The 55,466-nt window shown below is 62.4% G+C and carries 57 protein-coding genes and 1 tRNA gene (2 of these 58 running past the window's edge); 32 read left to right on the forward strand and 26 right to left on the reverse strand.

The window, feature by feature from the left end:
* Together VOI21_RS12515 and VOI21_RS12520 are read right to left on the reverse strand one after the other, a co-directional pair.
* Window positions 1–436, reverse strand: the start of a protein-coding gene (locus VOI21_RS12515; protein ID WP_323770233.1) for a site-2 protease family protein. Its footprint begins 626 nt before the window's first position; only the first 436 of its 1,062 coding nucleotides appear in the window; the start codon lies at window positions 434–436; the stop codon falls past the left edge of the window.
* A 197-nt stretch (window positions 437–633) separates the two neighbouring features.
* Window positions 634–1,155: a single-stranded DNA-binding protein gene (locus tag VOI21_RS12520; protein WP_323770234.1), complete on the reverse strand. Its 522-nt coding sequence runs from the start codon at window positions 1,153–1,155 to the stop codon at window positions 634–636.
* Window positions 1,156–1,304: 149 nt separating this feature from the next.
* On the opposite strand from VOI21_RS12520, the gene VOI21_RS12525 reads away from it, so the two are divergent.
* Together VOI21_RS12525 and VOI21_RS12530 are read left to right on the forward strand one after the other, a co-directional pair.
* A complete protein-coding gene (locus tag VOI21_RS12525; RefSeq protein WP_323770235.1) occupies window positions 1,305–1,916 on the forward strand; it encodes a lytic transglycosylase domain-containing protein in 612 nt (203 codons plus the stop codon).
* Between the two features lie 160 nt (window positions 1,917–2,076).
* On the forward strand, window positions 2,077–2,973 hold the full coding sequence (locus tag VOI21_RS12530) for a hypothetical protein (protein WP_323770237.1): 897 nt from the start codon (window positions 2,077–2,079) through the stop codon (window positions 2,971–2,973).
* A 197-nt stretch (window positions 2,974–3,170) separates the two neighbouring features.
* On the opposite strand, the gene VOI21_RS12535 is transcribed toward VOI21_RS12530, so the two are convergent.
* The 7 genes from VOI21_RS12535 to miaA all read right to left on the reverse strand — a co-directional run bounded on the left by VOI21_RS12535 (window position 3,171) and on the right by miaA (window position 13,259).
* Window positions 3,171–4,586, reverse strand: a complete 1,416-nt coding sequence (locus VOI21_RS12535) for a hypothetical protein (RefSeq protein ID WP_323770240.1) — start codon at window positions 4,584–4,586, stop codon at window positions 3,171–3,173.
* A 65-nt stretch (window positions 4,587–4,651) separates the two neighbouring features.
* Window positions 4,652–6,739: an ABC transporter ATP-binding protein gene (locus VOI21_RS12540; protein ID WP_323770242.1), complete on the reverse strand. Its 2,088-nt coding sequence runs from the start codon at window positions 6,737–6,739 to the stop codon at window positions 4,652–4,654.
* A 102-nt stretch (window positions 6,740–6,841) separates the two neighbouring features.
* Window positions 6,842–8,293 (reverse strand): ABC transporter permease, encoded by a 1,452-nt coding sequence (locus tag VOI21_RS12545; RefSeq protein WP_323770243.1) that lies wholly within the window; start codon window positions 8,291–8,293, stop codon window positions 6,842–6,844.
* Between the two features lie 10 nt (window positions 8,294–8,303).
* Entirely contained in the window at window positions 8,304–9,440 is a 1,137-nt protein-coding gene (locus VOI21_RS12550; RefSeq protein ID WP_323770244.1) for an ABC transporter permease, read from the reverse strand.
* A 135-nt stretch (window positions 9,441–9,575) separates the two neighbouring features.
* Complete coding sequence (locus VOI21_RS12555; protein ID WP_323770245.1) at window positions 9,576–11,246, reverse strand: ABC transporter substrate-binding protein; 1,671 nt, start codon at window positions 11,244–11,246, stop codon at window positions 9,576–9,578.
* A gap of 253 nt (window positions 11,247–11,499) precedes the next feature.
* The gene (locus tag VOI21_RS12560; protein WP_323770246.1) at window positions 11,500–12,354 is read right to left on the reverse strand and encodes an AraC family transcriptional regulator; all 855 of its coding nucleotides are present in this window, start codon (window positions 12,352–12,354) and stop codon (window positions 11,500–11,502) included.
* Window positions 12,354–13,259, reverse strand: coding sequence for a tRNA (adenosine(37)-N6)-dimethylallyltransferase MiaA (gene miaA, locus VOI21_RS12565; protein WP_323770247.1), 906 nt, complete (start codon window positions 13,257–13,259; stop codon window positions 12,354–12,356). Before miaA ends, VOI21_RS12560 begins: the two co-directional genes overlap by 1 nt.
* A gap of 110 nt (window positions 13,260–13,369) precedes the next feature.
* On the opposite strand from miaA, the gene pyrH reads away from it, so the two are divergent.
* Entirely contained in the window at window positions 13,370–14,149 is a 780-nt protein-coding gene (gene pyrH / locus VOI21_RS12570; protein ID WP_323770248.1) for a UMP kinase, read from the forward strand.
* 427 nt (window positions 14,150–14,576) lie between these two features.
* Here pyrH and VOI21_RS12575 read toward each other — a convergent pair whose 3' ends face one another.
* Complete coding sequence (locus VOI21_RS12575) at window positions 14,577–15,509, reverse strand: GlxA family transcriptional regulator (protein ID WP_323770249.1); 933 nt, start codon at window positions 15,507–15,509, stop codon at window positions 14,577–14,579.
* Window positions 15,510–15,681: 172 nt separating this feature from the next.
* Here VOI21_RS12575 and frr point away from each other — a divergent pair, with 172 nt between their 5' ends.
* The 12 genes from frr to lpxB all read left to right on the forward strand — a co-directional run bounded on the left by frr (window position 15,682) and on the right by lpxB (window position 27,132).
* Window positions 15,682–16,245: a ribosome recycling factor gene (gene frr, locus VOI21_RS12580; protein WP_323770250.1), complete on the forward strand. Its 564-nt coding sequence runs from the start codon at window positions 15,682–15,684 to the stop codon at window positions 16,243–16,245.
* A gap of 247 nt (window positions 16,246–16,492) precedes the next feature.
* Window positions 16,493–17,218: an isoprenyl transferase gene (locus tag VOI21_RS12585; RefSeq protein ID WP_323770251.1), complete on the forward strand. Its 726-nt coding sequence runs from the start codon at window positions 16,493–16,495 to the stop codon at window positions 17,216–17,218.
* The gene (locus VOI21_RS12590; protein ID WP_323770252.1) at window positions 17,215–18,003 is read left to right on the forward strand and encodes a phosphatidate cytidylyltransferase; all 789 of its coding nucleotides are present in this window, start codon (window positions 17,215–17,217) and stop codon (window positions 18,001–18,003) included. Before VOI21_RS12585 ends, VOI21_RS12590 begins: the two co-directional genes overlap by 4 nt.
* Complete coding sequence (gene dxr, locus VOI21_RS12595; protein WP_323770253.1) at window positions 18,000–19,175, forward strand: 1-deoxy-D-xylulose-5-phosphate reductoisomerase; 1,176 nt, start codon at window positions 18,000–18,002, stop codon at window positions 19,173–19,175. The genes VOI21_RS12590 and dxr overlap by 4 nt, the downstream gene beginning before the upstream one ends.
* Window positions 19,176–19,189: 14 nt before the next feature.
* On the forward strand, window positions 19,190–20,533 hold the full coding sequence (gene rseP / locus VOI21_RS12600) for an RIP metalloprotease RseP (protein ID WP_416358974.1): 1,344 nt from the start codon (window positions 19,190–19,192) through the stop codon (window positions 20,531–20,533).
* Between the two features lie 85 nt (window positions 20,534–20,618).
* Window positions 20,619–20,750, forward strand: coding sequence for a hypothetical protein (locus VOI21_RS12605; protein WP_281256095.1), 132 nt, complete (start codon window positions 20,619–20,621; stop codon window positions 20,748–20,750).
* 103 nt (window positions 20,751–20,853) lie between these two features.
* Complete coding sequence (gene bamA / locus VOI21_RS12610; RefSeq protein WP_416358975.1) at window positions 20,854–23,238, forward strand: outer membrane protein assembly factor BamA; 2,385 nt, start codon at window positions 20,854–20,856, stop codon at window positions 23,236–23,238.
* 7 nt (window positions 23,239–23,245) lie between these two features.
* Window positions 23,246–23,860 (forward strand): OmpH family outer membrane protein, encoded by a 615-nt coding sequence (locus VOI21_RS12615; protein WP_323770254.1) that lies wholly within the window; start codon window positions 23,246–23,248, stop codon window positions 23,858–23,860.
* A gap of 66 nt (window positions 23,861–23,926) precedes the next feature.
* Window positions 23,927–24,388: a 3-hydroxyacyl-ACP dehydratase FabZ gene (gene fabZ / locus VOI21_RS12620; protein WP_323770255.1), complete on the forward strand. Its 462-nt coding sequence runs from the start codon at window positions 23,927–23,929 to the stop codon at window positions 24,386–24,388.
* The gene (gene lpxA, locus VOI21_RS12625; protein WP_323770367.1) at window positions 24,388–25,176 is read left to right on the forward strand and encodes an acyl-ACP--UDP-N-acetylglucosamine O-acyltransferase; all 789 of its coding nucleotides are present in this window, start codon (window positions 24,388–24,390) and stop codon (window positions 25,174–25,176) included. Before fabZ ends, lpxA begins: the two co-directional genes overlap by 1 nt.
* A 7-nt stretch (window positions 25,177–25,183) precedes the next feature.
* Entirely contained in the window at window positions 25,184–25,972 is a 789-nt protein-coding gene (locus VOI21_RS12630) for an LpxI family protein (protein WP_323770256.1), read from the forward strand.
* Window positions 25,972–27,132, forward strand: a complete 1,161-nt coding sequence (lpxB, locus tag VOI21_RS12635) for a lipid-A-disaccharide synthase (RefSeq protein ID WP_323770368.1) — start codon at window positions 25,972–25,974, stop codon at window positions 27,130–27,132. The genes VOI21_RS12630 and lpxB overlap by 1 nt, the downstream gene beginning before the upstream one ends.
* A 79-nt stretch (window positions 27,133–27,211) precedes the next feature.
* Here lpxB and tkt read toward each other — a convergent pair whose 3' ends face one another.
* Entirely contained in the window at window positions 27,212–29,227 is a 2,016-nt protein-coding gene (tkt, locus tag VOI21_RS12640) for a transketolase (RefSeq protein ID WP_323770369.1), read from the reverse strand.
* 243 nt (window positions 29,228–29,470) lie between these two features.
* Here tkt and VOI21_RS12645 point away from each other — a divergent pair, with 243 nt between their 5' ends.
* Both VOI21_RS12645 and VOI21_RS12650 read left to right on the forward strand, forming a co-directional pair.
* Window positions 29,471–30,160: a hypothetical protein gene (locus VOI21_RS12645; protein WP_323770257.1), complete on the forward strand. Its 690-nt coding sequence runs from the start codon at window positions 29,471–29,473 to the stop codon at window positions 30,158–30,160.
* The gene (locus VOI21_RS12650; RefSeq protein WP_323770258.1) at window positions 30,157–30,558 is read left to right on the forward strand and encodes a cell division protein ZapA; all 402 of its coding nucleotides are present in this window, start codon (window positions 30,157–30,159) and stop codon (window positions 30,556–30,558) included. The genes VOI21_RS12645 and VOI21_RS12650 overlap by 4 nt, the downstream gene beginning before the upstream one ends.
* 23 nt (window positions 30,559–30,581) lie before the next feature.
* Here the strand turns inward: VOI21_RS12650 and VOI21_RS12655 are convergent, their stop codons facing one another.
* From VOI21_RS12655 to xth, 4 genes are all read right to left on the reverse strand, one after another.
* A complete protein-coding gene (locus VOI21_RS12655) occupies window positions 30,582–31,268 on the reverse strand; it encodes a hypothetical protein (RefSeq protein ID WP_323770259.1) in 687 nt (228 codons plus the stop codon).
* A 92-nt stretch (window positions 31,269–31,360) separates the two neighbouring features.
* Complete coding sequence (gene grxD, locus VOI21_RS12660; RefSeq protein ID WP_323770260.1) at window positions 31,361–31,720, reverse strand: Grx4 family monothiol glutaredoxin; 360 nt, start codon at window positions 31,718–31,720, stop codon at window positions 31,361–31,363.
* 26 nt (window positions 31,721–31,746) lie between these two features.
* Entirely contained in the window at window positions 31,747–31,983 is a 237-nt protein-coding gene (locus VOI21_RS12665) for a BolA/IbaG family iron-sulfur metabolism protein (RefSeq protein WP_089277755.1), read from the reverse strand.
* A 79-nt stretch (window positions 31,984–32,062) separates the two neighbouring features.
* The gene (gene xth / locus VOI21_RS12670; RefSeq protein ID WP_323770261.1) at window positions 32,063–32,845 is read right to left on the reverse strand and encodes an exodeoxyribonuclease III; all 783 of its coding nucleotides are present in this window, start codon (window positions 32,843–32,845) and stop codon (window positions 32,063–32,065) included.
* On the opposite strand from xth, the gene VOI21_RS12675 reads away from it, so the two are divergent.
* The 4 genes from VOI21_RS12675 to VOI21_RS12690 all read left to right on the forward strand — a co-directional run bounded on the left by VOI21_RS12675 (window position 32,844) and on the right by VOI21_RS12690 (window position 35,991).
* Window positions 32,844–33,176, forward strand: coding sequence for a hypothetical protein (locus VOI21_RS12675; RefSeq protein WP_323770262.1), 333 nt, complete (start codon window positions 32,844–32,846; stop codon window positions 33,174–33,176). The two genes, xth and VOI21_RS12675, sit on opposite strands and share 2 nt — an antisense overlap.
* Window positions 33,177–33,257: 81 nt before the next feature.
* The gene (locus tag VOI21_RS12680; RefSeq protein WP_323770263.1) at window positions 33,258–33,977 is read left to right on the forward strand and encodes a hypothetical protein; all 720 of its coding nucleotides are present in this window, start codon (window positions 33,258–33,260) and stop codon (window positions 33,975–33,977) included.
* Window positions 33,978–34,042: 65 nt separating this feature from the next.
* On the forward strand, window positions 34,043–35,101 hold the full coding sequence (locus tag VOI21_RS12685; RefSeq protein ID WP_323770264.1) for a DUF6902 family protein: 1,059 nt from the start codon (window positions 34,043–34,045) through the stop codon (window positions 35,099–35,101).
* Window positions 35,098–35,991, forward strand: a complete 894-nt coding sequence (locus tag VOI21_RS12690; protein ID WP_323770265.1) for a DMT family transporter — start codon at window positions 35,098–35,100, stop codon at window positions 35,989–35,991. Before VOI21_RS12685 ends, VOI21_RS12690 begins: the two co-directional genes overlap by 4 nt.
* A gap of 99 nt (window positions 35,992–36,090) precedes the next feature.
* Here the strand turns inward: VOI21_RS12690 and VOI21_RS12695 are convergent, their stop codons facing one another.
* From VOI21_RS12695 to VOI21_RS12705, 3 genes are all read right to left on the reverse strand, one after another.
* Window positions 36,091–36,414: an iron-sulfur cluster assembly accessory protein gene (locus VOI21_RS12695; RefSeq protein ID WP_323770266.1), complete on the reverse strand. Its 324-nt coding sequence runs from the start codon at window positions 36,412–36,414 to the stop codon at window positions 36,091–36,093.
* Window positions 36,415–36,479: 65 nt separating this feature from the next.
* On the reverse strand, window positions 36,480–37,088 hold the full coding sequence (locus VOI21_RS12700) for a serine protease (protein WP_323770267.1): 609 nt from the start codon (window positions 37,086–37,088) through the stop codon (window positions 36,480–36,482).
* Between the two features lie 219 nt (window positions 37,089–37,307).
* Window positions 37,308–38,438 carry a trypsin-like peptidase domain-containing protein gene (locus VOI21_RS12705; RefSeq protein ID WP_323770268.1) on the reverse strand — a complete coding sequence of 377 codons (1,131 nt, stop codon included), beginning with the start codon at window positions 38,436–38,438 and terminating at the stop codon, window positions 37,308–37,310.
* A 350-nt stretch (window positions 38,439–38,788) separates the two neighbouring features.
* Here VOI21_RS12705 and VOI21_RS12710 point away from each other — a divergent pair, with 350 nt between their 5' ends.
* The 8 genes from VOI21_RS12710 to VOI21_RS12745 all read left to right on the forward strand — a co-directional run bounded on the left by VOI21_RS12710 (window position 38,789) and on the right by VOI21_RS12745 (window position 47,473).
* Window positions 38,789–39,970, forward strand: coding sequence for a deoxyguanosinetriphosphate triphosphohydrolase (locus VOI21_RS12710; RefSeq protein ID WP_323770269.1), 1,182 nt, complete (start codon window positions 38,789–38,791; stop codon window positions 39,968–39,970).
* An 81-nt stretch (window positions 39,971–40,051) separates the two neighbouring features.
* Window positions 40,052–41,908, forward strand: coding sequence for a sodium:proton antiporter (locus VOI21_RS12715; RefSeq protein WP_323770270.1), 1,857 nt, complete (start codon window positions 40,052–40,054; stop codon window positions 41,906–41,908).
* A 51-nt stretch (window positions 41,909–41,959) separates the two neighbouring features.
* Entirely contained in the window at window positions 41,960–43,702 is a 1,743-nt protein-coding gene (argS, locus tag VOI21_RS12720) for an arginine--tRNA ligase (protein WP_323770271.1), read from the forward strand.
* A gap of 139 nt (window positions 43,703–43,841) precedes the next feature.
* Complete coding sequence (locus VOI21_RS12725) at window positions 43,842–44,768, forward strand: SPOR domain-containing protein (protein ID WP_323770272.1); 927 nt, start codon at window positions 43,842–43,844, stop codon at window positions 44,766–44,768.
* Window positions 44,765–45,775 (forward strand): glycoside hydrolase family 3 N-terminal domain-containing protein, encoded by a 1,011-nt coding sequence (locus VOI21_RS12730; protein ID WP_323770273.1) that lies wholly within the window; start codon window positions 44,765–44,767, stop codon window positions 45,773–45,775. Before VOI21_RS12725 ends, VOI21_RS12730 begins: the two co-directional genes overlap by 4 nt.
* Entirely contained in the window at window positions 45,772–46,563 is a 792-nt protein-coding gene (locus VOI21_RS12735) for a ScpA family protein (RefSeq protein WP_323770274.1), read from the forward strand. Before VOI21_RS12730 ends, VOI21_RS12735 begins: the two co-directional genes overlap by 4 nt.
* Window positions 46,556–47,239, forward strand: coding sequence for an SMC-Scp complex subunit ScpB (scpB, locus tag VOI21_RS12740; protein WP_323770275.1), 684 nt, complete (start codon window positions 46,556–46,558; stop codon window positions 47,237–47,239). Before VOI21_RS12735 ends, scpB begins: the two co-directional genes overlap by 8 nt.
* Before the next feature lie 60 nt (window positions 47,240–47,299).
* On the forward strand, window positions 47,300–47,473 hold the full coding sequence (locus VOI21_RS12745; RefSeq protein ID WP_323770276.1) for a hypothetical protein: 174 nt from the start codon (window positions 47,300–47,302) through the stop codon (window positions 47,471–47,473).
* A gap of 9 nt (window positions 47,474–47,482) precedes the next feature.
* On the opposite strand, the gene VOI21_RS12750 is transcribed toward VOI21_RS12745, so the two are convergent.
* The 8 genes from VOI21_RS12750 to VOI21_RS12785 all read right to left on the reverse strand — a co-directional run bounded on the left by VOI21_RS12750 (window position 47,483) and on the right by VOI21_RS12785 (window position 53,702).
* Window positions 47,483–48,565, reverse strand: coding sequence for a 2'-deoxycytidine 5'-triphosphate deaminase (locus VOI21_RS12750; protein WP_323770277.1), 1,083 nt, complete (start codon window positions 48,563–48,565; stop codon window positions 47,483–47,485).
* Window positions 48,566–48,880: 315 nt separating this feature from the next.
* Window positions 48,881–48,957: transfer RNA gene (locus VOI21_RS12755), tRNA-Pro, on the reverse strand.
* A gap of 65 nt (window positions 48,958–49,022) precedes the next feature.
* Window positions 49,023–50,201: a MerR family transcriptional regulator gene (locus VOI21_RS12760; RefSeq protein WP_323770278.1), complete on the reverse strand. Its 1,179-nt coding sequence runs from the start codon at window positions 50,199–50,201 to the stop codon at window positions 49,023–49,025.
* A gap of 10 nt (window positions 50,202–50,211) precedes the next feature.
* Window positions 50,212–50,514 (reverse strand): integration host factor subunit alpha, encoded by a 303-nt coding sequence (ihfA, locus tag VOI21_RS12765; RefSeq protein ID WP_089279707.1) that lies wholly within the window; start codon window positions 50,512–50,514, stop codon window positions 50,212–50,214.
* A 151-nt stretch (window positions 50,515–50,665) separates the two neighbouring features.
* Window positions 50,666–51,637, reverse strand: coding sequence for a beta-ketoacyl-ACP synthase III (locus tag VOI21_RS12770; protein ID WP_323770279.1), 972 nt, complete (start codon window positions 51,635–51,637; stop codon window positions 50,666–50,668).
* Window positions 51,634–52,734, reverse strand: a complete 1,101-nt coding sequence (plsX, locus tag VOI21_RS12775) for a phosphate acyltransferase PlsX (RefSeq protein WP_323770280.1) — start codon at window positions 52,732–52,734, stop codon at window positions 51,634–51,636. The genes VOI21_RS12770 and plsX overlap by 4 nt, the downstream gene beginning before the upstream one ends.
* 28 nt (window positions 52,735–52,762) lie before the next feature.
* Entirely contained in the window at window positions 52,763–52,969 is a 207-nt protein-coding gene (gene rpmF / locus VOI21_RS12780) for a 50S ribosomal protein L32 (RefSeq protein WP_089279710.1), read from the reverse strand.
* A gap of 154 nt (window positions 52,970–53,123) precedes the next feature.
* On the reverse strand, window positions 53,124–53,702 hold the full coding sequence (locus tag VOI21_RS12785; RefSeq protein ID WP_323770281.1) for a DUF177 domain-containing protein: 579 nt from the start codon (window positions 53,700–53,702) through the stop codon (window positions 53,124–53,126).
* Window positions 53,703–53,791: 89 nt separating this feature from the next.
* On the opposite strand from VOI21_RS12785, the gene VOI21_RS12790 reads away from it, so the two are divergent.
* The 3 genes from VOI21_RS12790 to VOI21_RS12800 all read left to right on the forward strand — a co-directional run.
* The gene (locus VOI21_RS12790) at window positions 53,792–54,250 is read left to right on the forward strand and encodes an outer membrane protein assembly factor BamE (protein WP_323770282.1); all 459 of its coding nucleotides are present in this window, start codon (window positions 53,792–53,794) and stop codon (window positions 54,248–54,250) included.
* A 109-nt stretch (window positions 54,251–54,359) separates the two neighbouring features.
* The gene (locus VOI21_RS12795) at window positions 54,360–55,088 is read left to right on the forward strand and encodes a GNAT family N-acetyltransferase (RefSeq protein ID WP_323770283.1); all 729 of its coding nucleotides are present in this window, start codon (window positions 54,360–54,362) and stop codon (window positions 55,086–55,088) included.
* Between the two features lie 60 nt (window positions 55,089–55,148).
* A protein-coding gene (locus VOI21_RS12800) for an ABC-F family ATP-binding cassette domain-containing protein (protein ID WP_323770284.1) crosses the window boundary here: on the forward strand, window positions 55,149–55,466 show its beginning. The gene runs 1,500 nt beyond the window's last position; the window shows 318 of its 1,818 coding nt (coding positions 1–318); it begins with the start codon at window positions 55,149–55,151; its stop codon lies beyond the right edge, outside the window.

Consider the following 55,466-nt stretch of genomic DNA (forward strand, 5'->3'; position numbering starts at 1 on the left):
ACAGGTTCACCGCCGCCAGTCGGCCAAGGAACTCTTGCGGATTGGACGGATCGACCAGCGCCCCCATTTCGGTCGAGGCCCCAAGCGCGATGAGGACAGCCCAGATCACCACGTTCACCGCCGGACCTGCCAGCGCCACGGCGATCTCCTGCCCGGGTTTCTCCGGCATCCGCTCCATCCGGGCCATGCCACCGATAGGCAACAACGTGATGTCGGGCGTTCGGATACCATAGCGCCGCGCCATCAGCGCGTGGCCGTATTCATGCGCAACCACACAGCCAAAGAGCACAATGACAAAAAGCGTGTTGTCCAGCGCCGCAGCAGGACCGCTTTCGGCCCATGCGGCGGCGGCTACCCAAGCCAGCAGCAGGAAAAAGGTGGCGTGGACACGCAGTTCAGACCCCAGAAAATGGCCAAGGCGGAAGGTCCAGGTCATGTCGTCTCCAGTTGGGATGCCGTTTCATTCATGAGATAAGGTCTGATCGGGGCGCGCGCCAGCGGATGCGGGGCAATGCCGCGTTCTGGCAGCGCGGAACCCCGCCGTGCAAAAGAAAACGCCTGACGGGCGGGGCTGCCGCGTCAGGCGTTCGGGTCTTTGCGCGTCATCGGTTTTGACCGATGCGCTGTTTGTTTTTAGAACGGGATTTCGTCGTCGATGTCGCGTGACGGTGCCCGCGATGGGCCAGAGCCGCCACCCGATCCACCCCCAGAGCCGCCGCCATAGCCCGGATCGTCATAGCCGCCGCCACCATAGTCACCGCCGCCGCCGGAATAGCCACCACCACCCCCGCCGCCGCCTTCGCCGCGGCCGTCGAGCATCACCAATGTGCCTCCAAACCCTTGCAGCACAACCTCTGTCGAATAGCGGTCCTGCCCGGACTGGTCCTGCCACTTGCGGGTTTGCAACTGGCCCTCGATGTAGACCTTGGAGCCTTTGCGCAGGTATTGCTCGGCCACGCGCACCAGACCCTCTTGGAAAATCGCGACCGAATGCCATTCGGTCCGCTCTTTCCGCTCGCCTGTGTTTCGGTCCTTCCACGTCTCAGAAGTGGCGATGCGCAGGTTGCAGACCTTGCCGCCGTTCTGGAAGCTGCGCACTTCGGGGTCTCTCCCGAGGTTGCCCACCAGGATCACCTTGTTCACGGAACCGGCCATGTCTTTCCCCTTCGAATCTTTCAGCGCGTGTTTGCCGACCCTATACCAGCCTTGGAACCGGGCGGAAGGGGCGCGCCCTGAGCACTGGCGAAAAACTGAAAAATGGGTATAGTCTCGGCCGTAACAAAGTGACCGAGGGGAATAGTGGCATGGTGCGATGGGGAATCCGCGCGATCGGTTTCGGGCTTTCGCTTGGGGTAATTGCGGGCAGCGCAGGTGCCGACGTGTTGTCGACCAAAAACAGGTCGGTCCTGTTCTCCAGCCAGACCAAGGTTCTGGATAACCGCGCGGCCCAACAGTACAAAAGCTCTGTCCGCCTGCAACCTCCCAAGGTGGTGACACCCACCAAGTGGGGGACCGGAACGGATGGGGATCTGCCGGTTTACCGTGGCCGATACAAAGGCGAATATGTGAACATGGCCCGCGTGGCTGCGCGAAAACATGGCGTCCCCGAAGACCTGTTCTTGCGTCTGGTGATGCAGGAATCACGATTCAATCCCAAGGCAAAGTCGCACAAGGGCGCAATCGGTCTGGCGCAGTTGATGCCCGGAACCGCCGCGCTGCTTGGGGTCAATCCAAATGATCCGCAGCAAAACCTTGAAGGCGGGGCACGCTATCTCAAGCAGCAGTACGCAAAGTTCGGCAATTGGCGTCTGGCGCTGGCGGCCTACAATGCCGGACCCGGCGCGGTGATCAAACATGGCGGCGTGCCGCCCTACCGCGAGACAAAGAATTACGTGAAGAAGATCTGGGGCAGCTGACCCTTTAGTCGCGCCGGATTTGGTGTGGCTTAAACCTTGGTTATGGCTTTGCTGTCAGAATGATCGCCGTGGTCGCCGGTAACGCGGGAACGGTGGTATGGTGTTTTTCATTTTCTGGTCTGTTTGCCGCGTTTTGCGGTCCGCGGCTCTGGCCGTCGTGATGGCTATTGTCGTTGGGGTTCTGCCGATGTCTGCACTGGCGCAGTCGTGCCAGGTGCCACCTGAACTGATGGCCGTTGCGCGGACGCTTGCGGCATTGCCGGTGGATGTCGATGAGCTGCCTACGGCGATGTCGGATCGACTGGGCCAACAGATGCTGTCCATCTCTGAGGCGCGGATACTGAACGTCCTGCGGGATGGCAGGCTGGACAGCATCGCCCCCGTCGCAGTCGATGTTCTGGCCGAGGCAGAGCGTTTGGCCGGTGGCGCGGCCTATCAACCGGCGCGTCTGGCGTCGCTGCTGCGGCGGTTGGATGAGCAACGTACACTGGCCTGCGAAGATAGCGGCAAATCGATCTTTCAACGCGGCCAACAGGGACGCGACGGCGGTTTCTTCTCCGAAAAAGGGCTGAACTGGGCCGAAGTCGGCAAGCGGGCTGAAGAAGAAAAGCTTTTCGCCGCCGGGGCCGTCGTGGTCGCGATGGCTGGGTTCATTTCACTCCTCGTGCTGGTCGACACCGGATACCGCTGGATCATGGCCTTGCTTTACAACCGAAAAGCGTGCCGGGTTCCTGCGGATATCAAGGTTGGCAGTTGGGTCATCGAGGGTTTGGTTATTACGCTGGGCAAGGGCGGGTGTCGCTTTCACCCGTTGAACACCCTTGCCTTCGATGAGGCGCTGATGGACTTGCGCGGTAGCGTCTCAACGCTGGTTGTGGAGGAGTTCGAATTTCCGGTGCATTGCGGCAGCATCCATGAAACCGTTGTGGACTTCCGTTTCGACAAGCCGATCACAATCAAGACCCAGCGCGAAATTCTCAAATTCTCGACAATTTCACCTTTCTACATTCGCAAGGCGCGTGATGGCGGGACCAAGGCCACGCGACGCCTGATCTGAATAATCCAGCCATACGGCAGGAAGACCTCCCTTGCCCCGTCAGGGCAGGGTCTTGTCCGGCTTGTTGCAATGCCACCGGCATGTGCCTTCTTCGGTCCCGATGGTATGTGGCGCAATTACTGGAGCCCGCTTGAGCTGTGTTTCAGCAGGGTCGCCCGCACCTTTGTTTCAGACAGAACGCCAACAGTTTTTCTCGTTCAGTAGTCCAGGTATCTGGCGCTGGCGTAACCGCTGTTCCCCTCAGGCGTCTGGATGCGAAACCACATCCAATCCGTATCGATACAGGATTGCAGCGCGTTGCTGTCAAAGGGACTGCCAAATTCCGCCTTTTCGCACAATGCCATGCAGGCCTGATGGCGCGGGTGCCTGAAATCGCCAACTGGCGCGCTGGACACTTCATAGGTGCTGCCAAGCGGCAGTTCGGCCACACGCTGTGCGTCATGGGACATGACCTGCCGCAGCGAGGTGAAATTCTGCACGTTGATCACCCGCGCACGGCCCGAAGACGACCTGCAGGCATTGTCCGACAGTGCACGGGCTATCTCACCTGTGCCGCGTGTGGCCTTGAGGTCCAAAAGGGTTGTCGCGGCGGGCAGCAGCCCGGCAGGCGGAATTATCGGCCAGCGACCTGGCGCGCCGCTGCCTTGCAAGCAATCGTCTGGACCAACCTGCGCCGACAGGTTTTCACGGTAGCCGCAAAGCACCGCTTGCGGGCTACCCTGGTAACTGCCCCGAAGACCGACTTCGCAGGCATACGTCATCATACCGGAGAAATCGACGCGGAACCGTTGCCCATCGGCAAATCCGTCTTGCCCCTGCGCCGCGTCGACCCTGTGGCTGTAGCCATCCGGCTGATAGGGCAATTGATCCTGTTCCAGCCGTGCGGACCAGCCGGTCATGTTCTGGCAAGCGTAGACCATGCCCTCGTTCGTCAGTTGCGGCGGGGTGAAGCCGAACAAGGCGATGTCCCACCGCCCGGCCTTGTTCACCGTGTCGATTTCAAAGAAATCCTGCCCCTTGTGCTGTAGCATTGCCTCCAGCAGGTCACCGTCCACAAATGGGCGCGGTGTATCGGGACGGGGACGCGCGGCGAGGGCGAGAAAATTCAGCGTTGCCTCGATGGCAAGGTCAAAGGCGGCCTCGACATCGTCCACGCTGTAGTCGCGGGTGCGATCCAGTGTCAGATCCGGCTGGTGAAACCCCAGACGTCCGCCCACATGCAGGCGGCGATTGGTCAGGGCGACGGATTCGTGCTGATGCGCCGTCCCAAACATAAAGATCAGCGCGCAGGCGGACAGACATTCGGCACCATCGTCGATGATCGTTCCGATGCGGTTGTCCAGCACATAGCGCGCCAGTTCCAGCCCGCTGGACAGGCTGCCACCGGGGCTGTCCAGACAGATCGCGGCCCAACTACCATCTTCGAAATTCGACCACCAGATCGGTATGTCCATCGGCGCGGCGCGCAGTTTCTCTACGTCTCCGGGGGCGATTTCCCCCTCAAGGGTGACGCGGCACAGACCGGCTTTGCCAGGGGTGATCCGGGCAGCTTGTGCCGTATTCGCAACGGCAACGGCGACAAGAAAGCCGACAAGCCAAAAGACATAACGCATCATTCCCATCCTTCACAGAAATCACAGGGGGCGTCCCGAGGGGGCAGCCCGCCGGTGTGGTTGGCCTATTCTGCTGCGATCTTGATCACCGGCTCCATACTGCCAAATTCCTCGTCCGAGAGGTGGCATTTGATCTGGTGACCACCGTCCATGACGCGCACTGGCGGCACCTCTTTTTCGCACAGACCTCCGGCAACTTTGTCTTTCCAGCCGCAACGCGTCTGGAACGGGCAGCCGGGCGGCGGGTTCATGGCTGAGGGAATGTCGCCTTCCAGCACGATGTGCTTTTTCTTGACGTGGGTGTCGGCGATGGGCACCGCCGACAGCAGCGCCTCTGTGTAAGGGTGGTAGGGCGGTGAAAAGACCTGATCGGTCGATCCCAGTTCCACCACATGGCCCAGATACATCACCATGACCCGGTCGCTGAGATACCGCACGATCGACAGATCGTGGCTGATGAACAGCAGGGTGGTCTTCTGCTCGCGCTGAATTTCCATCAGCAGATCGGTCACCGCCGCCTGCACGGACACATCCAGTGCCGAGACCGGCTCATCCGCGACAACGATCCGCGCGCCGCCCGCAAAGGCTCGCGCGATGCCGACACGCTGCTTCTGACCGCCCGATAGCTGACGCGGCATCCGCTCGGCAAAGGCGCGTGGCAGCTTTACCAGATCCAACAGACGCAGCATTTCCTCGCGACGGTCATCGTCCGACGTGCCGTAGTCAAAGATTTCCAGCGCCCGCATGATCTGACGTCCGACTGTCATCGACGGGTTCAGCGTGTCGAACGGATTCTGGAAAACCATCTGCACGTCGGCGATGGTCTTGGTATCGCGCTTTTCGATCGGGGTGCTTTCGATATTGTGGTTATCCAGCAGGATTTGCCCGTCGGTCGCGGTTTCTAGTCCCATCAGCACTTTGGCAAAAGTCGACTTGCCGCAGCCGGATTCGCCCACGATGGCCAGCGTTTCGGATTCGCGTGCCTCGAAAGTCAGCGTCTCGTTGGCCTTGACCACTTTCTTTTCGCCGGAACTGCCGAACAGCGCGTTGGCGGACACCTCGTAATATTTCTTGAGGTTCTCCATTTTCAGGATCACCTTGCCCGGTTCGGGCTTGTCGGTGGATTTGACGTTCAGTGGCGGGGCCTTCCAATCGATTTCGTCAATGCGCAAACAGCGCGAGTTGTGACGGTCGTTGCCCGAGATTTTTGACATCGGCACGCGGTCGACCGCATCGCAGCGCCCGGCCTCAAAATAGTCGCAGCGCGGGCCAAAGTTACAGCCGTCCGGGCGCTCATGGGGCAGGGGGAAGTTGCCGGGAATCGCCACCAGCGGGCGCGCGTTCTTGTCGGCACCGGGCAGCGGGATCGACCGGAACAACGCCTGCGTATAGGGGTGCTGCATTTCATCGAAGACATCGACGATGCTGCCCGTCTCGACCGCCTCGCCGGAATACATCACGCAGATCCGGTCACAGGTTTCCAGCACCAGACCAAGGTTGTGGGAAATGAACAGCATCGAGGTGCCGTACTTCTTGCCCAGTTCCTTGACCAGTTCGACCACTGCCGCCTCAACCGTCACGTCCAACGCGGTGGTCGGCTCATCGAGGATCAACAACGCGGGTTCCGCCATCAGGGCCAGCGCGATCACGATCCGCTGTTGCTGACCGCCAGAAAGCTGATGCGGATAACTGTTGAGAATACGCTTGGGGTCGGGCAGTTTGACATCCGTCACCACCTGAAGCGCGCGCTCATAGGCCTCTTCCTTGCCGACGCCCTTGTGGATCATCGGCACTTCCATCAGCTGTTGGGCGATCTTCATGGCCGGGTTCAGAGAGGCCATCGGTTCCTGATAGATCATGGCGATCTGCGAGCCGCGTATTTCGCGCAACTCTTCTTGGCTCATCTCGTTCAGGTTTCGGCCCTTGAACTTGATGCTGCCGCCCACGATGCGCCCGTTTTTGCCAAGGTCCTGCATGACCCCCAGCGCCACCGTGGATTTGCCGCAGCCGGATTCGCCGACAAGGCCCACGGCCTCTCCCGGCATGACCTTGACCGAGAAATCCATCACCGCCGGGATTTCGCGCAAGCGGGTGAAGAAGGAAATCGAGAGGTTATCGATCTCTAGGATCGGCCCGTCATAGTCGTCTGTCATGTCACAGTGCTCCCTGTAGGAGAGGCCCCGACACGTTTTGCGCGTCTTCTTGGCCCAAATACTTTTCGGGGTCTGGGGACAGCGCCCCCAGACCAACCGTCATCAGTCACGCAAGCTTTCTTCGCGCAGCCCGTCAGCCAGCAGGTTCAAACCCAGAACCAGCGACAACAGCGACAGCGCGGGTGGCAGGGCAGGGTGCAGGTAGATCGACAGCAGCTTACGCCCCTCGTTGATCGTCGAGCCCCAATCCGGGCTCTCCGGCGGCAGACCCAGACCGAAGAAGCCCAAGGTCCCCAGCAGGATCGTGGTATAGCCAATGCGCAAGCAGAAATCGACGATCAGCGGCCCGCGCGCGTTTGGCAGGATCTCCCACAGCATGATGTACCACGGACGTTCTCCGCGGGTTTGTGCGGCGGCCACGTAGTCACGCGTCTTGATGTCCATCGTCAGGCCCCGCACGATGCGGAACACCGTGGGGGAGTTGACGAAGACCACCGAGACAAAGACCACCAGAACACCGCCCGGAATGTCGAAGAAATCGAGCGGCCAGAAAGTGATCCTCGATGAGGTCGGATCAGGGTTGTTGATCAGCGACATGTAGATCAGCGCCATCGGGACCAGCACAATCGCAAGGTAGAGATAGTCCTTGCTGGGCTGGGTGCGGTAACGCGAATGGATCAGCACCCCGGCAAAGATCAGCGGGAACAGGAACAGCACCACGGCCATGAACTGCGGCAGCCCCGTCGCCACGATTTCGGGCGTGACCAGCAGGTAGAACAGCAGGATCACCGGAAAGGCGAGGATGAGGTTTGCAACAAAGCTCAGCAACGTGTCGAGGCGCCCGCCATAGTAGCCTGCGGGCAGGCCCAGCGTGATCCCGACCATGAATGCAAAAAGCGTAGCCAAAGGCGCGATAGCGATGACGATGGTCGATCCGGCGACCACACGGCTAAAGATGTCCCGCGCAAGGTTGTCACCGCCAAACAGATACCACTGGAAATCAGCATCTTCGGCACCGCGCAGCGGTGTGCCGGGCACCTTGTTCTTCATTCCCGAGGCCTGACCCAGCGGATCATGTGTGGCGATCAAGTCGAAGAGACCGTAGAAAATCGCGGTGTAGACCCAGAACATGACGATGCCGAAACCGATCATGCCGATCATCGAGTCGAAGAGTTTGCCATACAGCCCCAGCCGCCGTTTGTAGCGGATGGAGGCGACATAGGTGGCGATCAGGGCGATCCAGACCGGCAGGAACTGCCGACTGATGCCGCCGACGATGCCTGCGCCGGTGCCAAGCAGAACGCCAAACACGATATAGGCCAGCACCAGCAGCAGCAGCGCCAGTCCCAGCCAGTTCACCAGCTTTGACGACAAGCCCCAGACGCCGCCGGTGGCCATGATTGTGCCGTCGGGGTTGGTCTGGATGCCAGTATCCGGCTCAAAGAAGGACAGAAGGATCCGCGCCACCACGGCGACCGCGAAGACGGGCACCAGAATGGTGAGGATCGGGTTCAGAATGCTCCCCAGGGAGCCGGTCCAGGTTAAAGGGTCCATGGATGCCTCCTCAGGTGACGCTGATGCGCGGGTTCAGATAAACATAGCCGATGTCGGAAATCAGCTGTGTCACCAGAACGACGAAAACCGAAACAACCGAGATCGCCAGCAGCATCTCGATGTCGTTGTTGCCCGCCGCGCGGACCAGTTCCCAACCGACGCCCTTGTACTGAAACAGCGTCTCGACGATGACGACGCCGTTCAAAAGCCACGGGAACTGCAACATGATCACCGTGAACGGCGCGATCAGGGCGTTTCGCAGCGCGTGTTTGATGACGATATTGCCGAAACTCACGCCTTTCAGACGGGCGGTGCGGATGTATTGCGCGGTCATGACCTCGGCCATCGATGCGCGGGTCATGCGCGCGATATAGCCCATGCCGTAAAGTGCGATGGTCAGCACCGGCAGAAAGAAATTCTCGAACGTCGCGTTGTCCATGGCGCTTGTGGCGGTGCCCTTGAACCATTTCAGGCCAACCGCGGACGAAGTGAAGATCGCGATGAACAAGACACCGGAGACATATTCCGGCGTCGCCGTTGTGGTGATCGAAAAGGTAGACAAGGAGCGGTCCAGCGCCGAGCCTTCGCGCATCCCCGCCAGCACACCGACGATCAGAGCCGAGGGCACCATCAGCAGCATAACGCAGAGCATCAGAAAGCCCGTGTTGCCGATCCGGGTTCCCAGCGCCTCGGCCACCGGGGCCTTGGCGACGGTCGACCAGCCCCATTTGCCTTGCAGGATGCCACAGAATGTCGGGGCCTCCTCCGGGTCAGCGCCGGGCAGGATGCAGCGCCCGCGCAGGACGCCATCGCGATTTACGCCGGTCCAGCCGGGATAGACGCCGATCCACTCTGCGTAATTGCGGAAGATGCGGACATCGAACCCGGAATTGACCTGCGCCGAGGCTTCTTCAAGGGTGATCTTGTCGGCGCGGTAGTCAGCCAGCATCTGTTCGTCCAGCGGCGAACGGTAGCCGTTGTTCGACAGCCATGTGGCGACCTCGATGTCCGTCATCCGAAAGTTGCCTTCGGATTTCGCGAGCTTTTCAAGGTTTGGATAGAGGTTCGTCATAACGAAGACGATGAACGTCAGGCATAGGGCGGTCAGTAGCATGACCCCCACGCGCCTGAGAATGAATAGACCCATAAAAGCCCCCGTTGGTGGCTGTGGACCGGTATTGTTCCGGTCGCTTTTTCGTTTTGCAATTGGCCGCAGGTAGCGCGCGGCCTGAGACGAAAAGGGCCGCGCGGTTGTCCGCGCGGCCCTTGGGTAGGCGCCTTGTCAGGCCTTGATCCCGAACTTGTAGATCTGGGGCAAGTCGGCGATGTGCTTTTCCACCCCGACAAGGTTGTCCCTGTGGTGGCGGATGGCGGTGCGCCAGTAGGGCTGAACCGTCACGCCTTCGTCGATCATGATCGCCTGCAACTTCGCCATCACAACGCGGCGCGCATCCGCGTCCGCGATGGAGTTGGCCTCTGCCAGCAGGGTATCGAACTCTTCGTTGGCAAAACCGGACTCGTTCCACGCTGCGCCCGACTTGTAGGCCAGCGCCAGAACCTGTGTGCCCAGCGGGCGGTGGTTCCAGTTGGTCGACGAGAACGGATACTTGGTCCAGTCGTTCCAGAAGGTCGACCCCGGCAGCACAGTGTGTTTGGCCTTGATGCCGGCATCGTTCAACTGCGCCACCAGAGCGGCGGTGGTGTTGCGGCGCCAGTCGTCGTCGATCGACTGCACCTCATGCTCAAAGTCTTCCATGCCCGCTTCTTTGATCAGTTCAAGCGCCTTGGCCGGATCATAGGGAAGGCGTGTCACCGACGGATCGTGCTCCGGGTGCATGGGACCAACGTGGCAGTTGTCCGCAACGATGCCGTAGCCCGCCATGCCCAGTTCAAGGCAGACGTTGTTATCGACGGCCATGGCCAACGCCTGACGCACGCGTTTGTCGCCGTAGATCTTGTTGCCATCGGCGTCTTCAGCCAGTTGGTTGGGGCGGATCACGATGGTAAAGCCCGAGGGGATCTCGGAACGTTCCAGGCCCAGGCTGTCGAAGATGTCGACAAACTCGCCGACCGACTCCCAGTTCATGTCGATCTCTTCGGCCTCGTAGGCGGCGATGAACGCAGCCGGATCGGTGCCGTAGTCGATGAATTCGATGCGGTCGATGTAGCCACCCTTGCCCGCGGCATAGCCCCACCAATCGTGGCCCTCGTTGCGGACCAGCACACCCTTCACGCCGACTTCGTGGCTTTCAGGCAGCATGAAACCGGTGCCAATCGGGTTGGCCAGCATGTTGTTCGCATCGTGGCTGCTGTGGACGATGGCGGCAGGATAGTCGGCCATGCCCGGGATCAAGGAGATGTCGGGCACATTTGCCGTCAACTTGACCGTGTGGCTGTCGACAACGGTGATCGCGCCGTCCGAGGCTTTCTTGGTGGTCTCGTCGATCAGCGACCCCATGCGGGCGGCCATCGAGTTGCCCTCGACTTCGCTTTCACACCACATGGCGATATTGCGGGCCACGTCTTCGGCGGTAAAGTCGTCGCCATTGTTCCACTTGACGCCTTTGCGGACGTGCAGCGTAAATTCGGTGGCGTCGTCGTTTGCTTCCCAGCTTTCCAGCAGCATCGGCCCAAACGAACCGTCGCTGTTGTACTCCACCAGATATTCCAGCCAACCGGCGGTAAAGGTGGCGATCTGGGTCCAGTCGTAGGTGCGCGGGTCCTTCAGGGCGCGCACTTCCATTTGATAGCGAATGGTGCCGCCCTGCTGGGCATGCGCCGCCGCTTCGGCGGGGCGCTGAAGGCCACCAATCATGTAGGCCGCAGCCGAGGTCACGCCAAGCGCGGTTGTGCGCGAAAGGAACTCACGGCGGTCGAGCAGGCCCTGCTTAAGTTCACGCGCGTACATTTTTGCAGCCGGGTGCACCCGCTGCAGGTTATCCATCGATGTCATTCTTGTCTCCCTGTGACACGTCTTGTTCAGCCGGGGGTCTTTATTTTTTGGCTCCTGAGCGGGTTTTTTTGGTTCACCCTTCGGCCATGCCCCTCACTGCATGTCATTCCGCACGAGAAGCCTTGTCCCGTCAACGCCCGCTTTCGCCCTTTTGGGGTTTGAAAGCGACATCTACCTTATTCAAAAGCGACATGGGCGGATGTGCAAGTCACTTCCAAGGCACCGCTACAGAATTTTCAAGGATCTGCCCCGGTTACCGTCGGCTTGTCAGGTGTTGGGTCGCCGCGCGCAATGCGGACGGCGACTGCCCGGTGTGACTCTGGATGAACCGGGTAAAATAGGCTGGAGAGGTGAAGCCCAGCGACCGCGCTACCTCTTTTACTGCCGGTTTTGGGCTTTCCAGCGCGATCCGGGCGGCATGCAGTTTGCGTTCAGTCAGGATGTCGGCGGCGGTTTTGCCGCAACAGACACGACAGACGCGGCTGAGGTGGGTCGGTGTGACATCCAATGCCTCGGCATAGTGTCCCATGACCTGCGGCTTGCGAAAATCCTGCGACACGGCCCGCGCATAGCGCCGCACCAACCGCTGCGCGGCGCTTTCGGGTGGGGAATCAGCCGCGCCCGCCTGTATCTGGCGATGCAACCAGACCGCGATCAGTCCGACATGGGCGGACAGCGCCTCTTGCAGCATGGCCCGGTTCTGCATCATTTCGCGGTTCATCGCGTCAATGGTGCCGGTCAGTTCAGCCTGTGCAAGGCTTTCACGGACCCGCAACAACACAGGTGCATGAGGCAGGTAGGGGCTCAGCCCGGCGGGGCTTTGCACCATAAGCGCCTGCGTGCCTTGTTGCATGTCGATGGCAAACAATGTGCCTGCGGGTACAAACAGCGCATTGTTCACCGAAATGCCGCGACGAATGCCGTTTACCACGACGCGGCCCTGACCTTTTGTCACCCACAGCACAACGTCGTCTTCGCGGTCGTGCAGCAGGGTGAACTTCCATGGTGCGCTTTGCAGTTCCATCGCGTAAGAGCCGCTGCGCACCGGGCCCTTTGGTTTCGGCGGCGCGGGCGGCATCGGGGTCCTGAGAAAGCCGGGACGCGACATCAGGCCAGCACCTCTGCGGTCAGTTGGGTCCAGTGGCCCATCCGGGCGCGGAACCATGTGCGCTGGCGCTTGGCGAACTGGCGGGTCAGAATCGTGGCGCGCTCAATCGCGCTTTCCAGAGGGATCTCGCCGTCCAGATAGGCCATCAGTTCCGCAGCACCTATGGCCTTGGCAGAGGGGCGGTCAGGGGTCCATCCGGGGCGATTGGCCCGTGCCTCGTCCAAGGCACCGCCCTCGATCATCTTGCGGAAACGGCTCTCGATCCGTGGGGTGAGCCAGTCCTTGGGCGCATCGACGACAAAGGCAGTGGCGCGGTCCAGCGGCAACAGCGGTGGCGGCGTCTCCTCCTGCCACGCGGCAATCCCGCGACCGGTGGCGCGCAGCACCTCCCACGCGCGGGCAACACGGGCCGGGTTGCGCAGGTCGATCCGGGCGGCACTCCCGGCGTCCAGCTCCGCCACCATGGCGGTCAGTCCGCGCGATGCCAACAACGCTTCGCCTTCGGCTCGGACCTGTGGCGGTGTGGCCGGGATCTGGGCCAGTCCTTCGGTCAAGGCCGTCAGGTAAAGACCTGTTCCACCGGTGAAAATCGGTCTTTCCGCACCGGGAAAAAGCGCGGCCACCTCGCGCAGCCAGTCACCCACGCTATAGGGCTGGTCGCCGGGCACATGGCCATACAGCGCATGCGGTGCGCGCGCCTCTTCCTCAGACGAAGGGCGGGCGGTCAACACGCGCCAGTCGGAAAAGACCTGAATCGCATCGGCATTGACGATCACGCCGCCCTGCGCCTCTGCGATGGCCAGCGCCAGCGCGGACTTGCCGCTGGCCGTTGGTCCCGCGATCAGCACGGGCCGATCCGGCGCGCAGGACGCAAGGCATGCCTCGATTGCCGATTTGTCACGCATTCCGCAGCCTGTCCCGGTGTCCCATGTCGCGTCCCGCTGGACCATTGCAGCCCAAGTGGTTTTCCGCCACATATGCGCGCAATCATATCCCCCCCACGACGGAGCGCAACATGACCGAGGCCAGCATCCCGCAAACCACTTACAAGCGTGTCATGTTGAAGATTTCCGGCGAGGCGTTGATGGGGGATCAGGGCTTTGGCCTGCATCCGCCTACCGTGCAGCGCATCGCCCGCGAGGTGAAATCGGTGCAGGAAATGGGCGTCGAGATCTGCATGGTGATCGGCGGCGGCAATATCTTTCGCGGGCTGGCCGGCTCCGCGCAGGGGATGGAACGCACCACTGCCGACTACATGGGGATGCTTGCCACGGTGATGAACGCGTTGGCCATGCAATCGGCGTTGGAGGGGGGCGGCGTCTTCACACGCGTGATCAGCGCGATCCGCATGGACGAGGTGGCAGAGCCCTACATCCGCCGCCGCGCCGTGCGCCACCTTGAGAAAAAGCGGGTCTGCATCTTTGCCGCTGGCACCGGCAACCCGTACTTTACCACCGACACCGCGGCAGCCCTGCGCGCCAATGAGATGGCCTGCGAGGCGATCATCATGGGCAAGAACGGCACCGACGGCGTCTATGACAAAGACCCGCGCACGAACCCCGATGCCAAACGATACGACAACGTGACGTTTGACGAGGTGCTGTCCAAGAACCTCAAGGTCATGGACGCCTCGGCCATCGCGCTGGCGCGGGACAACAACATGCCGATCATCGTATTCTCGCTGGATGAGCCGGGCGGTTTTCGTGGTATTCTTGCGGGGCAGGGCACCTATACCCGCGTCTCAGAAAAGGCGCCGCGTGCCCAGTTGGACAAACCCGGTCCGGCCCCGGCCTGAGGCACGGCTTTCCGAATCTGCCCAGTTTCAAGAACGACATCTCTGGCACATGGTCGAATACGCCCTTTGACGGTGTGCCTGACAGTTTCCGGCAACGCACAGCGCGCGGCCCCGCCTATCCCACATAAACGGCGCCAAGGTGTCGATTCGACCGGCCTGTGCCCCGCGCAGCGCATTTGGTGAGCCCAGCCGATCACCACCTCTTTAAATCCCTCGGACACGTGGCAAGGGCTTTGGTGAGTGACGTACAGATCCTAGGGCGAACTGCCGGGGTGCGGGCAGGAGGGCCGCCGGGATGGCATCGCGTTTCGAACGTGTCCGTATGCACTCGACCTTTGACGCCAACCCACCCTCACATTCCGGGAAGGGGGGGGGTGACGGGCGCACTGTGCCGTCCGGTAGATACGTCAACCTGCCTCATCAGGTTCTATCCCGCCCGACGCGCCCGCCGCTGGCTCCGCGGAGGCGCGCCAAAGCGGGCGCGGTAGCTGCGGGTAAAGGCAGAAGGCGAGGCAAAACCCGCAGCGCGTGCGACCTCCTGCACGGACAGTTCGGTTGTTGAGATCAGTTGCGCTGCCCGGTCCAAGCGCAGTCCGGTGTAGATTTGCGCCGGGGTCTGGCTCAGCCCCTTGCGGCAGCGCAGGCGTAGCTGTTTCGGGCTCAGCTCCAGTTCGGCGGCGACCCGTTCGACCGGAAGCGGGTTTTCGATATGCGCGGCCATGATGGCCTGCATCCGGTCCAGCAGGGGGTCGATCGCTTGCACCAACCTCTGCTGTGCCCCTGCCTGACCGATGCGGCCATGCGCCAGCGATTCTGCCACCCGCGCGGCCAGTGACGGGCTGTGCGCGCGCGCGATCCATGCCAGCACCGCATCTCCGGTGGCGATGCCGCCCGCAGTGGTCAACCGCTGCCTGTCACAGGAAAACGTGCCCTCTGTTATGGCGATGTCGTCACAGTCGGGAACCAGATCCGCCAATGCCGCCTGATCCAGCACCGCCGTGCGCCCGGACAGAAAGCCCAGCTTGGCCAGGATCAGGGCACCGCCGTCCAACCCTCCCAGCGTGGCCCCCGTGGCATCGGCGCGGTTGAGAAAGGCGCGCAGACCCATGGGCAAGGAGGTCAGCGGATCTTTCCCGGCACAGAGCAGCACAAGGTCAAAACCCTGCGCGCCATGCCAGTCGGGTTGATCCCCATGCATGGTGGTCCCGTCAGCGGCCGCCACCGGCGCGCCCGCCACCGTTCGTGTCTGGAACGTGAAAAGCTGCTGGCCCGCGCAATGGTTCGCCAGATGCAGTACCTCACGCGCCAGCACAAAGGTCAGCATCGGGAAACCGGGAAAGAGGATCAGGCAAACATGCATACACGACGAACCCAAGAGGCAGAACGCTGATGGTTTTGTCACGGCGGGGTTAAGGATCGGTTGCATCGGTCGGCGCGCCCGCACCGGCTTCTCTGGTCAAGGATGATTGATCTGCGGTAAAGGTCGGGCTAACCAATGCTACCCGAGCACAATTGATCAACGAGGGGCCAAGATGTCCGAAGATTTCGAACTCGATACCGCTGACCTGTCGCGCCGCATGGATGGTGCAATGGCGAACCTGCGCACCGAATTTGCGTCGCTGCGCACCGGGCGCGCATCGGCCTCGATGCTGGAGCCGGTTCAGGTGGACGCCTACGGCCAGATGACCCCGATCAACCAGGTCGGCACCGTAAACGTGCCCGAACCGCGCATGGTCACCATCAACGTCTGGGACAAGGGTTTGGTGGGCAAGGTGGAAAAGGCAATCCGCGAATCCGGCCTTGGGATCAACCCGCAGCTTAACGGCACCATCATCATGCTGCCGATCCCCGAACTGAACGAGGAACGCCGCCGCGAGTTGGGCAAGGTTGCTGGCCAATACGCCGAACACGCCCGCGTCTCGATCCGCAACGTGCGCCGCGATGGTATGGAACAGATCAAGAAGGCCAAGAACGACGGCATGAGCGAGGACGACCAGAAACTCTGGGAGTCCGAGGTGCAGGACATGACAGACACCTATATCAAAAAGGTCGACGAAGCGCTGGAGACCAAACAAGCGGAAATCATGCAGGTCTGAAACTCGGGCGGCAAATTGGCGTGGTGGGGAAGCGGGGGCGCAGGTTCCCGCTCAACAGCCTATCAAGTTGCTGTAGACCGTTGCCCTGTGGCTGCAAAGGTCTGCGTGCGATGCGCCATCGCCACACTGTCGCCTTTCCCTAAAGGCACACTTGGCTTAGTCACAGGCCGGTGTCGTTGCTTTGGATCGGCGGACATGTTGAATTAAGCGTGTAGATGCCGCGCATTTCGCCTTGGAAGGAAATTTGATGGCCAGACCGATGCTAGACACGATTGGTCCGAAACACGTGGCCATCATCATGGATGGCAATGGCCGTTGGGCGACAATGCGGGGGCGTCCGCGTCTTTTCGGGCACCACGCCGGTGCGCGGCGCGTGCGCGAAGTGGTAGAGGCGTGCCCGGATTTTGGCGTCAAGTACCTGACGATATTTGCCTTTTCCACTGAAAACTGGAAGCGCACGCAGGTTGAGGTCGCGGGCCTCATGAGCCTTTTCCGGCGCTACATCATGAAAGAGATGCAGGCGTTTGTTAAGGAAAACGTGCGCGTGCGTTTCATCGGTGATCGCGTTCGACTGGACGCCAAACTGCGCGCCCTGATGGACGAGGCCGAGGATTTCACCAAACATTGCACCGGCGTCAACCTGACGATTGCGTTGAACTACGGCGGCCGCGATGAGGTGGCGCGCGCGGCGCAACGGCTGGCGTTTGATGTGAAAGAGGGCAAGCTTGATCCCTCGGACATCGATCTGGAAACCCTGCCGCGTTACCTTGACACCCATGTGCTGCCCGACCCCGATCTGGTGGTCCGCACCAGCGGTGAGGCGCGGATTTCCAACTTTTTGCTCTGGCAGTCGGCCTATGCGGAATATGAATTTGTCGATACGCTCTGGCCCGACTTCGGAGCCGAGGAACTGGGGCGTCTTTGCGCCAAGTTCGGACAGCGTGACCGCCGTTTTGGTGCTGTCAAAGCATGAGTGAAAAGTGGCGTGACCTGCGGGTTCGCGGCTTGTCCGCGGTTGTCATGCTGGCCGTCGCGCTGGTCGCTTTTCTTGCGGGGCCGGGGGCTTTTCAGTTTCTGATCGCGGGTGTGACCGGGGTTATGATCTGGGAAATGTGCAACCTGCTGAAAGCTCGCCACCCGGCCTTGTCGGTTGTCGCGGGGGTGGCTGTCACGGCGATGTTCATCTGGATATTCCGGCTGGGCAAAGCGGATGTGCTGGAAAGCGTTCTGGTGCTCTTGGGCCTGTGCATCTTTTTTGCGCTGCTTGCGGGGCGCGGTTGGTGGATCGGCTTTCTTTATGGCGGGGCGGTTTTGTTATCGGGTCTGTGGCTGGCGGCCTTTGCGGCGCTTCAGCCCGGGTTGATCCTGATGCTGCTGGGGGTTGTCATCCTGACCGATATCGCCGGGTACTTTGCCGGACGCGCAATTGGCGGGCCAAAGTTCTGGCCGCGTGTCAGCCCAAAGAAGACGTGGTCCGGGATCGTTGCGGGCTGGGTTGTGGCGGCGATTCTTGCCGGGAGCCTTGCGGTGAACGCCGGTCTGCCGGTCACGATTGTTCTGACCTGGTCGGTAGTGGCGATGTTCCTGTCGCTGGCCTCGCAACTGGGAGACATCGCCGAAAGCGCGATCAAGCGGCGGGCGGGCGTCAAGGACGCCTCGGACCTGATTCCGGGGCATGGCGGTTTTCTGGATCGGTTTGATGGCATTGTCGGCGCGGCCACGCTGTTTATGGTCCTGAGTCTCTTGGGGACGCTGTGAGCCGCCGCATTTCTATCTTCGGCGCAACGGGATCGATCGGCCAAAGCACGATTGACCTGATCTTGCGGGATCGCGATGCCTATCGCACCGTTGCACTGACAGGAGGCGCGAACATAGGTCAACTGGCGCGGGATGCCCGCGCCTTGGGTGCTGAGATCGCCGTCACCGCGCATGAGGAACGGCTGGACGACCTGCGCGCGGCTCTTGCGGACAGTGGCATCGAGGCCGCCGCCGGGCGCGCTGCGCTGGTCGAGGCCGCGTCCCGGCCTGCCGATTGGGTCATGTCGGCAATCGTTGGCGCTGCCGGGCTGGAGCCGGGCCTGCGCGCGTTGCAGCAGGGGGCGACCCTGGCGCTGGCCAACAAGGAAAGCATGGTCTGCGCCGGTCCGCTGATGCTGCGCACCGCACGTGAACACGGCGCGCAAATCCTGCCGGTGGACAGTGAGCATTCGGCGGTTTTTCAGGCCCTGATGGGTGAGGACTTGGCGGCTGTCGAACGGGTCATCATCACAGCAAGCGGGGGTGCCTTTCGCGACTGGCCGCTAAAGGATCTGTCCCGCGCCACGCCTGAACAGGCGGCCACGCATCCCAACTGGTCCATGGGACAGCGGATCACCATCGATTCCGCATCCATGTTTAACAAGGCACTGGAACTTATTGAAACCAAGGAGTTCTTCGGCCTAGATCCTGCAAAAATCGAAACCGTTGTGCATCCGGAATCAATGATCCACGCGCTGGTAGGGTTTGCGGACGGTGCACTGATGGCGCATGTCGGTCCGGCGGACATGCGCCATGCGATCGGCTTTGCCTTGCACCATCCGGAACGCCGTTCCCTGCCGGTCGAACGGCTGGATCTGGTCAAGCTTGGGCAGTTCACCTTTCGCGCACCCTGTGAGACGCGCTGGCCCGCGCTGCGGTTGGCGCGCGAGGTCATGATGGCGGGTGGCTTGATGGGGGCGGTCTTCAACGCGGCCAAGGAACGGGCGCTGGACGCCTTCATCGATCACCGGATTTCCTTCACCGGCATGGCAGGCGTTGTCGAAGAGGTCTTGGCCAGCCTTTCGTCCCATGCGGGTCACAATGACGCCGGGATTACACTTGATATGGTGGCCGAGGCAGACCATTTGGCACGCATAGAGGCCGACGCGGTCATGCAACGAAAAACCTGGTAAGGGGAGCCCGCAGCTTGGACCCGATGACATTCATCCCGCAGTTCGGCGGAGCCCTCTGGACCGTGATCTTTTTCGTGGTTGCGCTATCGGTGATCATCGCGGTGCACGAATACGGGCACTACATCGTCGGCAAAAAATCCGGTATTTTTCCCGAGGTGTTCAGCCTGGGATTTGGTCCGGTCATCTGGTCGCGCGTCGACCGGGACGGCACCAAATGGCAACTCGCCGCGATTCCCTTTGGCGGTTACGTCAAGTTCCGGGGCGACGCGAACGCCTCTGGCGGCATCGACGAAGAGGCGGTTGAGGGGCTGAGCAAGGACGAGATGCGCAGCACCATGTCGGGCGCGCCGCTCTGGGCGCGTACGGCGACGGTGGCGGCGGGACCGCTGTTCAATTTCGCCCTGTCGATCATGATCTTTACCGGCGTCATCATGTTCCGCGGCGAACTGGCCGAGCCGTTGACGGTGGGCGATTTGCGCCCGCTACCAGTGCAGCAGGAACTTCAATCTGGCGACCTCATCCTTGCCATCGAAGGCACCCAACTGCCCGCGTCCGAGAATCGCGATGCGCTGGGGGCCTATTTCGACGCGCTGCCGCACCAGCCGACGCTGGACTACACCGTGAACCGCGACGGGCGTGAAATCACCGTAGCCGGGCCCTATACCTATCCGCCGCTGGCCACCCAGATTGCGCCGCGCTCTGCCGCCGGTGACGCCGGTCTGCGCGCCGGTGACGTGATCACCGCCGTGGATGGCGAAGAAATTTATGCCTTTGAGCAACTCAAAGAGCGCGTCGAAGGCTCTGAAGGGGCGACGTTGCAACTGACCGTCTGGCGCGATGGTGCGATTCTGGACAAGGAAATGACCCCCCGCCGGGTGGATGAACCGCAGCCGGGTGGCGGGTTTCAGACGTTCTACCGCATCGGAATCGTCGGTGGTGTGGCCTTTGAACCGGCGACAGAGGCGACGGGATTCGGGTCTGCACTGGGATCAGGCGTCTCGCAGGTGGGGCGGATCATCGAAGGATCGCTGTCCGGCCTGTGGCACATGGCCACCGGGGCGATCAGCACCTGCAACCTGTCGGGTCCAATCGGCATCGCTGAAACCAGCGGCGACATGGCCAGTCAGGGCACCACGAATTTCATCTGGTTCATCGCGGTCCTGTCGACGGCTGTGGGGCTGTTGAACCTCTTTCCAGTCCCTGTGCTGGACGGCGGGCATCTTGTTTTCTTTGCTTATGAGGCCGTGTCGGGCCGTCCGCCCAGCGACCGCGCGCTGAAGGTGCTGATGTCGATCGGGCTGACTGTTGTGCTTTCGTTGATGGTCTTCGCACTTTCCAACGATTTGTTCTGTCCTTGAGATAAATTCTCTCGGACACCGTCAAATTCCTGCCTGAATCATCCGGCATACCAAGGCTGCACTGACGCAACCGAGGACCGATTCCATGCACACGATTCACGCGGGCTATCGCAGCATGAGCTTGCTGGTGACCATTAACTGGGACCGGCTGCTGTATATCTCCACCATCGTCTTCGCCTTGTTTTTCGGGGGATGGCTGGGCCTGATGATGCACTAGTCGCCGTCAGGCGACAGTCGGCCAAATTCGCGCCTTCGGGCTTTTGACAAGCCACCGCATTCCCGATACCTACGACTCCGGGATGTCAAAGTGGATTGTGAAGATGGCAAAGGTCATTTCCGCGCGTAAAGCGCAGGGCCGTGCAACGGGTTATCACGTCACGAATGCGGGCAGGGCAGTCGCCCTGAGCCTCGCAGTCGCGATGGGGGCAGGGGTGGCGACCATCCCTGAAGTTGCCTTCGCGCAAAGCTATGTTTTCAACTCCGTCTCGATCGAGGGCAATCGCCGGGTCGAGCCGGGCACGATCCTGTCCTACGCGGGAATCGCGCGCGGAGACCGGGTTTCTGCTGCGGAACTGAATGACGCCTACCAGAGAATCCTTGCCTCCGGTCTGTTCGAGACCGTCGAGATCATCCCGCAAGGATCGCGTCTGGTCATCCGCGTCGTCGAATATCCGACCATCAACCGCATTGCCTTTGAGGGCAACAAGCGGATCAAGGATGAGGATCTGGCGAAGATTGTGCAGTCCCAGTCGCGCCGCGTGTTCAGCCCGCGAGTCGCCGAGGCAGACGCACAAGCGGTCAGCAAGGCTTATGAGGTACAGGGCCGTTTGGCGGCGCGTGTCTCGCCCAAGGTCATCCGCCGCAGCGACAACCGCGTCGACCTTGTGTTCGAGGTCTTTGAGGGCGGCGTCGCCGAGGTAGAGCGCATCGGCTTTGTCGGCAACGGGCAATATTCCGACAGGCGTCTGCGCCGCGTGCTGGACACCAAGCAGGCGGGCCTGCTGCGCGCTGTGATCCGCAAGGACACGTTCATCGAGGACCGTGTGGAGTTCGACAAACAACTCTTGCGCGACTTCTACGCCTCGCGCGGTTATGTCGATTTCCGCATCACCGGGATCAACGCGGAACTGAGCCAAGAACGGGACGGCTATTTCGTCACTTTCAACGTCGAGGAAGGTCAGCAGTTCAAGGTGGGCGAGGTCTCTGTGACCTCCGACCTGTCCGAGGTCGATGCCGATCTGTTTGCCAGCAGGATCCGTCTCAAGCGCGGCAAGGTCTATTCTCCCGCACTGGTCGAGAATGAGATTGCCCGCCTTGAAAAACTGGCGGTGAACGAAGGGTTGAACTTTGTCCGTGTCGAACCGCGCGTCACCCGCAACGACCGTGATCTGACTCTGGACATCGAGTTCCAACTGGTGCGCGGCGAGCGCATCTTTATCGAACGCATCGATATCGAGGGGAACACCACCACTTTGGATCGCGTCATCCGGCGCCAGTTCGAAGTTGTCGAGGGTGACCCGTTCAATCCGCGCGCCATTCGCGAAAGCGCCGAACGTATCCGTGCGCTTGGGTTTTTCAACAAGGCGGATGTGGATGCCCGCGAAGGGTCCAGCCCGCAGCAGGTGGTCATCGACGTGGACGTCGAGGAAAAACCGACCGGCTCGATCAGCTTGGGTGGGTCCTATTCCACGGCGAACGGCATCGGTGTCACATTTGCCTTTTCTGAAAAGAACTTCCTAGGGCGTGGTCAGTCCTTCAGCTTCAAGATCAGCAACGCCGCAGAATCGCAGCAATATGGCCTGCGGTTCGCTGAACCGGGGCTGTTCGGGCGCGATCTGGCTCTGGGGTTCCAGCTGGGCTATTCGGAAACCGATAACCTGAACGCCGCGTTCGACACGGTGACCGGCATCTTCCAGCCCTTCCTCGAATTCCCGGTGGCCGAACAGTCGCGTCTGCAACTGCGTTACACGCTGGATTACGGCCACATTACCGGGGTTGATCAGACCGCCACCGACATCGGCGGCGTCGTCAAGGCCGAAGCGCTCGAAGGTGAGCGGTACGACAGTTCGGTCGGCTACACCTATATCTTCGATTCGCTTGCAAAAGGTCTGGACCCCAACACCCGCTATCGTTTCGAATTCGGGCAGGATTTCGCGGGCCTTGGCGGCGACACCACCTTTGTCCGAACCAACGCCAAGGCCATCGCCCAGACCCGTGTCTGGAACGAAGAGGTGACCCTGCGTGCGACGCTGGAAGGTGGGGCGCTGACCTATTCCAAGGGCGACAGCCGGGTGACCGACCGTTTCCTGATCGGGCCGGACATCATGCGCGGCTTTACCTACGGCGGTATCGGCCCGCGTGAAATCGGCGGCAGTGTCGACGACTCGCTGGGCGGTAACTTCTACGCCGTGGCCCGGTTCGAGGCGGAATTCCCGCTTGGCCTGCCCGAAGAATACGGCATCTCCGGCGGCCTGTTCTATGATGTGGGGTCGGTTTGGGGGGTGAATGACGTTTCCAAGGCACAGGCGAAGGCAGCCGGTAACACTATTGTCTCCACCGGTTTCGATGCCCGCCATGTCATTGGCTTCTCGATCTTCTGGGACAGCGCGCTTGGCCCGCTTCGTCTGAACTTCTCCGAGCCTCTGGTGAAGAGAAAGTACGATGAGGCGCAGAACTTCAACCTGACGATCTCGACTCAGTTCTGAGGCGGACGTGCGACTGGCTGTCCGTCTTGCGATCCTGCTGCTGACGCTTTGGGGCGTGGCAGCAGGCGCTCAGGGGCAGGGCAGCCCCTTTCTGCCGGCTGTTCCCAAGACGCCGATCCTTGTCATTGAGTTTGAGCGGGTGTTCTCTGAGAGCGCCTTTGGCATCCGGGTCAACAGCGAGATCGAACAGGCGGGCCGCGCCATCGCGACCGAGAACCGCCGGATCGAGGCCGAGCTGACAGAGGAAGAGCGCGGGTTGACCGACCTGCGCCCGACATTGGCCCCCGAGGAGTTCCGCAAGCTCGCCGATGCCTTTGACGAAAAGGTGCAACGCCTGCGGGATGAACAGGACGCCAAGGCGCGCGCGCTTGGCGCTCGCACGGACGAGGCGCGGCGCCGGTTCCTGACCGTCGCCCAGCCGGTGCTTGAGGGCCTGCTGCGTGAGGCGGGCGCGGCCCTGATCCTAGAACGGCGTACGGTGCTGGTGGCGGCGGATGCCATCGATATCACCGACCGCACCATCGCGCGGATCGACCAGCAGATCGGCGATGGCGCACCTGAAGACCCCACTCCGGATCCGGCACCCGAAGTGCCAGAGGTGCAACCCGACCCGCAAGAGTGAGCCCGCGCTTGCCCCCGCCCGCCGCCGTTGCTAGGGGTTACGCCAAATCTTGAAGGGAGCCCGCCCATGACCGACACGCTTCTTAGCGCGGACATCCAGTTGATCCAGCGCATCCTGCCTCACCGGTATCCGTTTCTTCTGGTCGACCGGGTCGAACAGATCGACGGCACGCAATCGGCGCTCGGGATCAAGAACGTCACCATGAACGAGCCGCATTTTCAGGGCCATTTCCCCGGCCTGCCGATCATGCCCGGGGTGACCATCGTCGAGGCTATGGCCCAGACCGCCGCCGTCATGGTTGGGACCGCGCTGGACATGGCCGACAAAGAGATGAAGGTCTATTTCATGGCCATCGACAAGTGCAAGTTCCGCCGCAAGGTGGTGCCCGGCGATCAACTCAAGATGCGGCTGACCACCCTGCGTGGCAAACCCGGCGGCAAGGTCTGGAAATTCAGCGGCGTGGCCGAGGTTGAGGGCGACATGGCCGCCGAGGCGGAGTTCACCGCCATGATGGACCTGCCGTCTTGATCGCGGACACGGTGATCCACCCCGCCGCCGTCATCGAGGACGGCGCGCAGATTGGTCAAGGTTGCGTGATCGGCCCGTTCTGCCACGTCGGGCCCGAGGTGGTGCTGCACGACCGGGTCGAGCTGAAAAGCCACGTGGTTATCACCGGCAAGACCGAGATCGGCTCTGATACGGTGATCTTTCCTTTCGCGGTGATCGGCGAGATCCCGCAGGACCTGAAATTCCGGGGTGAGAAAACCAGCCTCGTGATCGGTGAACGCAACCGCATCCGGGAACATGTCACGATGAACACGGGCACCGAGGGTGGCGGCGGCGTGACCCGTGTGGGCAATGACGGGCTGTTTATGGCGGGCTGTCACGTGGCGCATGATGTGCAGGTGGGCAACAACGTGATCCTGGTGAACAATGCCGCGCTGGCAGGGCATTGTGTGATTGAGGATGAGGTCATCATCGGCGGCTTGTCAGGCGTGCATCAATGGGTCCGTATCGGGCGCGGGGCGATCATCGGCGCTGTCACCATGGTCACAAACGACGTGATCCCGCACGGTTTGGTGCAGGGTCCGCGCGGGGTGCTGGACGGGCTGAACCTTGTCGGCCTCAAACGGCGCGGTGTGGCCCGGTCCGACATCACCTCCTTGCGCGCCGCCTTTCAGATGCTGGCGCAGGGCGAAGGCGCGTTTCAGGACCGTGCGCGGCGGCTGGGCGATGAGACGCAAAGCGATTACGTGCGCGAGATTGTCGATTTCATCCTGGGCGACAGCGACCGCAGTTTCCTGACACCGGGCTGAGCGGGCGATGTTGGCCTTGATCGCAGGCCGTGGGGCCTTGCCCGCCGCCGTGGCCAAGGCCGTGTCCGGGGGTGTTGTGGTTTGTGGTCTTGAACATTGCCCTCCGGATCAGATTGAGGCCGATCACCTGTTTCGGCTTGAGCGGCTTGGCGGGTTGCTGGCGTGGCTCAAGGCGCGGAATGTAACGCAGGTCTGTCTCTGCGGGGCCGTGACCCGACCCGATCTGTCGCTGGCGCGACTGGACTTGCGCACCTTGCCGCTGGTGCCACGTATTCTGGGCGCGCTGCGACACGGGGACGACGGGGCCCTGCGCATTGCCATCGATATCCTTGAAAGCGCCGGTTTTGCGGTGCGCGCCGCGCATGATCTGGTGCCCGACCTGTTGCCTGCAACGGGTGTGCCGACCGTAGCCCAACCGGACGAAGCCGCTGCGCAGGCGGCCGGGATTGGCGACAGTGTTTCGGACCAACAGGCGCGGCGCGATCTGGGGCAGGCTTGTGTCCTTCAAGACGGGAAACTGATCGCCAAGGAAGACGAGGATGGCACCGACGCCATGCTGCGGGGGCTGGGACCAGAGGCGCGCGGCGGCGTGTTGTACAAAGCCCCCAAACCGGGGCAGGAACGCCGCGCCGATTTGCCGGTGATCGGCATCGGGACCGCCGAGGGAGCGATTGCCAGCGGTCTTGCAGGGATCGTGATCGAGGCGCGCGGCGTCATGGTTCTGGACTGTCCGCAGGTTGTGGCGCTGCTGGATGCGGCTGGCCTTTACCTCTGGGTTCGCGAAAGGGGCGCATGATGCGCGTGTTCATCACCGCCGGAGAACCCTCCGGTGATCGCCTTGGCGCGGCCCTGATGGCGGGGCTGAAGGAACTGGTGCCGGATGTCACGTTTCGCGGTATCGGCGGGCCGCTGATGCAGGCCGAAGGGCTGGACAGCCTGTTCGACATGGATGAAATCAGCATCATGGGGATTGGTGAGATCCTCAGAGAATACCGCCACCTTAAAGCGCGTATTCGGCAAACCGCCGACGCGGTGGTGGCTGAACGTCCTGACGTGCTGATCACAGTGGACCTGCCGGAATTCAGCCTGCGGGTCGCGCGATTGGTCAAAGCAGTCTCTGACGTGCGCGTGGTGCATTATGTCGCCCCCACCGTCTGGGCATGGCGGCCCAAACGGGCCGAGAAGATGGCCGCTTATGTGGATCAGGTGCTGGCGCTGCTACCGTTTGAACCGCCCTATATGGAAGCTGCGGGTATTCCCTGCGATTTTGTCGGGCATCCGGTGGTGATGGAACCGCAGGCCAGCATCGAAGACGCAGAGGCGTTCCGTCTGCGCCACGGGATTGGTGGTGAAATGGCGCTGGTCCTGCCCGGTTCGCGCCGGTCCGAGGTCAGCCGCCTGTTGCCGATCTTTGCCGAGGTTGCGCGGCTGCTGCACCGGGCGCGCCCGGACCTGCAACTGGTCATTCCTGCCGCCGCCCCGGTGGCGGCCACGGTGCGCGCAGCTGTGGCCACGTGGCCCGGCGCACCTTTGGTGATCGACCCGGACACAGATTTGGGTGGGCTGGAGAAACGCGCCGCCTTTGGCGCGGCGGATGTGGCGCTGGCGGCGTCGGGGACGGTGTCGTTGGAACTGGCGGCGGCGGGCACGCCGATGGTGATCGCCTATGACATGAGCTGGCTCAGCCGCCAGATCATCGGTCGGATGCTGCGGGTGGACAGCGTAACGCTGGTCAGTCTGGTGTCCGAAACCCGCGTCATCCCAGAATTCATCGGCGCCAAGTGCCTGCCCGGTCCCATTTCCAAAGCAGTGGGAGAGGTTCTGGACGCACCCAAGGCGCAACAGGCGGCGATGGATCTGACCATGGAACGGTTAGGGAGGGGCGGAGAACGCCCCGGTCTGCGCGCCGCTCGCGCGGTGTTGACCCGATTGCCGGGCGGTAAGCCGCTGCACTGATCCAATACAGCCGTGACACGAAAACGGGCCGGAAACTTGCGTTTCCGGCCCGAAAATCCGTGTCGCAGGCAAGGGGGGCTCAGAGCATTCCCTTGACCTTTTCTACCACCGCCTCGGCGGTGATGCCGAAATGCGTATAGAGTTCTTCCGCCGGCGCGGAGGCCCCAAACCCGTGCATGCCGACAAACTCGCCCTTGTCGCGCTTGCCGCGCTCACCATAGAGCCAGCGATCCCAGCCAAAGCGGACCGCCGCCTCGACGGCGACACGCACCGGACCACCCGGCAGAACCCGGCGGCGATAGCTTTCGTCTTGCGCCTCGAACAGTTCCCAGCAGGGCATGGACACAACCCGCGTGCCGATCCCTGCGGCCTGCAGAAGGTCGCGGGCGGCCAATGCGATAGCCACCTCAGAGCCTGTCGCCATCAGGATCGCCTCACGCTTGCCCTCTGCATCGGCCAGCACATAGGCGCCTTTTTCCGTCAGGTTGGCGTTCTTGTGCTCCAGCCGGACGGTGGGCAAGCCCTGACGCGTCAGTGACAGAACAGACGGTGTTGCCGTCTGGCGCAGTGCAATTTCCCACGCCTCGGCCGTTTCGACCGCATCGGCGGGACGGAACACCAGCGTGTTCGGCGTCGCACGCGAAATCGCCAGATGTTCGACCGGCTGGTGGGTTGGGCCGTCTTCACCCAGACCGATGGAATCGTGGGTCATCACAAACACCGTGGGGGCCTTCATCAGCGCCGCCAGCCGCATCGCGGGGCGGGCGTAGTCGGTGAAGGCCATGAAGGTGCCGCCATAAGGGCGCACGCCACCATGCAGCGTCATACCGTTCATTGCCGACGCCATGCCGTGCTCACGGATGCCGTAATAGATGTAACGGCCTTTGCGATTGTCGGTGTCAAAGACGCCCAGATCGCCGGTCAGCGTGTTGTTCGATCCGGTCAGGTCGGCAGAGCCGCCCAGCGTTTCCGGCATCACCGGGTTGATCACTTCCAGCGCCATCTCGGACGCCTTGCGGGTCGCGACCTTGGGTGCCGTCTCAGAGACCTGCTTTTTCAACGCTTTGATCACCGCCGACAGTTTTTTCGGGGCCTCGCCCGCCATCACGCGGGTGAATTCCTTTTGGCGGCTTTCGCTGGCGTCACCAAAGCGGGTTTCCCACTCGGCGCGATCCGCAGCGCCGCGCGATCCGACCTCTTCCCACCATGTCTTGATCTCGGCGGGGATGTTGAACGGTGCCGAGGACCATCCCCACGCCGTCTTGGCCGCGTCGTTCTGGTCATTGTTGGTCAGCGCGCCGTGACCCTTGGAGGTGTCCTGCGCCGCATGACCAAGCGCGATATGCGTCTTGCAGGCGATCATGGACGGCTGCCCGGACTTCTTGGCTTCGGCAATGGCGGCGTCGATGGCCTCGGGGTCGTGGCCGTCGATTTCCTGCACATGCCAGCCCGACGCCTTGAAGCGCGCAACCTGATCGGTGCGGTCCGACAGAGACACCTTGCCGTCGATGGTGATGTCGTTGTTGTCCCAGAAGACAATCAGGTGACCCAGTTCATAGCGGCCGGCAAGGCCGATGGCCTCTTGGCTGATACCTTCCATCAGGCAACCGTCGCCAGCGATCACATAGGTATGGTGATCGACCAGCTTCTTGCCAAAGCGGGCGCGCAGGTTTTCCTCTGCGATAGCAAAGCCGACCGAATTGGCGATACCCTGACCCAGCGGGCCGGTTGTGGTCTCGATCGCCTTGGCCATGAAGTTTTCCGGGTGACCGGCGGTCTTGGCGCCCATCTGGCGGAAATTCTTGACCTGCTCCAGCGTGATCTCCGGATCGCCGCACAGGTACAGAAGGGCATACAGCAGCATAGAGCCATGTCCCGCCGACAGGATAAACCGGTCACGGTCGGCCCATTCGGGCTGTGTTGCGTCAAATTTCAGGTGCTTCGAAAACAGCACGGTGGCGACGTCGGCCATGCCGATGGGCATGCCCGAGTGACCTGAATTGGCGGCCGCGACGGCGTCAAGCGCAAGCGCGCGGATGGCCGTAGCGCGCATCCAGTGATCCGGATTGCGGGTGCGAAGCTCTTGGATATCCACCGGGTTTCGATCCTCTGGCTGGGGGTTTTGCCGCGTCAATAGCAGCCACGCGGCGAAGTGCAAGCAATGCGCCGCGGTCAGCATGAAGGCCGCCGCCTAAGGCCTTGGAAGATAAGGGGGCGCATTTTCCTTTTTCGCTTGTTAAACTTTCCACAACCCAACGTGTGGCGATTCGGTCCACAGGGAAAAGGCGCTCTGCGCGGTTGAGACCGCAGGGCCGGGCAAGAGGACGAAACAGGGCAGATGAGCCAGATCGAGGACTTGCAGGCGCGTATCACCCGCGCACTGGATCGTATCGGGCAGGGGATCGACGGGCTGAACCCCGACCCTGCATCAGAGGATTTCGCAGCATTGCGCGGACGGGCTGAGGCCGCCGAGCAAGAGCTGGCCGAAACGCGAGAGGCCTTTGCCGCATCGCGTGAACAGGCCGAGGCAGACCTTGACGCCGCCGTGTCGGCGGTGCGGGCCGAAGCCGCCGAAGAAATTGAGCGGCTTCAGGCTGAGGCCAGCGCCCGCCTGCAGGCCGAGGCAGCCGGGGCCGATACGCCCGAGGTTGCGGAACTGCGGGAGGCGCTCGAAGAAGAGCAGATGGCCAACGCGCAGCTTCAGGAGCGTCTGCGATTGCTCAAGGCGCGGATGGCCGAGGCGGAAACCGCCAGTGCCGAACCCGCCACGACGCTGTCGATGGTTGCGCTGGATGCTGAACTGCAAAAACTGCGCACCGCGAATGAGGACCTGATGGCCAACAATGCCGCGCTGCGCGAAGCCAACGCGCAGGGTGTGGGCGAGCCGGAATTGATCAATCGCGGCATGGAGGCCGAACTGGAGGCGCTGCGCGCGGCCCGCGCCGCCGAAGCCGCCGAGGCGGGGGCCGTTCTGGACGCACTGACACCGCTGTTGGCAGACGCCGCAGAAGAAGGAAGGCCGGGATGACCCAGATGGAAGTCGAAATCAAGATCGGCGGGCGCAGCTTTGAGGTGGCCTGCCAGCAGGGCGAGGAACAGTATCTCCTCTCCGCCGCGCAGCTTCTGGATACAGAGGCGCAGGTTCTGGTGACCCAAATCGGCCGGATGCCAGAGGCTCGGATGTTGCTGATGGCGGGGCTGATGCTGGCGGACAAGACTGCGGGCCTAGAAGAGCGTCTGCGCGAGACGCAGGACAAGCTGAAGGCGGTCGAGGGCGAACTGGCCGAGGTCAAGGCAGCGCCTGCGCCCGCGCCGGAAAAGGTCGAGGTGGCGGTGATCCCGGACGATCTGACCGATGCGCTTGCCGAAATCGCCGCCCGCGCCGAGGCGCTGGCCAATACATTCGATGACGCGCAGGCTGGATAACCGGTGGGGCGTCGGGCACAGGCCTAGCGCGCCAGTTTCCGGCTCAGCGCCCGCCCCAGATCGACAAAGCGCAGCATGTCATCGGTGTCGCGGAGCAGGCCGGTTTGGCGTATCCGCAGCCCCTCGCGTCCCAGTGAAACCACCGGCTGCATCGCCTCATTCAATCCGGCGCGCGCCTCGATCAGGTCGGCCATGTCCCGGACCGGCGAAAGAGCGTTCTCTTGGCCCGGAGTGGCGAACAGCGTACCGGGCCCGTCACCGGGAACAGCGCGCAGGTCCGCCGCCTCTTCGCCCAGCCCGCCGGTCATCCGGTTCAGCAGCATCTTTCCGATCATGCCACCGCCGGTCTTGGCCAACATCATCTCAGCCATGGCCGCGGTCTTTTCCGGGATGTCCGGCCCCAGCAGTGCCAGCCCTTGGTCCAGTGCCAGACCGGGTTGGGTGAATTGGGACCAACGCCGCGAACTGCCGCCTTGCGTCCCGCCGGTCTGGACATATTGCACAAGCTCCCAGCCCTCGGCGGGGTCTGAAATCACCGTCCGGCTGCCGCGCCCGCCGGTTGACGGTGTGTGCTGATAGGTCCAGCCCCGTTCCGCCGCGAAACGCTCTAACCGCTCCCGGCGCTGCGCCCCGCGTCGCAAGGCAAAGGCGATCAATCCGGTCCCCAGAAAGGACGCAAGGATCAGGACGGCGACAACAAATATCTCCATGGCAAATCTCCGGCGCGCAAAAATCGAAAAAAGAAATGGCGGGCAGGGGAGGCCTGCCCGCCATCACAATTTTTCCGACGCTTGCGCGCGGGTCAACCGTTGGCTTCGCGGATCTTTTCTGCGGCGTCCTTGTCGTAAGCCACGCCATTGGCCTCAAACAGCTGGTCCAGCTCACCCGACAGGGTCATCTCTGTGATGATGTCGCAGCCGCCGACAAACTCACCCTTAACGTAAAGCTGCGGGATGGTCGGCCAGTCGGAGTAGTCCTTGATGCCTTGGCGCAGCGCATCGTCCGCCAGCACGTTCACGTCCTCAAACGCGACGCCCATGTAATTCAGCACCCCCGCCACGCGGCTGGAAAAGCCACACTGCGGCATGGTCTTGTTGCCCTTCATAAAGAGCACGACGTCATTGGATTCGACGGTCTGTTTGATCTGGTCTTGGGCCGACATGCGGTATCCTCTGGATTGGCGGCGCCTCAGTCGGGCGCCTTGGTTGTCAGGGCCAGCGCGTGCAGCGCGCCGTCGGGGCCGTCCATCTTGCCTTTGAGCGCGCCGTAAACCGCGCGCTGCTGCTGGACGCGATTCATGCCGCGAAAGCTTTCGTCGATGACAAGGGCCGACATATGGACCCCGTCCTGTCCATCGACAGAGATCTTGGCGTCGGGAAAGGACTGGCGCAGCAGGTCCTCAAGTTCCTTGGCATACATCGGCATGGGGCGGCTCCGCTCGTTTCGGTGTTTCCGACAGAAATAGGGTGTCATCCCGGGGCGTGCAAGCGGGCTGCGCCTGTGATCAGGCGGCCAATTCGATCCAGACCGGCACATGGTCCGACGGTTTTTCACGGCCACGAATGGCAGAGTCGATCTGGCAGTCGGTCATCAGGTCGGCGGCGGCAGGGGTCAGCAGCAGGTGATCGATGCGGATGCCATTGTTCTTTTCCCACGCACCGGCCTGGTAATCCCAGAAGCTGTAGTAACCCGGTGCCTGAGTGCGGGCGCGGAACGCCTCGGTAAAGCCAAGGTTCAGGATACGGCGAAAGGCGGCGCGGGTCTGCGGCAGGTATAGGGCGTCCTCTGTCCAGACCTCGGGGCGGGCCGCGTCCTCGGCCTGCGGGATCACGTTGTAGTCGCCAGCCATGAGTGCGGGCATCTCTTCGGCCATCAGTTCGCGGGCGCGGGCCTCCAGCCGTTCCATCCATGCCAGTTTGTAGTCGTACTTGGGGCCGGGGGTCGGGTTGCCGTTGGGCAGGTACAGCCCACAGATCCGGACCGCCTGCGTGTCACCCATGACCGTGGCCTCGATCCACCGCGCTTGTTCGTCGCTGTCATCGCCGGGTAGACCGCGGCGCACGTCCTCCAGCGGGCGTTTGGACAGGATCGCAACGCCATTAAAGCTTTTCTGCCCGTGGGTCTCGACGTTGTAACCGCGCTCTTCGAACGGCTCGCGGGGGAAATTCTGGTCGATCGACTTGATTTCCTGACACAGCACCACGTCGGGCTGTGCCTCGTCCAGCCAATCGAGGACGGCAGGCAGGCGGGCCTTGATGCCGTTGATGTTGAAGGTGGCGATCTTCATGGCGCGTTCTCCTGCCGGTTTGGGGGTCATGGATTACAGGCAACACGGTTCCGGTCAAGCGCAGCGGAAAAAGTACAGAATTGTATCAGTTTGGTTGAGTTTTGTGACTTGGTTTCAACCTATTGGCGTCTACGGCGTCACAAAACACCCTCTGGCCTCGCATGATTCGGGGATGATTCGCACAGTTACGGGTTTGCAAAGCGGCGTTGCCTTGCAAAGTCTGAAACTATCCACAGGAAATTTGTTTCTGTGGATAATCCGTATTGTGACGGGTTTCGAAACGGCTGCGCGAATCGAAATTGTGGATAAACTTTCTCTTAAACAACCTTAACAAGAATTAACTTTTTTGCAAACGGCTTTTGCGTGCAGATTTCAAGGGCATAGCAGCTCAATCTGGACAAGGAGCGACACCATGACTGCCCTCATCAAGATCCATAGCCTTGAAGAAATCGTTTCCAGCGCGGAAACGAGTGCCTTTGCCGGCGACGCCGTCGAGGCGTTCACCTCGTGGTCTGGCCCGGCCGAAGGCGATCTCTTCGGAGGTGGCTCAGTAGAAGCCTACACATCCTGGTCCGGTCCGACGACCGGCAAACGCGAAACGGGCGATGCTGTCGAAGCATTCACCTCCTGGTCGGGTCCTGCAACTGCCGAGATGGATAGGGGTGGCCAAGTTGAGGCGTTCACCTCGTGGTCCGGCCCGGCGGCTGGCGAGATCGAGCGTGGCGATAACGTGCAGGCGTTCACCTCTTGGTCCGGTCCCGCCGCAGGCGACCGTGAGACAGGCGACAACGTCGAGGCCTTTACCTCTTGGTCCGGCCCGGCGACTGGCGATGCCCAGCGTGGCGACAATGTGCAGGCCTTCACCAGCTGGTCCGGTCCCGCCGCAGGCGACCGTGAAACAGGCGACAACGTCGAGGCGTTCACCTCGTGGTCCGGCCCGGCGGCTGGCGACATCGAGTCCGGCGACAACGTGCAGGCCTTCACCAGCTGGTCTGGCCCCGCGGCAGGCGACCGTGACGCAGGCGACAGCGTCGAAGCGTTCACATCCTGGTCCGGTCCGGTGACCGGCGACACCGAAACCGGTGACAGCGTTCAGGCCTTCACCAGCTGGTCCGGCCCGACCCGCGCCTGAACTACAAGACCGATACCCGGGCGGGGCGGGGATGCTCTGCCGCAAAGCAGCAGGAGAGCCCAGCGATGAGCAATATCATCCACCTGACCGTCCCGACCCGGATACCCCCACTGGAAGCGCGGATCACCGCGCTTCTGGGATCCTTCGCCGATCACCGCCGCACCGGCGATGACGTGTTCTGGCTGAAGGAAAACGCCGAACTTCTGAACATCCTTGAATGCACGGGCCAAAGCGTGGCGCCAGAGGCGCTTGCGCGGCACGCGGGGTTCTATGCCGACGCTGTGACGCGGCTGGAGTTCTTTCCGCAATACTATCGCTTTATCTTGTCGCTGGCGCTGGATCTCGAAGATCTCGGGATGCCGGGGAGCCAAGCCCAGAAGATGGTGGATTTTGCGGCCCGCGAAGGGCTGGCCGAGGCCGAGCTTTCGGATCTGCAACGGGCCGAGGCACGCCGCCTGATGACCCGCCGGGGCATTGATCCGATCCGCGATGAGGGGCTGAACGATCGGCTTCGCGCCTTTTGTGCCCGCACCGCGACCTTTGCGCTGCCCAATAAAAAGGCCGCCTATGAGTTGACCCACATCGTTTATTACCTCTCGGAATACGGTCGCCGCGATCCGGGTCTGCCGGATGAGGCGATCCAGAGTCTGCATTTCGCCGGGCTGACCGCCTTTCTGGATCAGAACGCCGACCTTGTGGCCGAGGTCTGTATCGCGCTGCACTATGCCGGTCAGACGCCGCCCGCTGTCTGGACCGCATGGCTGGAGCGGGAGACCGCCGCCTATGGGGTTACCGCCGATCCGGCAGGGTCGATCAATGACGACTATCACGAATATCTGGTGTGCAACTGGCATCAGGCGGTCACCGGATCGGCGCTGTTCCGCAAGCCGGTCTGCGATGAGCGCCTCCAATTCAAGAGCGGCGCACGTGCCCAGACCGTCCTGCGTGAACTCAGTCAGGCGATCTACGGTCTTGACCACCGCTCGGGCGACTGGGGGCGGATGCGGCCACGGATGGAACCGGCGCTGTCGCCGCAGGCCCGCGACGTGTTGAGCGTTGCCGTCCAGTCGAGCGCGCTGTTTGACGCCTATTTCGAGGGCTTCGCCCGGGCCGGTCGCGCATGAACCGGGTGGTCCTGTCAGGTGCCACGGCGGGTGGCGCGCTGATCCTTGTCTACACCGGCATGATGGCCGCCGCAGACGGGATCACCAAGTTCATCGCCGGGGGCTATGCCGCCCCACAGCTTTTTGTGCTGTCCTCGGCGCTAGTTATGGCCTTTGCTCTGGCCGGGGCCAAGGCGAATGAGGCCGGACCCGGTCTGCGTATTCGGTCCAAAAAGGCGATGGCGATAAGATCGGTACTGACGGTCATCGCATCGGTCGCCTTCTTTCAGGCGTTCCGCCTGTTGCCCTTCGCGGATGTCTTTCTCTTTATCGGTCTGATCCCCCTGATCGCCGCTGTATTGTCCGGTCCGGTCCTGGGCGAGACGCCGCGCCCCGCCGCATGGGCCGCGCTGGCGCTCGGTGCCGGAGGTATCCTGTTCCTGATGCCCGGCGGTGTCTCGAACGCACAAGCGGGGCATGCCTGGGCCTTGCTGGCCGCAGTCACGGGCTGTGGCTCTATGTTGGCCGCCCGCGTCATCGCCAAAGCGGAACGCGCCCCGCTGGCGCAGGTTTTCTGGCCCAACGCTGCGCTGATGGTCGCTATGGCCGTCGCACTGCCCTTTGTCTGGAAACCCATGAACATGATCGACATGGGGTGGGTCACGGCCTATGCCGCCGCGCTGTTTGCGGCCCGCTACGTGGTGGCCGAGGCGCTGCGCCTTTTGCCCGCCTATGTCGCAACGCCGCTGATGAACCTGCAATTTGTCTGGATGGTGGTGATCGGCTTTCTGGCCTTTGGCGAGATCCCGACAATCGGTACATGGGCCGGGGTCATGCTGGTGGTGGGGTCGGGCATGTGGCTGATCCTTGAGGAACACCTTGGTCGCACACGGGTTATCCCCGCCGAGTGATCTTGTGGACCGCAAACACGACAAGGGCGCCCTCATGTGGCGCCCTTCCTGCGTTTGGTCTTTCTGAGAATATGCGAATGCCCGCTTGGGTCGCAGACCTTAGATCGAAAACGATGTCCCGCAGCCGCATGAACTGGTGGCATTCGGGTTTTCGATCACAAACCGCGCGCCGATCAGCTCATCCGAGAAATCGATCACGGCCCCCGACAAGAACGGCAATGAGATCGGATCGACGATCACCTGCTCTTTGCCGCCAGCGATCACCAGATCGTCGTCCGCCGGATCGTCCAGCTTGATCTCGTACTGAAAACCGGAACAGCCGCCGCCTTCGACGGCCACGCGCAGCGCTTTGCCGTCCGTCCCGGCACCGATTTCGGCCAGGCGCGCAAAGGCGCGGTCCGTTACTTTCGGTGGCAGTTGCATGTCGTTCCCCTTGGAATAACCCTTTGCCGGAACTTAGGCATGGGCGGGCAGAGCTTCAAGCCGTGTCATTTGTCCTCGGCAGCAGGCAAGAGCCGCAGCAACGCGGCGGCGCTGCGGGCGCGGGCGGTGCCATCCTTGCCGGTTGACAGGTGAATTGCCAGAACCTCGCCGCTGTCCGGGTCCAGCAGGGGCGCACCCAACGTACCTTCTCCGATTGCGCAATTGTGCGTGACCAAGTCGTCACCCGCGTCGCCGTTTGCGGTCACGGCGCAGGTGTCGCTGACATAGCTCATGGCGGCGCCTTTCTCATGCACCAGGGCGACCAGAGGCTGCCCCGGCTCTGGTATCTGGTCCGACAGTGTCAGAATGCGGTTTTCCTCGAACGCTGCCTTTGGGTCGATCAGTTGCAAAAAGCTGACGCCGAACCCCTCAGATCCCATGCGCGGATCGAAGTAGAGATAGCGCGTCTCTGCGCCGTCACCGTCTTTGGCCGTGTAGTCCAGCAAGATGCCGGAAATGAGCGCGGACGGATAACCGTCCAACTGCATCTGTCCCGGCACGCAATTCCAAGAGGTGGCCACGATGGTCGGCGCGACAATGAAGCCTGAACAATAGCCCGCGCCTTCGCGCTGCAGGATGTCGATCCGACCGACGCCGCGCGCCAGTGCGCGCACCTTGTTGTCTTCGGGCAAAGAACAGTTTGCCCCGTCGCAAGCGGCGCGGGCTGGTGAGGCGAAGGGCAAGGCAAGACCTGCAAGCAGGGCTAAACTCAAAAAACGCACGGGAAATTCCTCCTTCAATCAATCAAAGCGTATCACATCGTGATCGGGCTGCCAGCAAAGGCAGAAAAGCCCCCGCCCTGACTGGGCGGGGGCGGGTATCCCCGTCCGGGACTATTGCTGGTCGCCGATCCAGTTGGCCAGATCCAGCGTCTGTTGTGCAAACCGGCGACCGGTCGACAACTCGTGGCTCAGGTGCAGACCCACCACCGCGCCGGTTGCGGCGTCAAAGATAGGTGCGCCCAGATCGCCGTAATCGCTCTGGCAGGTGTGCTCGAACGTCTTGGCGGGCAGGTAGGCCGGATCGGTGGGCACCGCGCCGCAGTGCTGGAACTGCATCGACCCGCCACGCGGATGCGACAGCATGAACAGCGGCGACCGATGATCTGGAACCGCCTTGCCGACACGCTGGATGCGGTCCGGGGAAAAGCTGGTATCCGGAGCGGCGATGTGCAGCACGGCAATGCCGGTTTCACGGCTCGACAGTTCGGTGTCCAGCGTCAGGACATAGCCCTGCGCCGACCACAGCCGCTGATCCGGGAACACGTGGTCAAAGACGATGCGAATTTCCTCGATCGTGTTGGCACCAACACGCGGGTCCTCAAGGATGCCGGGAACGCAGGCATAAGAGGTCGCCACAACGGTGGGGCCAAACACAAAGCCAGAGCAGAACACCGGACCATAGTCGGTGGTCACGCGCAGACGGCCCGTGCCGCGCACACTGTTGACGATCGACACCTCATAGTCGTCGCCATAGGTCGGGGCGGCGAAGGTGATATAGGGCATCTCTTCGACCGGCTTGGCATCGGTCGAAGAAGCCGGGGCAAGCGGCACACCCGCCAGTTTCGGTCTCGGGTTGGGGGTCGGCGGGGGCGGTGTTGGCACCGGGCCGCGGGTCTGTTGCGGGATGACCGGCTCCGGGGCCAGGATCGGCGGCGCTGGCGGACGGGAGGCCCCGGGGTTGATCAGGGGCAGGGTGATCACCGTGTCAGGTTTCGGCGCGGGCGTCGGCGGGCGTGTTCCTGGGTTTGGGGCTTTGGCAGGCGGCGCGCCGGGGTTGATCAGGGTTGGATTCTTCGACCGGATGGTGATCGGCTTGTCAGCCGTGTCGGTCTTGGCCGTGGGGTCAAGCACAAGGGTTTCTGTGACCGGTTTGATCTTGTCGGTCTCGCTCTGCGCGAGCACAGTCGCGGGCAGGGCAAGGATAATACAGCTGAGGGCGACGCTGCGCAGGGGGCTGAACATGGCTTTCTCCAAGGGTTGGACGCTAAAATACTTGCCCCCAGTCTATCTTTTGCAAAGGTCGCCGCATAGTAAGGTTCCCCGGACGTTTCGTTGGCGGTCAAAAAGCCAAGTTGTTGAAAACGTTCAAACGGGCTGCGGTGCGGTTCGGAAGGATTTCGTTGTATCTTGAGTGTCCGCTTGGTCCGACTCGTCCGGTGAGGGATTGGTAAATTCGGTCACAGGATACAGGAAGGGTCGTCACAAACACGCCCCCACAACCCCCGGACTGACATCCGCCGACGCAAGTCGTTGTTTTGGCAAGGGGCAGACGCTATGACGGCCAAGGGACACCTAAATCGGGACAGATACTCATGCGCGCCAGCTTTGCCGCGACCCCACTCAGCGCACGCGGTCGCCGCTATCCCGAAGAGGAAAGCGCGCATCGCTCTTGTTTTCAGCGGGACCGCGACCGGATCATTCACTGCTCGGCCTTTCGGCGTCTGAAACACAAGACGCAGGTTTTTGTAGAGCATGAGGGGGATTTCTATCGCACCCGGCTGACCCATTCGATCGAGGTGGCGCAGGTCGCGCGCACCATCGCGGGCGCGCTGGGGCTGAACTTTGATCTGACAGAGGCGGTGGCGCTGGCGCATGACCTTGGCCACACGCCCTTTGGCCACACCGGAGAGGACGCGCTGCACGCGCTGATGGCCCCCTATGGCGGGTTCGACCACAACGCCCAGACCCTGCGGATCGTCACCCGGCTGGAGCGGCACTATGCCGAGTTCGACGGGCTGAACCTGACGTGGGACACGCTGGAAGGCATCGCCAAGCATAATGGTCCGGTCGTGGGCGACATTCCCTATGCGCTGGCCGAATACAATGCGGAGCATGACCTTGAACTGCACACCCATGCCAGCGCCGAGGCGCAGGTGGCGGCGCTGTCCGACGATGTGGCCTACAACAACCACGATCTGCACGACGGGCTGCGGGCTGGTCTCTTTGCCGAAGAGGAAATCGCACATCTGCCCATCGTTCGGGACGCCTATGCCGAGGTCGACGCCAAGTATCCCACGACCGACAGCTACCGGCGTCGGCATGAGGCGCTGCGCCGGGTCTTTGGCGCAATGGTGTCGGATCTGATCGAAACCTCGCGGGCCCGGCTTGTCGCCACGGGGGCGTCCAGCGCGCAGGAGATCCGCGACATCGGTCATCCGGTGATCGGATTCTCCGATGCCTTGTGGGCAGACCTGAAACAGATCCGGTCATTCCTGTTCAACAACATGTACCGTGCGCCACGGGTGATGGAGCAGCGCGCCCGCGTCACGCAGGCGGTGAATGAGCTGTTCCCCATCTATCTGGCCGACCCGACGCTGTTGCCACAGCGCTGGCAGGGCCATGGGGCGCAGGTGGCCAATGAAACGGCGCTGGCGCGACTGGTTGCGGACTATATCGCCGGAATGACGGACCGTTTCGCCCTGCAACAGCACGCGCGCTACTCTGGGCGGGATGTTCTGGAAGGGCTATGGCCGGGACAGGACGCGGGCGCCTGACGGATCGACGGAACACAGGCAAGCCGTTAGGCTAAGCCGGGCAGGCAAGCCAAGGCAGGCGCGCAGGGCAGGGAGCAAAAAATGGCAGTGGCAGAGACCGGCGGGCTGGATCCCGTTCTGGCCTTCGGGCTTGTGGGGGCGCTTGGCGTTGGCAGTCAGTGGCTGGCCTGGCGCCTGCGTCTGCCCGCGATTGTGCTGATGCTGGTCGCGGGTCTGGTGATCGGCCCGGTGACGGGTATTCTGGACCCGGCGGCGCAGTTTGGCGACATGCTGCAACCGATGATCGCGGTGGCGGTGGCGATTATCCTGTTCGAGGGCGGTCTGACGCTGGATCTGCACCGGCTGTCGGATGCGGCCAAAGGCGTGCGGCGGCTGGTCTTGATCGGCGCGCCGCTGGGATGGATAGCCTCCACCTCTGTCCTGCACTGGGTGGCGGGGCTCAGTTGGGAGGCGTCCGCCGTCTTTGGCGGCATCATGATCGTCACCGGCCCCACCGTCATCGCGCCGCTGTTGCGGCAGGCCCGCCTGCGCCGCCGCCCCGCCGCGTTGTTACAGTGGGAGGCGATCGTCAACGATCCTGTCGGCGCATTGGCCGCCGTGCTGGCCTTTGAGGTTGTGCTGGTCCTGAGGACCGCCACCGGCGCAGGTCCCGCCACGGTTGAACTGCTGACAGGCATCGCCATGGCCACGGCGCTGGGTCTTGCGGGCGGCTGGGGCATCGTGCGTGCCTTTCGTCAGGCGCTGGTGCCGGAATACATGAAGGTGCCTGTGCTGTTTGTGGTGCTGCTGGCGGTTTTTGCCGTGGCCGATCACGTCTTGCATGAATCCGGCTTGCTGGCTGTCACCATCATGGGGTTGTGGATCGCGAACGCGGGCCTGCCCAGCTTTGCCGAGTTGTACCGCTTTAAGGAGCACGCCACTGTCCTTCTGGTCTCGGGCGTCTTTATCCTGCTCGCGGCGGGCATGAGTTTCGAACGTCTTGCCGTGCTGGACTGGCGGGCCGGGGTTTTTGTCCTGTCGGTGATCCTGCTGGCGCGCCCCTTGCCAGTTCTTGCGGCCCTTGCCTTTACCAATGTCGAATGGAAGGAACGCCTGCTGGTCGCGCTCACCGGACCGCGCGGCGTGGTTCTGGTGGCGGTCGCGGGGCTGTTTGGCGAACGTCTGGTGCAGATCGGCGTTGAAGACGCCGACCGGATTGCGCCGCTGGCCTTTGCGCTGGTTGCCGCCACGGTGGTTCTGCACGGCTTTACCCTTGCGCCAATGGCACGGCTATTGGGGCTGACCGCCTCGCGGTTGCCGGGCGTTCTGATCATGGGCGGGTCGAAATGGGCGGTCGAATTGGGAGCGGCGTTCAAGAAGATGGATTTGCCGGTGATCATCGCCGACCCCAACAACGCCCACCTGCGCAGCGCGCGCGAGGCCGGGATCGACACCTTCTATGGCGACATCCTTTCGGAATCCGCCGAAGAACGCGTTGAATTTGTCGTTTACGAAAAGCTCGTCTGCGCCAGTGACAACGACGCCTACAACACGCTGGTCGCGACCGATCTTGCCCCGGAATTCGGGCGCGACAATATCTTTCAGATCAAACGCGTCCGCGACACTTCCAGCCGCCATGCGCTGCCCGCAACCTTGGGCGGCAAGGCCTTGGGCGCGGACGAGACGTTCTTTGAGGCAAATGCCGTGATCGCCAGCGGCAGCGAATTCCGGGTCACCAAGTTGACCGAGGAATTCACGCTGGAGGACTGGCGCGCAGCGCAGCCCGAGGCCGTGGCCATGGCCGAACTGGGACCAAACGGCACCCTGCGCCTGCTTGGCCCCGAGGACGAATTGCGCGGCGCGGCAGGAACCAAGCTGCTGTCCCGCCTTCCCAAACGGGCCGAGCGACGTGCCGCTGAACCAGAGCCCGATGACGATGCGGACAAAGCGGACATTTGACGCCCCGTGTCAAAGTGATAGAGACCGCCCAACCGCGTTGGAGCCGCTGACATGAACCTGTTTTCCGATATCCGCGCTCTCGTGATCGAGGGCATCGAAGCATTGCAAGCCGAGGGTGCGTTGCCAGAGGGGCTGAACACCGACCCGGTCACCACCGAACCGCCGCGCGATCCGCTGCACGGCGATATGGCGACGAATGCCGCCATGGTGCTGGCCAAACCCGCCAAGGCCAAGCCGCGTGACATTGCCGAGGCGCTGGCCGCCAAGCTGCGCGCCGATGCCCGCGTTGCCTCTGCCGATGTCGCGGGTCCCGGTTTCCTGAACCTGCGGCTGTCGCCTGCGGTCTGGCAGACGCTTCCGGCGGCGATTCTGAAGGACGGCACCGCCTATGGGCGGTCTGCCATGGGGCAGGGCAAAAAGGTCAACGTTGAATACGTCTCGGCCAACCCGACGGGGCCGATGCATGTCGGCCACGCGCGGGGCGCAATTGTGGGGGACGCAATGGCCTCGTTGCTGGCCTACGCGGGTTACGACGTGACGCGCGAGTATTACATCAACGATGGTGGCGGTCAGGTCGATACGCTCGCCCGGTCTGTCTACTTGCGCTATCTGGAGGCGCATGACCTCAGCGTCGACTGGCCCGAGGGCAGCTATCCCGGTGACTATCTGATCCCCGTGGGTGAGGCGCTCAAGGACAAGGTTGGCGATGTCTGGCTGGATGCGCCCGAAGAGGACTGGCTGCAAGAGGTGCGCGAGTTTGCCACCGACGCGATGATGGACCTGATCCGCGAGGATCTGGCCGCGCTTGGTGTGCACATGGATCACTTCTTTTCCGAGAAGTCGCTGTACGGCACCGGCAAGATCGAGGCTGCCATCGACAGCCTGAAGGCCAAGGGGCTGATCTATCGCGGCGTGCTGGAGCCGCCCAAAGGCAAAAAGCCCGAGGACTGGGAACCGCGCGAACAGACCCTGTTCAAAAGCACCGAACACGGCGACGACGTTGACCGCCCGATCATGAAGTCGGACGGCAACTGGACCTATTTCGCGCCCGACATCGCCTATCACTATGACAAGGTGACCCGCGGCTTTGACCTGCTGATCGACATCTTCGGCGCCGATCACGGCGGTTACGTCAAGCGGATGAAGGCGGCAGTTTCGGCGCTGTCCGATGGCAAGGTGCCGCTGGAGATCAAGCTGATCCAGCTGGTCAAGCTGTACAAGAACGGCGAACCGTTCAAGATGTCCAAGCGGGCAGGGACCTTTGTCACGCTGCGCGATCTGGTGGATCTGGTCGGGCCGGATGTGGCGCGGTTCCATATGCTGACGCGCAAAAGCGACGCGGCGCTGGATTTCGATTTCGACAAAGTGGTCGAGCAATCCAAGGAAAACCCGGTCTTTTACGTGCAGTACGCCCATGCGCGGATCTGTTCGGTGCTGCGCAAGGCGGCGGAGGCGGGTGTGGATGTCAGTGACGCAACGCTGGCTGCCGCTGACCTGTCCGGCATGACCCATCCGGCTGAAATCACGCTGGCAGGCAAGCTGGCGGAATGGCCGCGTCTGGTGGAAATCGCCGCGCGTACGCAGGAACCGCACCGGATTGCCACCTACCTCAGCGAACTGGCCGCAGACCTGCACGGGTTGTGGAACCGGGGCAACGATGTGCCCGAACTGCGCTTTTTGCAGGATGATCCTGTTGCAACACAGTCCAAAATTGCGCTCGCGCGGGCCGTGGCGGTTGTGATTTCCGCCGGTCTTGGTATCCTTGGCGTGACCCCGGTGGAAGAGATGCGCTGACAAAAGCCGCCTCCGCCGGGATTTGAGTTGAGCAGCAACGCATCCGGGTGGCAAAGCACTGCCTGGGGGACATGAGGCAGAAATGGCGGATTTCACCTTTGAAGGGGGTCCTTCGGCCCCGCATTCGGGATCTGGGAACATGGCGTCGATGGCCAATTGGGCCGGGGCGGCAATTTCCTTGGCGCTGGTCGTCGGTATCGCGGTCTGGGGCTACAAGGTCGTGGCGCGGGACGTCAGCGGCGTTCCGGTCGTGCAGGCCATGTCCGGCCCGATGCGCGTCGCGCCAGAAGATCCCGGTGGCACGCTGGCCGATCATCAGGGGCTGGCGGTCAACGCGGTTGCCGGTCACGGCGGCGCGGCGGACCCGGTGGACAAGTTGACCCTTGCCCCGCGCGCGGCAGGGCTTCAGGCCGATGATGTGGCTTTGGGGGCTTTGGCTCCGGTCGAGCGTCCGCGCGATGTGCCGCCCACGTTGGCCCGCAACGCCGAGATTGTCGAATTGCCGCCCTCGGGCGCGCCGATCCCCGAAAGCGCCGAGCCGAACAGCGCGCTAGCCGCGCTGGCCGATGAGATTGCTGCACGGGCCAAGCCGCTCAGCGCCTTGCCCGAAGGCACCGACGCCGATGTAGTGACCGCGCTGGCCTCTGCCCTGCCAGAGACGGACGTTCAGTTTGATGGCCCGGGTCTTGCCCGGTCTTTGCGGCCCCGTCTGCGGCCTGCCGGTCTGGCAAGTGCCCCGCGCACGACACAGGCGGCCGCTGTCGCCGCTGCGGCCTCGGGACCGGTGACGGAACTGGATCCCGCAACCCTGTCCGCCGGAACCCGGCTGGTGCAGATCGGCGCATTTGACAGCCCCGACGCAGCGCGTTCGGAATGGCAGCGCCTTGATGGGCGGTTCGGGGATTACCTCGATGACAAAGAGCGGGTGATCCAAAAAGCCTCGTCTGGTGGACGCACCTTTTACCGGCTCCGTGCGCACGGGTTTGAGGACCTGTCCGACGCGCGCCGCTTTTGCGCTGCCTTTGTTGCGCAAAAGGTCGACTGCATTCCGGTCGTGACGCGATGACGGCGTTTGGCGCAGTCATTCTTGGCTGTGCTGGCGCGACGCTCTCACATTCGGAAAGAACACTCTTTTCCGAGACGCGGCCCTTTGGCTTTATCCTGTTCAATCGCAACCTGCAGGACGCCAACCAGATCCGCGCGCTTTGCGATGGATTGCGTGAGGCTGCTGGCCACGATGCGCCGATCTTTATCGATCAGGAGGGCGGGCGCGTGCAACGCCTGCGCCCGCCACTGGCCCGTGACTGGCAACCGCCACTCGACGACGCCAATGCCCCGGACGCCGAGCGCCGCTTTTACCTGCGGGCGCGCCTGATTGCCGATGAGTTGCGCACGCTTGGCATCGACGGCAATTGCATCCCGACGCTGGACATTGCCCGACCGGAAACCCACGCCGTCCTGCGCAACCGCTGTTATGGAACCGACCGGGACACCGTGATCCGCCATGGCCGTGCCGTGGTGCAGGGCTGCCTTGATGGTGGCGTGCTGCCGGTGATGAAACATATGCCCGGTCACGGGTTGGGCACTCTGGACAGCCATCTGGACCTGCCGCGAGTGGCAACGGATCGCGGCACGCTCGACAAACAGGATTTTGCTGTCTTTAAGGCTTTTGCCGAACTGCCATTGGCGATGACCGCGCATCTGGTGTTTGAGGACATCGACCCGCGCCCCGCAACGCTGTCGCCGGTAATGAACCGCGTTATGCGGGACCAGATCGGTTTTGACGGGCTGCTGATGACCGACGATATTTCGATGCGGGCACTGACCGGCACCGTGCCCGAACGCGGCATCGCCGCGCGCAAGGCAGGCTGTGACGTGATCCTGCACTGCAACGGCGACCTGACAGAGATGCAGGCGCTGTGTGCAGAGGTCGGAGCGATGGACACGCAGGCGCAAGCCCGCGCAGAGCGTGCGCTGATGGCCCGCGCAGCCCCCAAGCCGGTTGACATCGCCGCCCTGCGCGCTGAGGCTGACGCCTTCATGGCTTTGGACCCGCACACCGACCCCGCATGAACGACTCCCCCGATCTTGTCGACCTTTCGGTTTCCGAACGCCTCGCCGCCGAGGCGCTGGTGGTTGATGTGGATGGGTTTGAGGGGCCGCTGGACCTGCTGCTGAACATGGCGCGGACCCAAAAGGTGGACCTGCGTAAGATTTCGATCCTGCAACTGGCGCGGCAATATCTGCGGTTCGTGGAAGAGGCCAAGACGCTGCGGATCGAACTGGCCGCAGACTATCTGGTCATGGCCGCTTGGCTGGCTTTCCTGAAATCGCGCCTGCTGCTGCCGCCTGACCCCTCCGAAGAGGGACCAACGGGCGAGGACCTTGCCGCACATCTGGCCTTTCAATTGGAACGCCTGCAGGCGATGCGCGACGCCGCCGCCCGGCTGATGGCGCGCGATCAGTTGGGCCGGGATTTCTTTGGGCGCGGCCTGCCGGAGCAGGTCGAACAGGTGCGGCAGGTGAAATACACCGCCACTCTGCTGGATCTGATGCAGGGGTATGCCCGTATCCGCACCCGAGATGAATTCCGTCCTTTCGTGATGGACCGCGACCGTGTGTTCACAATGGAACAGGCATTGGAACGGATACGGGGCCTGATCGGCTTTGCCGGGGTCTGGACCGACATCCAAAGCTATCTGCCCGAGGGTTGGTTTGAGGACCCTGTGCGTTGGCGATCCGCCACTGCTGCGACCTTTGCCGCCTCGCTGGAACTGGTCAAAGAGGGCAAGGCAGAGTTGAAACAGTCCGGCACGTTCGAACCCATCATGATGCGCCGTAAGGAGAGGCGGGATGACTGACACCCCCGAGGCCGCACCCGAAGAAGACCGCCCGCCCCGCGACAGCCTGTTCGAGGCACCTCCCATAGTCGAGCAAGAGCGCATGGTTGAGGCGATCCTCTTTGCCAGCGCCGAACCGGTGACCGTGAAGGAACTCAACGACCGGATGCCGCATGGCTGCGACGCCGCCGAGGCGCTGGTCTACTTGCGCAAGCGGTATGACGGGCGCGGTGTGCAGGTGGTCCGAGTCGGGGACGCATGGGCGATCCGCACCGCGCCGGACCTTGGATTTCTCATGCAACGTGAGACAGTCGAGACGCGCAAACTGTCGCGCGCGGCGGTCGAGACGCTGGCGATCATCGCCTATCACCAGCCGGTCACTCGGGCCGAGATCGAGGAAATCCGCGGCGTGTCCGTGTCGCGCGGAACGGTGGATCAATTGCTTGAGATGGAGTGGATCCGCTTTGGCCGTCGTCGCATGACGCCGGGGCGACCCGTGACCTTTGTTGTGACGCAGGGCTTTTTAGACCACTTCGGCCTGGAATCCGCGCGCGATCTGCCGGGACTGGCCGACTTGCGCGCTGCCGGTCTGCTGGAAAGCCGCCCCTCGCCTTTGGGCGTGCCGCAGGCGGGCGAGGGCGATGTGGATGCCGAAGAAGGGCTGGAAGAGGGACAGAGTGAGCTGTTCGAGGACTGATCCGCCCGAAAAACGGCACAATTGCTGGTTAATCTGCATGCCAAAACAGGAGATTCGAGCATGAACGTCCAACAGATCGTCAATATGGTCGTGCAGATGGTGCTGCGCAAACTGGTTCACAAAGGCATAGACGCTGGAATTCAGCGCACGACCGGCGGTGGCCAACAGGGCCGCGAGGCGCAGCGCGCCGTCCGTCAGGCGCGCCGTGCGGCCCGGATGGGAAACCGTCTCTGACGGGCAGGCCTAACGGCCGCGAAAATGTTTGGACAGTTTCAAGCCCTGACCCTGATAGTTCGACGCGATCCCGGCACCGTATAGCTGTGTCGGCACCTGCGACATGCGCTCATAGACCAGACGCCCGACGATCTGGCCATGTTCCAGCACAAAGGGGGCCTCGTGGCAGCGCACCTCCAGCACGCCGCGTGCGCCTGCTCCGCCTGCGGCGGCATGGCCAAATCCGGGGTCGAAAAAACCCGCGTAATGCACCCGGAACTCCCCGACCATGGCCAGATAGGGGGCCATTTCGGCGGCATATCCCGGTGGGATATGCACCGCTTCACGGCTGACGAGGATGTAGAACGCGCCGGGATCGAGGATCAGTTGCCCGCTGTCAGAGCGCAGCTCATCCCAGAATTCCAGCGGGTCATACGCTCCGATCCGGTCCAGATCGATCACCCCGGTATGAGGGCGCGCGCGATAGCCGATCAACCCGCCATCGCCCGGTTGCAGGTCGACGGAAAAGCCCAGTCCCTCTCCGATTACCGGGGCGCCGCCGCCGACCAGCGTCTCTGCCTCGTGCAGATCGTGTAGTTCCGTATCGCTCAGCACGGACCGCCCGCGCCGAAACCGGATCTGGTTCAGGCGCATGCCCGGACGCACAAGAACAGAGAATGAGCGCGGGCAAATCTCGGCGTAGAGCGGCCCGTCATATCCCGCCGCGATGCGGTCGAACTCGACCCCGCCATCGGTGATCACCCGCGTCAGCAGATCCAACCGCCCGGTCGAGCTTTTGGCGTTGGCGATAGCCTGAATGTCATTCGGCAGGCGAACCCGTTCCATCAGGGGGACAAGATAGACACAGCCCTTTTCCAGAACCGCACCGTCCGCGCCCAAGGCAATCCTGTGCATTTCGAATTCGTCGATACGGTCAGAGACGCTGCGCCCCTGACCGGCCAGAAACGACGCGCGGACCCGGTAGGCGGTTTGTCCCAGCCGCAGATCAAGGCTCGCCGGTTGCACCTGTCCGTCGACAAACGGCACTTCGGCGGTGATCGCGCCCTGTGTGATCAACGCTTCGATTTCTTGGCTGGCCAGAACCCCGGTCATCGCATTCCCCTCGTTTCGCCCGTCTTAGCAAGCGCATGGGGCGAGGTGGAGCGCAAAAACGTCGCGTGACGCGGGCAGGGCGGAACATATCGGACCCGCGCATCCATCGTGGCATGGTTGGCAGTCCCGTGTCGGTCTTTGACAAGGCCGCCCTTTGAGACCGCTCACTTGGACGTGGTCCAAAGGTCCGTTGAATTTGTCTATATTGATTGTTTGACCCGCTTGCCCGAGGCCCACAGTCAAACCTCGTGATGCCTCATGAAGCGCTGGCCAACCCACAGGGAAGGCTTGGAGAATTAGCTGGGATAGGAAAATTGGTCGGGCTAGCAGGACTCGAACCTGCGACCTTCCGTCCCCCAGACGGACGCGCTACCAGACTGCGCCATAGCCCGACGTGTCGGGGTGGTTTACGCTTTTTTTCGTCAAGAGCAACCCCTTACAACGAAAAATCCGACGCTCAGGAAAGTGGTGCGGACAGGCGATCCCGGAGCGCTTCGAGAGCGGGAAGTTGCGCAGCAAGCGCGGCTTTTTGCGCGTCTGAAAGGGCGGACAATTTGGCAATCTGGCCAAGCGGGCCGACGGCAGGGCGCACAGCCGGTTCGGCTACAGGCGGCGGGGTGTCCGAGACGCTGAAATCAGGTAGGTCAAGCGGGTTCCGGGCCTTAGATTCGGGTTCCGATTCGGCGACCGCCGCAGGTATGTCATCTGCTATCGCGGCAGCGTCGGGCAGACCGAACGGCAGTTCCGGGGTATCCGGGCTTTCTGTTGGATCAGGGTCCAGAGACAGGTCTGCCTTTTCCTCCGTTGGGGTAGAGGTGGCAACGTCTGGCTGTGACACAGGTGTGACAGTCTCCTCTACCGGGTCCTCGTCCTCTTTCGCAATATCGGGCACATCTTCTGTAGCGGCTGACTGCGCAACCTCGGGCGGTTGCGACTCGGCGGAGTGATTCAACGGCGACTCGGAAGCGTCATGATTCACCTCTTCGGCTATGACAGCGTCGGTTTCTTCTGCTTCCTCTGCGTCTTCGTCTTCGATGTTTTCAAAATCTTCCGCCACGGATGGCATAGCGGAAAGGTCCGGCGCGGGCAGGTCGGGTGCGGAGGGGGTCTGAGGCTGTTCGACCTCTCGCAGGTCGGTATCGGCGGGGTCTTCGTCTTTTGCGACCTCTGCATCCAGTTCAGGATGGTCTTCTTCCGGAGGGTCCTGTTCCGATGCTTCGTCTATTGTCTGCGGGGCGAGCGTATCATCGGCCCGAGATGCAACCGCCTCCGATGGGAAGGCCACAACCTCGCCGTCGGTATCGTGCAACGGCACTTCGGCATAGGGTGCGTCTTCGATCAGATCACTTTGGTCGGCTTCTGCGGATTGAGCTGCGAGAGAGGCGACATGGCGTACGCCCTGTTCGCGCAGGACCTTCTGCACACCTTTGATGGTCATGCCATCATCGTGCAACAACTTCTTGATTCCGCCCAGTAATTCCATATCTGCTGGGCGATAATAGCGACGTCCACCGGCGCGTTTCACGGGTTTGACCTGGCTGAATTTACTTTCCCAAAAGCGCAGCACATGGGCTGGCGTTTCCAGCCAGTCAGCCACTTCCGAAATGGTCCGAAACGCATCCCGAGACTTGGGCATCAGCGCCGCCTCAGCGCTTGTTGCCCGCGGCCACGCGGTCTTTCATCAGGTGTGAGGGGCGGAAGGTCAGCACGCGGCGCGGCTGAATAGGCACCTCTTGTCCGGTCTTGGGGTTGCGGCCGACACGGGCCGCCTTTTCCCGGACCGAGAAGGTGCCAAAGGATGAAATCTTGACCTGTTCGCCTGCGACCAGCGAATCCGACATGTGCTGAAGCACCGCTTCGACCAGTTCGGCGCTTTCGTTGCGCGACAGACCGACCTCGCGGAATACCGCTTCACTCAGGTCCATGCGCGTCAGCGTCTTTTCACCCATGATCGTCCCTCCCGATGTTTCTTCCGGATTATTGGGGTGAAAAATCACAAGTCAATATCAATGACTTGCGGCAAGCAATTTATCCTCTCGATCACCGCTAAACTGCAACATGCGTGGACATCCGCCCACGTACAGTGCGCTGCAGCACCGGTCACCAGCGCAAAACCACCGATCCCCAGGCCAACCCGCCGCCGATCGCCTCTGTCACCACAAGGTCGCCGCGTTTGATCTGGCCCCGGGCCTTGCCCACCGACAGCGCCAGTGGAATCGACGCGGCAGAGGTGTTGCCGTGGTCCTGAACGGTCACGACAACGCGGTCCATCGGCAGTCCCAGCTTCTTGGCTGTCCCGTTGATGATGCGGATATTGGCCTGATGCGGCACCACCCAGTCGATCTCATCAGAGGTGACCCCGGCCTTTTCCATCGCGGTCGTGGCCGTGGAGGCCAGTTTTTCCACCGCGTGACGAAAGACTTCTTTGCCCTGCATCCGAAGGAACCCGGTGTTCTGTTTGCTCACACCGCCATCGACATAAAGGATGTCGCGGAACCGTCCGTCGCTGTGCAGGTCGGTCGACAGGATGCCGCGGTCGTCCTTGGTTCCCTCGCCATCGGCGGCCTCCAGAACCAGCGCCCCGGCGCCATCGCCAAACAGGACGCAGGTGCCACGGTCGGTCCAGTCCATGATGCGCGAAAACGTTTCTGCACCGATGACCAGAATGCGTTTTGCCTGACCGGAAACGATCAGCGCATTGGCGTTGGCCAGCGCATAGATGAACCCGGCGCATACGGCCTGCACATCAAAGGCAAACCCTGTGGTCATGCCCAATTCGGCCTGCACCATGGTCGCGGCAGACGGGAAGGTGAGGTCGGCGGTCGAGGTGGCGACAATCAGCGCATCCACCGTATCGGCGGCGACACCGGCATCCTGCAACGCGGCTGTGGCGGCTCGGGTTGCCAGATCCGAGGTGGTCTGGCCCTCGGCGGCAAAATGGCGGCGCTCGATGCCAGATCGGCTGCGGATCCAATCGTCACTGGTCTCCAGCGTCGCTTCAAATTCTGCGTTTTCGACGACGCGGTCGGGAAGGTAGTGCCCGACGCCGGTGACGACAGCGCGTATGGTCATGATTTCTTGACGTCCTTTTGTGAACCGCCATCCTGCGATGCCTCGGCGGCAGAGGCAACCCGTGCGGCCAGTCTGTCGCCAAAGCCAGAGCGCGCCAGCTCAAACGCCAGCTTTACCGCGGCAGAGACGCCGGTCGCATCCGCCGAGCCGTGGGATTTCACGACCGTTCCGTTCAGGCCAAGGAAGATACCACCATTCACCCGGCGCGGATCGATCCGCTTTTGCAGGCGGCGCAAGGAGGTCAGCGCCAACAGAGAAGCGATGCGCGACAGCGGGGAATAGGCAAATGCCTCGCGCAGCAGGTCGCCGATCAAAGAGGCGGTGCCCTCGCCGGTCTTCAGGGCCACGTTGCCGGTGAAGCCGTCGGTGACAATGACATCACAGCGCTTGCCCGGGATGTCGCCGCCTTCCACAAAACCGACGAACTTGTAGTTCCCGGCGTCTTCTTGTGCGGCGATCAGATCATGCGCCTCTTTAAGTTCGGCGCGGCCCTTATGCTCTTCGGTGCCGACGTTGAGCAAGCCGACTCGGGGCTTGGTCAGGGCCAGACCGTTGCGGGCATAGGCTGATCCCATCAGCGCGTATTGCAAGAGATCCTCGGCGTCGGCGCGAATATCCGCGCCGACATCCAGCATCACGTTGAACCCTTGCGGGTTGCGTGACGGCCAGAGAATCGCAATGGCGGGGCGGTTGACGCCGGGCAGCTTGCGCAGGCGGATCATCGACAACGCCATCAGCGCGCCGGTGTTGCCGCAGCTTACCGCCACGGTCGCCTCTCCCGCGCGCACCGATTCCAGTGTCGACCACATCGAGGTGCCCTTGCCGTGACGCATTACCTGGCTGGGCTTGTCCTCCATGCTCACGATGCCTTGGGCGTCGCGAATCTGGCATCGTTCCCCCAAACCACGACGCCGCGCGACGAGCTTTTCCAGCTCATCCGCGGGTCCGTGCAGGATAAAGTCCAGTTCGGGATTGATGCGGGCAGACTCGTAGATGCCAGCGATCACAGCCGACGGCCCGCGGTCGCCGCCCATGGCGTCGACCGAGATCACGATGCGAGACGAGTCGGAGCCTCGGTGGTCCTTCTGGGAAGACATTCAGTAGGCGTCCCGACGGGAAGATCGCTCAGGCGGCGTCTTCGTCCAGTTCGATGTCGTCGGTCATCGCAACAACTTCGCGTTCAGCGTAGTGGCCGCAGGACGGGCAGACGTGATGCGGGCGTTTCAGCTCGCCGCAGTTGTCGCACTCGTTCGGGTTGGCGCCGGAAAGGGCGTCATGCGCGCGACGGTTGTTGCGACGCGACTTGGAAACTTTGTTCTGTTGGACAGCCATGTCTCAACCTTTTTTGTCGCCGGGGGGCGGGGCCGCCCGTGGTGTTTCGGATGGGGCCATGCCGCGCAGCCTTGATCGGCTCGCGGCGACATGCGCCTGACGTACTCATGAGCGCGCGAAAATACGCGCTAGCGCCGGATTGGCAAGCGGAATCTCAGCCCTCTTTGTCGTTGTCCTGCATTTTTTCGCGCAAGCCTACCAGTCCGGCAAATGGCTTGGTCTCTTCGTCGGTGATCGGGGTCACGCCATCAGCGGCAAAATGCGCCTCTCCCATCTCAACGCCTTCTTTGCGCGGGTAGGTGGGCAGGGCCAGCGACAAGGCCTCCAGCATGATGGACTCGATGTCGATCTCTTCGCCCAGCACCTCGACGCTGTCGTCATCGGGCATTTCGACTTCCGACCCGGCCTCGGGGGCATCCATCCGCTCGGGTGGCAAGAATTCGCGCACGACCGTCGTATCGATCCGCGTCGTCACCGGTTCCAGCGTGACGATGCAAGCCTGAACCGCCGTTGCGCCCAGTTTCGCCTCCAGCCGCCAGCCGGATTTGCCCATCGGGGTCAGTTTGCCTTGGAATCGCAGCTTGCGCAGGGCCTCGGCCCCCAGTTCGGACGCATAACGCGCGCGGGCCTCGGCGCCGGGCTCCATGTTCACGGGCGTCGATCCGGTCTGACGGAGGCTGGCCACGCGCAGCCGCGCGGCGGTCGAGCGGCCTTCGGAGGGATCGGTGGTCATTGTGACGGCTTTTCCTGTGCTTGAATGGGAGGCATTCCTTATGTAAGCGGGATAGGTGGCAGAAGGGCCCGTGACAAGAGGGGCGTGACATGAACGGTTTTGCAGGCAAGGTGAAGGTTTTCGTCGCGGCAGTGATGCTGGTGGCGCTCTCGGCGTGCGCCGCGCAGTACCGCACGCACGGCTACCTTCCGTCTGAGGAAGACTTGCAGCAGATCGTTCCCGGTATCGACACCAAGGCCTCGGTCGAGGATCTGATCGGCGTACCCAATGCCGCGGGCGTGCTGAGCGGGTCGGGCTACTATTATATAGAGACCGAAGTGCGCCACTTTGCCTACCAAAAGCCAAAGGTCATCGAGCGGACGATCGTCGCGATTACCTTCGATGAGGCGGACGTGGTCAAGAACATCGCCACCTACGGGCTGGAAGATGGCCGCGTCGTGACCATCAACCGTCGTGTGACCCAGACATCCGATGGCGACATCAGCTTTATCCGTAAGCTGTTTGGCAACGTTGGCGGCATCTCTGCGGCGGGTTTGTTCGGCGAGTGATCGCCAACGCTTTTTCCTGCCGTACAACTGTCATTTGATTGTCACGCGGTTTTGGCATCTCGTCTGAAACACGGACGTGCGAGTCGCGCGCCGGGCAGGAGCGGGCGACATGATCCAATTGAAACGTGGCCGCTATCGCGCGCGTTTGGCCGACAGTGAGGCCGATGTCATCGCGGCTCAGACCCTGCGTGGACGGGCCTTTCAAGGTGGCGGGCTGGATGCGGATGAATTTGACGCCCTCTGTGACCATATGCTGGTCGAAGAAACCCGCACCGGGACTCTGGTTTGCTGTTTTCGATTCCTTCAACTGGCCAGTGGCGGAGAGATCGGGCGCAGCTATTCGGCCCAGTATTATGAGCTTTCCGCGCTCGAATCCTTTGAGGGTCCGATGGTCGAGATGGGACGCTTTTGCATAGATCCCGATCTGCGCGACCCTGATGTTCTGCGGGTCGCTTGGGGGGCAATGACCTCCTATGTCGATGACAGGGGGGTCGAATTGTTGTTCGGCTGTGCCAGCTTTTCAGGCACCGACGCCCGCGCCTATTACGATGCCTTTGCCATGCTCAAGGCGCGTCACCTTGCCCCGCGCCGCTGGCTGCCGCGCGTCAAGGCACCGGATGTCTTTCGCTTTGCCCAGCGGCTGCGGCGCAAGCCGGATGCGAAAAAAGCCATGCTGCGGATGCCGCCGCTGTTGCGCACCTACCTTATGATGGGCGGCTGGGTGAGCGACCATGCGGTGGTGGATTCGCAGATGAATACGCTGCACGTCTTCACCGGGGTCGAAATTGCCGCGATTCCACCCGCTCGAAAGAAACTGTTGCGCGCGGTGGTGGGCTGATACCGGGGCGGTGTTGCAAGGCGGCTTGACGGCGCGCCCGCGCTTGCCTAGCTGGCCTGCATGGCAACACCTCCTCTTCTCCAGCTCACCGACATATCGCTCACCTTTGGCGGCGATCCTGTTTTCGACAACCTGTCCCTGACCGTCCATCAGGGCGACCGCGTCGCGCTCGTTGGGCGCAACGGGTCCGGTAAATCCACCCTGATGAAAGTCATGGCAGGGCTGGTCGAAGCTGACCGGGGGGACCGCGTGGTGCCGACGGGCTCTTCCGTGGGATACATGGAGCAAGAACCGGATCTATCGGGGTTCGAGACCTTGGGGGATTTCGCCGCCTCTGACCTTGCAGCCTCGGAAATGTACCGTGTCGAACGCGCCTCT

This window comes from Antarctobacter sp., assembly GCF_034670325.1.
In the GTDB taxonomy this organism is placed as follows: Bacteria; Pseudomonadota; Alphaproteobacteria; order Rhodobacterales; family Rhodobacteraceae; genus Antarctobacter.

What these genes read in the sequence shown, in the direction of transcription:
- rpmF (WP_089279710.1), bottom strand. Translation starts at nt 52,969, where the DNA reads ATGGCTGTCCAACAGAACAAAGTTTCCAAGTCGCGTCGCAACAACCGT.
- grxD (WP_323770260.1), bottom strand. Translation starts at nt 31,720, where the DNA reads ATGTCGGCCCAAGACCAGATCAAACAGACCGTCGAATCCAATGACGTC.
- VOI21_RS12540 (WP_323770242.1), bottom strand. Translation starts at nt 6,739, where the DNA reads ATGACAGACGACTATGACGGGCCGATCCTAGAGATCGATAACCTCTCG.
- VOI21_RS12575 (WP_323770249.1), bottom strand. Translation starts at nt 15,509, where the DNA reads ATGCATGTTTGCCTGATCCTCTTTCCCGGTTTCCCGATGCTGACCTTT.
- frr (WP_323770250.1), top strand. Translation starts at nt 15,682, where the DNA reads ATGTCCGAAGATTTCGAACTCGATACCGCTGACCTGTCGCGCCGCATG.
- bamA (WP_416358975.1), top strand. Translation starts at nt 20,854, where the DNA reads ATGGCAAAGGTCATTTCCGCGCGTAAAGCGCAGGGCCGTGCAACGGGT.
- argS (WP_323770271.1), top strand. Translation starts at nt 41,960, where the DNA reads ATGAACCTGTTTTCCGATATCCGCGCTCTCGTGATCGAGGGCATCGAA.
- VOI21_RS12695 (WP_323770266.1), bottom strand. Translation starts at nt 36,414, where the DNA reads ATGCAACTGCCACCGAAAGTAACGGACCGCGCCTTTGCGCGCCTGGCC.
- VOI21_RS12550 (WP_323770244.1), bottom strand. Translation starts at nt 9,440, where the DNA reads ATGGGTCTATTCATTCTCAGGCGCGTGGGGGTCATGCTACTGACCGCC.
- pyrH (WP_323770248.1), top strand. Translation starts at nt 13,370, where the DNA reads ATGACCGAGGCCAGCATCCCGCAAACCACTTACAAGCGTGTCATGTTG.
- VOI21_RS12685 (WP_323770264.1), top strand. Translation starts at nt 34,043, where the DNA reads ATGAGCAATATCATCCACCTGACCGTCCCGACCCGGATACCCCCACTG.
- VOI21_RS12545 (WP_323770243.1), bottom strand. Translation starts at nt 8,293, where the DNA reads ATGGACCCTTTAACCTGGACCGGCTCCCTGGGGAGCATTCTGAACCCG.
- miaA (WP_323770247.1), bottom strand. Translation starts at nt 13,259, where the DNA reads ATGCGTGACAAATCGGCAATCGAGGCATGCCTTGCGTCCTGCGCGCCG.
- ihfA (WP_089279707.1), bottom strand. Translation starts at nt 50,514, where the DNA reads ATGGGTGAAAAGACGCTGACGCGCATGGACCTGAGTGAAGCGGTATTC.
- VOI21_RS12680 (WP_323770263.1), top strand. Translation starts at nt 33,258, where the DNA reads ATGACTGCCCTCATCAAGATCCATAGCCTTGAAGAAATCGTTTCCAGC.
- xth (WP_323770261.1), bottom strand. Translation starts at nt 32,845, where the DNA reads ATGAAGATCGCCACCTTCAACATCAACGGCATCAAGGCCCGCCTGCCT.
- VOI21_RS12725 (WP_323770272.1), top strand. Translation starts at nt 43,842, where the DNA reads ATGGCGTCGATGGCCAATTGGGCCGGGGCGGCAATTTCCTTGGCGCTG.
- VOI21_RS12710 (WP_323770269.1), top strand. Translation starts at nt 38,789, where the DNA reads ATGCGCGCCAGCTTTGCCGCGACCCCACTCAGCGCACGCGGTCGCCGC.
- VOI21_RS12690 (WP_323770265.1), top strand. Translation starts at nt 35,098, where the DNA reads ATGAACCGGGTGGTCCTGTCAGGTGCCACGGCGGGTGGCGCGCTGATC.
- VOI21_RS12605 (WP_281256095.1), top strand. Translation starts at nt 20,619, where the DNA reads ATGCACACGATTCACGCGGGCTATCGCAGCATGAGCTTGCTGGTGACC.
- VOI21_RS12585 (WP_323770251.1), top strand. Translation starts at nt 16,493, where the DNA reads ATGGCCAGACCGATGCTAGACACGATTGGTCCGAAACACGTGGCCATC.
- VOI21_RS12645 (WP_323770257.1), top strand. Translation starts at nt 29,471, where the DNA reads ATGAGCCAGATCGAGGACTTGCAGGCGCGTATCACCCGCGCACTGGAT.
- fabZ (WP_323770255.1), top strand. Translation starts at nt 23,927, where the DNA reads ATGACCGACACGCTTCTTAGCGCGGACATCCAGTTGATCCAGCGCATC.
- VOI21_RS12665 (WP_089277755.1), bottom strand. Translation starts at nt 31,983, where the DNA reads ATGCCGATGTATGCCAAGGAACTTGAGGACCTGCTGCGCCAGTCCTTT.
- VOI21_RS12530 (WP_323770237.1), top strand. Translation starts at nt 2,077, where the DNA reads ATGGCTATTGTCGTTGGGGTTCTGCCGATGTCTGCACTGGCGCAGTCG.
- plsX (WP_323770280.1), bottom strand. Translation starts at nt 52,734, where the DNA reads ATGTCTTCCCAGAAGGACCACCGAGGCTCCGACTCGTCTCGCATCGTG.
- VOI21_RS12790 (WP_323770282.1), top strand. Translation starts at nt 53,792, where the DNA reads ATGAACGGTTTTGCAGGCAAGGTGAAGGTTTTCGTCGCGGCAGTGATG.
- VOI21_RS12795 (WP_323770283.1), top strand. Translation starts at nt 54,360, where the DNA reads ATGATCCAATTGAAACGTGGCCGCTATCGCGCGCGTTTGGCCGACAGT.
- VOI21_RS12705 (WP_323770268.1), bottom strand. Translation starts at nt 38,438, where the DNA reads ATGTTCAGCCCCCTGCGCAGCGTCGCCCTCAGCTGTATTATCCTTGCC.
- VOI21_RS12520 (WP_323770234.1), bottom strand. Translation starts at nt 1,155, where the DNA reads ATGGCCGGTTCCGTGAACAAGGTGATCCTGGTGGGCAACCTCGGGAGA.
- VOI21_RS12655 (WP_323770259.1), bottom strand. Translation starts at nt 31,268, where the DNA reads ATGGAGATATTTGTTGTCGCCGTCCTGATCCTTGCGTCCTTTCTGGGG.
- lpxB (WP_323770368.1), top strand. Translation starts at nt 25,972, where the DNA reads ATGCGCGTGTTCATCACCGCCGGAGAACCCTCCGGTGATCGCCTTGGC.
- VOI21_RS12750 (WP_323770277.1), bottom strand. Translation starts at nt 48,565, where the DNA reads ATGACCGGGGTTCTGGCCAGCCAAGAAATCGAAGCGTTGATCACACAG.
- VOI21_RS12760 (WP_323770278.1), bottom strand. Translation starts at nt 50,201, where the DNA reads ATGCCCAAGTCTCGGGATGCGTTTCGGACCATTTCGGAAGTGGCTGAC.
- VOI21_RS12770 (WP_323770279.1), bottom strand. Translation starts at nt 51,637, where the DNA reads ATGACCATACGCGCTGTCGTCACCGGCGTCGGGCACTACCTTCCCGAC.
- VOI21_RS12535 (WP_323770240.1), bottom strand. Translation starts at nt 4,586, where the DNA reads ATGCGTTATGTCTTTTGGCTTGTCGGCTTTCTTGTCGCCGTTGCCGTT.
- VOI21_RS12785 (WP_323770281.1), bottom strand. Translation starts at nt 53,702, where the DNA reads ATGACCACCGATCCCTCCGAAGGCCGCTCGACCGCCGCGCGGCTGCGC.
- scpB (WP_323770275.1), top strand. Translation starts at nt 46,556, where the DNA reads ATGACTGACACCCCCGAGGCCGCACCCGAAGAAGACCGCCCGCCCCGC.
- VOI21_RS12650 (WP_323770258.1), top strand. Translation starts at nt 30,157, where the DNA reads ATGACCCAGATGGAAGTCGAAATCAAGATCGGCGGGCGCAGCTTTGAG.
- VOI21_RS12675 (WP_323770262.1), top strand. Translation starts at nt 32,844, where the DNA reads ATGGCGCGTTCTCCTGCCGGTTTGGGGGTCATGGATTACAGGCAACAC.
- VOI21_RS12715 (WP_323770270.1), top strand. Translation starts at nt 40,052, where the DNA reads ATGGCAGTGGCAGAGACCGGCGGGCTGGATCCCGTTCTGGCCTTCGGG.
- VOI21_RS12555 (WP_323770245.1), bottom strand. Translation starts at nt 11,246, where the DNA reads ATGACATCGATGGATAACCTGCAGCGGGTGCACCCGGCTGCAAAAATG.
- VOI21_RS12590 (WP_323770252.1), top strand. Translation starts at nt 17,215, where the DNA reads ATGAGTGAAAAGTGGCGTGACCTGCGGGTTCGCGGCTTGTCCGCGGTT.
- VOI21_RS12735 (WP_323770274.1), top strand. Translation starts at nt 45,772, where the DNA reads ATGAACGACTCCCCCGATCTTGTCGACCTTTCGGTTTCCGAACGCCTC.
- VOI21_RS12745 (WP_323770276.1), top strand. Translation starts at nt 47,300, where the DNA reads ATGAACGTCCAACAGATCGTCAATATGGTCGTGCAGATGGTGCTGCGC.
- VOI21_RS12730 (WP_323770273.1), top strand. Translation starts at nt 44,765, where the DNA reads ATGACGGCGTTTGGCGCAGTCATTCTTGGCTGTGCTGGCGCGACGCTC.
- VOI21_RS12525 (WP_323770235.1), top strand. Translation starts at nt 1,305, where the DNA reads ATGGTGCGATGGGGAATCCGCGCGATCGGTTTCGGGCTTTCGCTTGGG.
- VOI21_RS12630 (WP_323770256.1), top strand. Translation starts at nt 25,184, where the DNA reads ATGTTGGCCTTGATCGCAGGCCGTGGGGCCTTGCCCGCCGCCGTGGCC.
- VOI21_RS12560 (WP_323770246.1), bottom strand. Translation starts at nt 12,354, where the DNA reads ATGTCGCGTCCCGGCTTTCTCAGGACCCCGATGCCGCCCGCGCCGCCG.